The 57,671-nt window shown below is 51.9% G+C and carries 47 protein-coding genes and 2 pseudogenes (1 of these 49 running past the window's edge); 22 read left to right on the plus strand and 27 right to left on the minus strand.

What is annotated here, in order from left to right; genetic code table 11:
- Positions 1-57 precede the first annotated feature (57 nt).
- The gene (locus DCX48_15375) at positions 58-795 is read left to right on the plus strand and encodes a GntR family transcriptional regulator (GenBank protein QXE15782.1); all 738 of its coding nucleotides are present in this window, start codon (positions 58-60) and stop codon (positions 793-795) included.
- Between the two features lie 42 nt (positions 796-837).
- Here DCX48_15375 and dkgA read toward each other — a convergent pair whose 3' ends face one another.
- The 3 genes from dkgA to DCX48_15390 form a co-directional block, all read right to left on the minus strand.
- On the minus strand, positions 838-1,665 hold the full coding sequence (gene dkgA, locus DCX48_15380) for a 2,5-didehydrogluconate reductase DkgA (protein QXE15783.1): 828 nt from the start codon (positions 1,663-1,665) through the stop codon (positions 838-840).
- Between the two features lie 271 nt (positions 1,666-1,936).
- Complete coding sequence (locus DCX48_15385) at positions 1,937-3,100, minus strand: alcohol dehydrogenase (GenBank protein QXE15784.1); 1,164 nt, start codon at positions 3,098-3,100, stop codon at positions 1,937-1,939.
- Between the two features lie 3 nt (positions 3,101-3,103).
- Positions 3,104-3,844, minus strand: coding sequence for an NADPH-dependent oxidoreductase (locus DCX48_15390; GenBank protein ID QXE15785.1), 741 nt, complete (start codon positions 3,842-3,844; stop codon positions 3,104-3,106).
- A gap of 251 nt (positions 3,845-4,095) precedes the next feature.
- Between DCX48_15390 and DCX48_15395 the strand changes: the two genes are divergently transcribed.
- Complete coding sequence (locus DCX48_15395) at positions 4,096-5,061, plus strand: AraC family transcriptional regulator (GenBank protein ID QXE15786.1); 966 nt, start codon at positions 4,096-4,098, stop codon at positions 5,059-5,061.
- 29 nt (positions 5,062-5,090) lie between these two features.
- On the opposite strand, the gene DCX48_15400 is transcribed toward DCX48_15395, so the two are convergent.
- From DCX48_15400 to DCX48_15420, 5 genes are all read right to left on the minus strand, one after another.
- Complete coding sequence (locus DCX48_15400; protein QXE15787.1) at positions 5,091-5,750, minus strand: DedA family protein; 660 nt, start codon at positions 5,748-5,750, stop codon at positions 5,091-5,093.
- Between the two features lie 434 nt (positions 5,751-6,184).
- Positions 6,185-7,375, minus strand: coding sequence for a cystathionine beta-lyase (gene metC, locus DCX48_15405; GenBank protein QXE15788.1), 1,191 nt, complete (start codon positions 7,373-7,375; stop codon positions 6,185-6,187).
- A gap of 335 nt (positions 7,376-7,710) precedes the next feature.
- Positions 7,711-9,003, minus strand: a complete 1,293-nt coding sequence (locus tag DCX48_15410; protein ID QXE15789.1) for a TRAP transporter large permease — start codon at positions 9,001-9,003, stop codon at positions 7,711-7,713.
- Positions 9,004-9,018: 15 nt separating this feature from the next.
- A complete protein-coding gene (locus DCX48_15415) occupies positions 9,019-9,525 on the minus strand; it encodes a TRAP transporter small permease (GenBank protein QXE15790.1) in 507 nt (168 codons plus the stop codon).
- Positions 9,526-9,730: 205 nt separating this feature from the next.
- On the minus strand, positions 9,731-10,708 hold the full coding sequence (locus tag DCX48_15420; GenBank protein ID QXE15791.1) for a TRAP transporter substrate-binding protein: 978 nt from the start codon (positions 10,706-10,708) through the stop codon (positions 9,731-9,733).
- Positions 10,709-11,382: 674 nt separating this feature from the next.
- On the opposite strand from DCX48_15420, the gene exbB reads away from it, so the two are divergent.
- Both exbB and exbD read left to right on the plus strand, forming a co-directional pair.
- Positions 11,383-12,384: a biopolymer transporter ExbB gene (exbB, locus tag DCX48_15425; GenBank protein ID QXE15792.1), complete on the plus strand. Its 1,002-nt coding sequence runs from the start codon at positions 11,383-11,385 to the stop codon at positions 12,382-12,384.
- A gap of 3 nt (positions 12,385-12,387) precedes the next feature.
- On the plus strand, positions 12,388-12,813 hold the full coding sequence (exbD, locus tag DCX48_15430; protein QXE15793.1) for a TonB system transport protein ExbD: 426 nt from the start codon (positions 12,388-12,390) through the stop codon (positions 12,811-12,813).
- A gap of 111 nt (positions 12,814-12,924) precedes the next feature.
- Here the strand turns inward: exbD and DCX48_15435 are convergent, their stop codons facing one another.
- The 5 genes from DCX48_15435 to DCX48_15455 all read right to left on the minus strand — a co-directional run bounded on the left by DCX48_15435 (position 12,925) and on the right by DCX48_15455 (position 19,495).
- Positions 12,925-13,944, minus strand: a complete 1,020-nt coding sequence (locus DCX48_15435) for a LacI family DNA-binding transcriptional regulator (GenBank protein ID QXE15794.1) — start codon at positions 13,942-13,944, stop codon at positions 12,925-12,927.
- A 30-nt stretch (positions 13,945-13,974) separates the two neighbouring features.
- Positions 13,975-15,384 (minus strand): sucrose-6-phosphate hydrolase, encoded by a 1,410-nt coding sequence (locus DCX48_15440; protein ID QXE15795.1) that lies wholly within the window; start codon positions 15,382-15,384, stop codon positions 13,975-13,977.
- Positions 15,384-16,754, minus strand: coding sequence for a PTS sucrose transporter subunit IIBC (locus DCX48_15445; protein QXE15796.1), 1,371 nt, complete (start codon positions 16,752-16,754; stop codon positions 15,384-15,386). Before DCX48_15445 ends, DCX48_15440 begins: the two co-directional genes overlap by 1 nt.
- Before the next feature lie 79 nt (positions 16,755-16,833).
- Positions 16,834-18,369, minus strand: a complete 1,536-nt coding sequence (locus tag DCX48_15450; GenBank protein ID QXE15797.1) for a carbohydrate porin — start codon at positions 18,367-18,369, stop codon at positions 16,834-16,836.
- A 190-nt stretch (positions 18,370-18,559) separates the two neighbouring features.
- Complete coding sequence (locus tag DCX48_15455) at positions 18,560-19,495, minus strand: aminoimidazole riboside kinase (protein QXE15798.1); 936 nt, start codon at positions 19,493-19,495, stop codon at positions 18,560-18,562.
- A gap of 471 nt (positions 19,496-19,966) precedes the next feature.
- Here DCX48_15455 and DCX48_15460 point away from each other — a divergent pair, with 471 nt between their 5' ends.
- From DCX48_15460 to DCX48_15475, 4 genes are all read left to right on the plus strand, one after another.
- A complete protein-coding gene (locus DCX48_15460) occupies positions 19,967-20,518 on the plus strand; it encodes a polymer-forming cytoskeletal protein (protein ID QXE15799.1) in 552 nt (183 codons plus the stop codon).
- A 159-nt stretch (positions 20,519-20,677) separates the two neighbouring features.
- The gene (locus DCX48_15465; GenBank protein QXE15800.1) at positions 20,678-20,989 is read left to right on the plus strand and encodes a cytoplasmic protein; all 312 of its coding nucleotides are present in this window, start codon (positions 20,678-20,680) and stop codon (positions 20,987-20,989) included.
- Complete coding sequence (locus DCX48_15470) at positions 20,986-21,402, plus strand: helix-turn-helix domain-containing protein (protein ID QXE15801.1); 417 nt, start codon at positions 20,986-20,988, stop codon at positions 21,400-21,402. The genes DCX48_15465 and DCX48_15470 overlap by 4 nt, the downstream gene beginning before the upstream one ends.
- A gap of 202 nt (positions 21,403-21,604) precedes the next feature.
- The gene (locus DCX48_15475) at positions 21,605-22,063 is read left to right on the plus strand and encodes a hypothetical protein (GenBank protein ID QXE15802.1); all 459 of its coding nucleotides are present in this window, start codon (positions 21,605-21,607) and stop codon (positions 22,061-22,063) included.
- A 90-nt stretch (positions 22,064-22,153) separates the two neighbouring features.
- On the opposite strand, the gene DCX48_15480 is transcribed toward DCX48_15475, so the two are convergent.
- Together DCX48_15480 and DCX48_15485 are read right to left on the minus strand one after the other, a co-directional pair.
- Positions 22,154-23,506: an aspartate aminotransferase family protein gene (locus tag DCX48_15480; protein ID QXE15803.1), complete on the minus strand. Its 1,353-nt coding sequence runs from the start codon at positions 23,504-23,506 to the stop codon at positions 22,154-22,156.
- A gap of 33 nt (positions 23,507-23,539) precedes the next feature.
- Complete coding sequence (locus tag DCX48_15485; protein ID QXE15804.1) at positions 23,540-24,820, minus strand: MFS transporter; 1,281 nt, start codon at positions 24,818-24,820, stop codon at positions 23,540-23,542.
- 153 nt (positions 24,821-24,973) lie between these two features.
- On the opposite strand from DCX48_15485, the gene DCX48_15490 reads away from it, so the two are divergent.
- Genes DCX48_15490 through DCX48_15500 form a run of 3 tightly spaced genes read left to right on the plus strand, consistent with a single transcriptional unit; the run spans position 24,974 to position 26,607 of the window.
- Entirely contained in the window at positions 24,974-25,420 is a 447-nt protein-coding gene (locus DCX48_15490; protein QXE15805.1) for a transcriptional regulator, read from the plus strand.
- A gap of 9 nt (positions 25,421-25,429) precedes the next feature.
- Positions 25,430-25,924: a hypothetical protein gene (locus tag DCX48_15495; protein ID QXE15806.1), complete on the plus strand. Its 495-nt coding sequence runs from the start codon at positions 25,430-25,432 to the stop codon at positions 25,922-25,924.
- A 29-nt stretch (positions 25,925-25,953) separates the two neighbouring features.
- Complete coding sequence (locus DCX48_15500; GenBank protein QXE15807.1) at positions 25,954-26,607, plus strand: hypothetical protein; 654 nt, start codon at positions 25,954-25,956, stop codon at positions 26,605-26,607.
- A gap of 11 nt (positions 26,608-26,618) precedes the next feature.
- On the opposite strand, the gene DCX48_15505 is transcribed toward DCX48_15500, so the two are convergent.
- The 9 genes from DCX48_15505 to pyrB form a co-directional block, all read right to left on the minus strand.
- Positions 26,619-27,083, minus strand: coding sequence for an anaerobic ribonucleoside-triphosphate reductase-activating protein (locus DCX48_15505; GenBank protein ID QXE15808.1), 465 nt, complete (start codon positions 27,081-27,083; stop codon positions 26,619-26,621).
- 81 nt (positions 27,084-27,164) lie between these two features.
- On the minus strand, positions 27,165-29,303 hold the full coding sequence (gene nrdD / locus DCX48_15510) for an anaerobic ribonucleoside-triphosphate reductase (GenBank protein QXE15809.1): 2,139 nt from the start codon (positions 29,301-29,303) through the stop codon (positions 27,165-27,167).
- 403 nt (positions 29,304-29,706) lie between these two features.
- Positions 29,707-30,444 carry a peptidase gene (locus DCX48_15515; GenBank protein QXE15810.1) on the minus strand — a complete coding sequence of 246 codons (738 nt, stop codon included), beginning with the start codon at positions 30,442-30,444 and terminating at the stop codon, positions 29,707-29,709.
- A gap of 23 nt (positions 30,445-30,467) precedes the next feature.
- Complete coding sequence (locus tag DCX48_15520; protein ID QXE15811.1) at positions 30,468-31,289, minus strand: transglutaminase family protein; 822 nt, start codon at positions 31,287-31,289, stop codon at positions 30,468-30,470.
- Entirely contained in the window at positions 31,286-32,215 is a 930-nt protein-coding gene (locus DCX48_15525; GenBank protein ID QXE15812.1) for an alpha-E domain-containing protein, read from the minus strand. Before DCX48_15525 ends, DCX48_15520 begins: the two co-directional genes overlap by 4 nt.
- The gene (locus DCX48_15530; protein ID QXE15813.1) at positions 32,209-33,648 is read right to left on the minus strand and encodes a circularly permuted type 2 ATP-grasp protein; all 1,440 of its coding nucleotides are present in this window, start codon (positions 33,646-33,648) and stop codon (positions 32,209-32,211) included. The genes DCX48_15525 and DCX48_15530 overlap by 7 nt, the downstream gene beginning before the upstream one ends.
- A gap of 221 nt (positions 33,649-33,869) precedes the next feature.
- Positions 33,870-34,256 (minus strand): 2-iminobutanoate/2-iminopropanoate deaminase, encoded by a 387-nt coding sequence (locus tag DCX48_15535; GenBank protein ID QXE15814.1) that lies wholly within the window; start codon positions 34,254-34,256, stop codon positions 33,870-33,872.
- Positions 34,257-34,354: 98 nt separating this feature from the next.
- Positions 34,355-34,819 (minus strand): aspartate carbamoyltransferase regulatory subunit, encoded by a 465-nt coding sequence (locus tag DCX48_15540; GenBank protein QXE15815.1) that lies wholly within the window; start codon positions 34,817-34,819, stop codon positions 34,355-34,357.
- A 15-nt stretch (positions 34,820-34,834) separates the two neighbouring features.
- Positions 34,835-35,770, minus strand: coding sequence for an aspartate carbamoyltransferase (pyrB, locus tag DCX48_15545; GenBank protein QXE15816.1), 936 nt, complete (start codon positions 35,768-35,770; stop codon positions 34,835-34,837).
- Between the two features lie 448 nt (positions 35,771-36,218).
- Here pyrB and DCX48_15550 point away from each other — a divergent pair, with 448 nt between their 5' ends.
- Positions 36,219-36,686: a YhcH/YjgK/YiaL family protein gene (locus DCX48_15550; GenBank protein QXE15817.1), complete on the plus strand. Its 468-nt coding sequence runs from the start codon at positions 36,219-36,221 to the stop codon at positions 36,684-36,686.
- Between the two features lie 46 nt (positions 36,687-36,732).
- On the opposite strand, the gene argF is transcribed toward DCX48_15550, so the two are convergent.
- Positions 36,733-37,740, minus strand: coding sequence for an ornithine carbamoyltransferase (argF, locus tag DCX48_15555; GenBank protein ID QXE15818.1), 1,008 nt, complete (start codon positions 37,738-37,740; stop codon positions 36,733-36,735).
- Between the two features lie 161 nt (positions 37,741-37,901).
- Between argF and rraB the strand changes: the two genes are divergently transcribed.
- The gene (gene rraB, locus DCX48_15560; GenBank protein QXE15819.1) at positions 37,902-38,327 is read left to right on the plus strand and encodes a ribonuclease E inhibitor RraB; all 426 of its coding nucleotides are present in this window, start codon (positions 37,902-37,904) and stop codon (positions 38,325-38,327) included.
- A 192-nt stretch (positions 38,328-38,519) separates the two neighbouring features.
- Here the strand turns inward: rraB and DCX48_15565 are convergent, their stop codons facing one another.
- Entirely contained in the window at positions 38,520-39,023 is a 504-nt protein-coding gene (locus DCX48_15565; protein ID QXE15820.1) for a GNAT family N-acetyltransferase, read from the minus strand.
- Positions 39,024-39,432: 409 nt separating this feature from the next.
- On the opposite strand from DCX48_15565, the gene DCX48_15570 reads away from it, so the two are divergent.
- The 7 genes and pseudogenes from DCX48_15570 to DCX48_15600 all read left to right on the plus strand — a co-directional run bounded on the left by DCX48_15570 (position 39,433) and on the right by DCX48_15600 (position 54,764).
- On the plus strand, positions 39,433-40,614 hold the full coding sequence (locus tag DCX48_15570) for a DUF898 domain-containing protein (GenBank protein QXE15821.1): 1,182 nt from the start codon (positions 39,433-39,435) through the stop codon (positions 40,612-40,614).
- A gap of 16 nt (positions 40,615-40,630) precedes the next feature.
- Positions 40,631-41,668 carry a M48 family metallopeptidase gene (locus tag DCX48_15575; GenBank protein QXE15822.1) on the plus strand — a complete coding sequence of 346 codons (1,038 nt, stop codon included), beginning with the start codon at positions 40,631-40,633 and terminating at the stop codon, positions 41,666-41,668.
- Between the two features lie 355 nt (positions 41,669-42,023).
- Complete coding sequence (locus DCX48_15580; protein ID QXE15823.1) at positions 42,024-43,103, plus strand: alpha/beta fold hydrolase; 1,080 nt, start codon at positions 42,024-42,026, stop codon at positions 43,101-43,103.
- A gap of 207 nt (positions 43,104-43,310) precedes the next feature.
- Entirely contained in the window at positions 43,311-44,930 is a 1,620-nt protein-coding gene (locus DCX48_15585; protein QXE15824.1) for a HAMP domain-containing protein, read from the plus strand.
- Positions 44,931-45,303: 373 nt separating this feature from the next.
- Positions 45,304-47,082, plus strand: a complete 1,779-nt coding sequence (locus DCX48_15590) for a ShlB/FhaC/HecB family hemolysin secretion/activation protein (protein ID QXE15825.1) — start codon at positions 45,304-45,306, stop codon at positions 47,080-47,082.
- 71 nt (positions 47,083-47,153) lie between these two features.
- Positions 47,154-53,483, plus strand: a pseudogene (locus DCX48_15595) (filamentous hemagglutinin N-terminal domain-containing protein).
- An 897-nt stretch (positions 53,484-54,380) separates the two neighbouring features.
- Positions 54,381-54,764 carry an SMI1/KNR4 family protein gene (locus tag DCX48_15600; protein ID QXE17266.1) on the plus strand — a complete coding sequence of 128 codons (384 nt, stop codon included), beginning with the start codon at positions 54,381-54,383 and terminating at the stop codon, positions 54,762-54,764.
- Here the strand turns inward: DCX48_15600 and DCX48_15605 are convergent, their stop codons facing one another.
- Complete coding sequence (locus tag DCX48_15605) at positions 54,765-55,307, minus strand: RNA 2'-phosphotransferase (protein QXE15826.1); 543 nt, start codon at positions 55,305-55,307, stop codon at positions 54,765-54,767.
- Between the two features lie 257 nt (positions 55,308-55,564).
- Here DCX48_15605 and DCX48_15610 point away from each other — a divergent pair.
- Positions 55,565-57,331 (plus strand): annotated as a pseudogene (locus DCX48_15610) (filamentous hemagglutinin).
- Position 57,332: 1 nt separating this feature from the next.
- A protein-coding gene (locus tag DCX48_15615) for a hypothetical protein (GenBank protein ID QXE15827.1) crosses the window boundary here: on the plus strand, positions 57,333-57,671 show its 5' portion. Its footprint extends 36 nt past the window's final position; 339 of the gene's 375 nt are visible here — the first part of the coding sequence; it begins with the start codon at positions 57,333-57,335; its stop codon lies beyond the right edge, outside the window.

Below are 57,671 nucleotides of genomic sequence, written 5' to 3' on the forward strand. Positions count from 1 at the left end.
CACTTCTGTTTTAACCTGTACGCAGCGACTGGCTGCGTCACTAAAAAAGGCTGCACTATGCGGGAATTACTGCTTTGGGTCAGGGATCAGCTGGCTGGGGCGTCGTCGGCGCCTCGCTATATGCAGCTCGCGTCGTTGCTTGAATCAGAAATCGGCCGCCGTAAGACGCTATCAGGGCAGTTCTTACCTGCTGAAAGATTGATTGCGCAACAGTTGGGATTGTCGCGCGTGACGGTTTCCCGCTCCCTGTCGCTGCTGGAAGAAAAAGGACTGGTTGTTCGCCAGCAAGGTGTGGGAACCCGCGTTACCCAGCGACTTAATTATGCCTTGAGTGCTGAGGATGAAGGGTTCACCGCGCTCGTGCTGAAACAAGGCGGCATCGCTGGCAGCCTCTGGTTAGAGAGATCAATACAGGTTCCGCCTGCTAGCATCGCGGAAAAAATGTCTTTGCCAGAAGGCGAAGCTGTCACCTATCTGCGGCGTGTTCGGCTAAGCAATGGCGAACCTGTCTCACTGGAAACGACTTGGATTCCGCAAAAATTCTTACCCGACCCAGAAACACTCGAACAGTCGCTCTATCAATATTGGATAACGGGTGGGGTCATACCGGACAAAAAACGCTATCGTTTCAAAGCGATTGCCTGTGCGGCAGAAATCGCTACGCTTCTTGGTATTGCGGCGGAAGCCCCTGCGCTGTATTGCCAACTGCATGTTTATAACGAACAGGGTGAACTGCTGGAATACAGCGAAGCGCACTGCCGTAGCGATGTGTATGAGATTCAGTTTGCCGATTAGAGGAAAAATGCCAGCATGGGGAATGCTGGCATCGATGGTGGATTAGTCGTTTCTCGGTTCGTCAGGGTCCGATCCCAGGCGTTTCCCGCAATCCAGCTTGGCAATGTCACCCAGCTCGTCTTTATCAAGACGGAAATCAAACACCTCGAAGTTTTCCTTGATACGCGCAGGCGTCACCGATTTAGGAATCACCACCAGCCCACAGTCCAGATGCCAGCGGATGACAATCTGTGCCGGTGTTTTCCCGTATTTCATCGCCAGTTTACGGATAATAGGGTGATCAAAGACTCCTTCGCCACCCTGCGCCAGCGGGCTCCAGGATTCAGTCTGGATATGGTGTGTGGCATTCCAGGCATGGAGCTGCTTTTGCTGGAGAAGCGGGTGCAGTTCGACCTGATCGATGACTGGCAATACGCCCGTTTCTTCTTTTAACTGCTGTAAATGGTGAATATGGAAATTACTGACGCCGATGCTTTTCGCCAGACCTTGTTCCTGAAGTTTGATGAGCCCGCGCCAGGCATCGACGAAGGTATTCTGTTGCGGCAATGGCCAGTGAATCAAGTAGAGATCGACGTGATCTAACTGAAGTTTTCGCAGGCTCTCTTCCAGTGCTTTCTGGGGATCGGTGTGATCGCCATTCCAGAGCTTGGTGGTGATGAACACTTCTTCACGCGGCAGGTTCGCGGAACTCAGCGCCTGACCGACCGCTTCCTCGTTCTTATAAATCGCGGCGGTATCGATCGCCCGATAACCAATGGACAATGCTTCAGTCACGGCGATCACCGTATCCTCACTGCTTGCTCGCCAGACCCCAAGGCCCAACTGGGGCATGATATTACCGTCCGCCAGCTTAACTTTCGGTTGCGTCATCTCATTCTCCTTTTTATATCCGTTAATCCATAAACGTATCATAGGCTTAACTGGATGGGCGACCTGTTCATATCACGGACATAGAGGAACGTGATCCCTCGCAGGAACAGGCATATGATTTCAGTTTAGTAGAAAAATTCGTCTGCTATACGTTACCTGATGATAAAGGGAGCCGATCGGCTCCCCTTAACAGACACAGCATTGAGGGTATAGGTGTGGTTTAAACGATAGTGTTTTCTCCTGTAACTCGAATGATTAAGGGTAAAGCGATTTAACGCGCTGCTTCATAAATCTTCTGGCTTTCTTCCAACGTAATGTCGCGGTGCTCGCCTAATGCGGTCAGGCCGTGCTCGCTGAGTTTGGCGACCAGTGTCGGAATGGAACTGCCATCCAACTGATAGTCAGACAGGCGGGTCGGCACGCCCATTTTTTCGAAGAAGTCACGCGTGGCGGCAATCGCGCCGTCGATACGTTGGTCTTCGCTACCGTCGCGCAGGTTCCAGACGCGCTCGGCGTATTGCAGCAGCTTGTCACGTTTCTGGCTTTTTCTTGCCGCCAGCATGGCCGGCAGAACGATAGCCAGCGTTTGGGCATGGTCGAGGCCGTGCAGCGCCGTTAATTCGTGCCCCAGCATGTGGGTTGACCAATCCTGCGGCACACCTGCACCAATCAGGCCGTTCAACGCCATGGTGGCGCTCCACATTACATTGGCTCTGACCTTGTAGTTTTCCGGTTCAGCCAGTGCACGCGGGCCTTCTTCAACCAGCGTCAGCAGCAAACCTTCCGCAAAACGATCCTGTACTTTGGCATCGACGGAATACGTTAGGTACTGCTCAACCGTGTGAACGAAGGCATCGACCACGCCGTTCGCGATCTGGCGAGCGGGCAGAGTGTAAGTCACGACTGGATCGAGCACGGCGAAAAGCGGCTGTGTGTGTGGTGAACGGAAGGCGAGCTTATCGTTGGTTGATTTACGGGTGATGACCGCGCCATTGTTGGATTCTGAACCGGTTGCTGGCAGGGTGAGTACCGCTGCCAGTGCGACGCCGCGATCGATTTCCGCTCCGCCGGTTTGCAGAATGTGCCACGGGTCCTGTGCGGCCTGATAATCCGCCGCAGCGGCGATAAATTTCGTGCCGTCGACGACAGAGCCCCCGCCAACCGCCAGCAGGAAGTCAATCTTCTCTGCACGGACGACCTCAACGGCTTTCATCAGCGTTTCATACGTCGGGTTCGGTTCAATGCCGGAAAATTCGCGTACGTTGCGGCCTTCCAGCGCGCGATAGACCTGATCCAGCACGCCATTGTGCTTCACGCTGCCGCCGCCGTAAGTGATGAGGATACGGGCATCGGCAGGAATTTCTTTGCCTAATTCAGCAATCTGGCCTTCGCCAAACAGGATCTTGGTCGGGGTATGGAGTGTAAAATTTAGCATAGGTTATTTGTCCAGTTTAAAGCCCTGTTGAAGGATCGCGGGCAAGACTTTCGGGAAGTAGATGTGTTGGTAATAGCTGGCGGTGTTATCACCCCAGTTGTCGCCGTCTGCGCGGCCGGTTTGCTGCCAGTGTGTCACCAGCGTGTGGTTATATTGCTCAATCGCTGCAGGCAGAACGTCCTGATGATAGGTTTCATCATGGCGGAATGAATTCAGCGGCAGGCGCGGTTTCTGATGCGCTGGGGTATCGACGTAGCCGATAGCGACGCCCGCGACGGGGAACGTCAGTTCAGGGAGTTGCAGAAAGTCGATCAGCGCCTGCGGTTCGCGACGGATGCCGCCGATAGGGACGATACCCAGCCCAAATGAGCGTGCGGCAGCCATCAGCGTGCCGAGCGCGATGCCGACATCCGTTGTGCCAGCGATCAGGCTTTCGACACTTTCATGCGCGTGCTGCTGTTTGCCGCTCATGGTAATCCCGAGCTGCGTTTTATGCATGTCCAGCACCACAGTGATGAACACCGGTGCTTTGGCAATCCACGGTTGTCCACCAGCCAGTTCGGCAATGCGTGCCTTGCGTTCTGGGTCGCGGGTGACGATGAGCGAGACCTGTTGAGAGTTCACGGACGTCGGTGCTAAATGTGCGGATTGAATAATGGCGTCCAGTACGTCATCGGGAATGGGTTTATCAAGATAGCTACGTTCGCTGCGATGTGACGTAAACAGTTCAATCGTTTTATTCATGTCTTTGCCCAGGTGATGAGGGGACGAATGTATGCTCAGTATTGTCATCAACCAACGGAATACGTTCAATGCACATTTCTGTTTGGTTATTGCCTATTTCTACAAAACATAGGAGAAAAGGGTGATAAAAGTTCATGGGTATGTCATTTTGTTTCTCCTATCAGGAGAGAAGCTTCAGGCAGCAAAAGAGAACCCGTAGCGAGATAACACTATATTTATGGAGACCAAGGCATGTTGATGGAGACCAAGACATGTTGACGGAAGATCAAGGCATGTTGACGGAAAACCAATGCGAGCGGCTTGTTCAGCAACAGGCCGTGCGGCAGCGCATCGTGCAGCAGGCAATACGCTGCTCAACCAAAAGCTGGGTCACGCCTTCGCTCGTGCCTCAGGTCAGAATTCTGTATACGGAACAGCATCATCCGCGTGTGCCAGTGATGTATGAGCCAACGATCGTCATCATTCTTCAGGGCAAAAAAATTGGCTATCTGGGCGGAAAAACGTTCCAGTACGACCCGGAAAATTATCTGTTGATGACCGTTCCACTGCCGTTCGAATGTGAAACGATAGCCAGCGTTGAGAACCCTTTGGTAGGGATGTCGATCAGCATCGACGTCCAAATGCTTCAGGATTTACTGATCGACATCGGTGATGATGACAGCGCGATCCGTCCTTGTTCCGGGACTTGCGGGGTCAACAGTGCGCCGCTGACCGATGAGATTCTGTGCGCCGTTGAGCGGTTGCTGGATGCGATGAATAACCCGCGCGATGCCCGCGTACTGGGCCCGACGATTGTACGCGAGATTATCTATCACATACTCTGTGGCGAACGCGGTGTAGCATTACAGGCGCTGGTGAACCGGCACACGCACTTCAGCCAAATCGCCAAAGCGCTGCGTCGCATCGAAAATCACTACGCCGATAGCCTGAATGTGGAACAGCTGGCAGCCGAGGTGAACATGAGCGTCTCCGCGTTTCATCATAACTTCAAGGCGGTCACCAACACCTCGCCGTTGCAGTATCTGAAATCCTACCGCCTGCATAAAGCGCGAGTGATGATGATCAACGATGGCCTGAGAGCCGGCGTTGCAGCGGCTCGAGTCGGATATGAGAGTGCGTCGCAGTTTAGTCGGGAATTTAAACGTTATTTCGGTGCGACGCCGGGTGACGAAGTGACAAGATTAAAGGCCACTAATATGGCGGTTGAAGAAGGCTGAATACGGCAATAAATCGCACGGTTGCCGGATTAGGCGACCGTCCGTTTTTTACGCCATACAATGACGGCCATACCAATAAGGCCGCTGACCAGTAAAATAACTGGTAATAGGATCAGCGCGGTCATCACCTGATCTTCATAGCGTTTGACCAGCGGGATGTGGCTGAGCGCATAGCCGAGCGTGACAATCCCCCCGACCCACAGCAGCCCGCTGAGCCAGTTGAAAATCTGAAAGCGTGTATTGTTTAGCCCTGAAATCCCCGCCATCGTTGGTAGTAGTGTGCGGATGAAAGCTAAAAAGCGGCCAACCAAAAGCGCCGTCATGCCGTGACGGTGGAACAGGTGATAGGCGCGCTGGTGGTAATGTGCAGGAAGCTGCAACAGCCAGCCTTTTACCAGACGGGTATCACTTAGCCAGCGTCCTTGAAGGTAGCTGAGCCAACAGCCGAGGCTGGCGGCAATGGTGAGCAGAATCATCGTGGGGAAAAAGCTCATCACGCCTTTGGCAATCATGGCACCGGTGAGCAGCAGCAGGCTATCGCCGGGCAGAAAAGAGGCTGGTAGCAGGCCGTTCTCCAGAAACAGCGTCGTGAACAGAATGCCGTAAATCACCCAAATGACGTGGGGATCGGCCAGTGCACTAAAATCCTGCTGCCAGAGCGCCTGAATAATGTCGTGAACCATACTCATATTACTTCCCGCCAGTGACGATATTCACTATCTCTCAGGCAGCGGCGGTGGAATGCTGGGTTACCTGAAATCTACTGCCTATCAAGCCCTAAAATCAGTCTACCCGTCATACTTCAAGCTGCATGTGCGTTGGCTTCCTTTGTTCACCCCAGTCACTTACTTGAGTAAGCTCCTGGGAATTCACTACGTCGCCGCCTTCCTGCAACTCGAATTATTTAGGGTATATGGGGCAAAACGCCTTACCGCATTGTGAGAATACGATAGAGCTTAATGCTTAATTTTTGGTTAAGGTAACGCGGTTTTTTAGTAAGCGTTGACTCATTATTATCATAACGCATTACCCACCGCGTCGCAGGGGAAATCAAGACGCGGCGATTTTATGGCCGTCACACTTTCTGTATTTTGTTGCCTGGTTGTTTGGCAGAGCTTGCTTACTACGCGCCGAGTCTGCCGAAACCCGCGACCAGATCGTCGATCAGATCGTCACTGTCTTCAAGTCCAATATGTAACCGAATAAGTGTACCGGTAAAATCCACGCCGCTCACAGGACGAAGGGCCGCCAGTTCTTCTGGCTGATTCGCCAGAATCAGAGACTCAAAACCACCCCATGAATACGCCATGCTGAAATGCTCAAAATGGTCCAGATAGTGCGCCAACGTTTCTTTGCTTAATTTCTCTTTCAGGACGAATGAGAACAACCCGTTGCAGCCGTTAAAATCACGCTCGTAGAATTCATGCCCTTTACATCCCGGCAATGCGGGGTGATTAACGACCGCGACTTCTGGCCGCTCTGCCAGCCATTTTGCAATGCGGATACTACTTTCCTGGTGCTGTTTGAGTCTGACGCCCAGTGTGCGCAGACCGCGGCTGGCGACATAGGCGGTATCGGCATCCACCATTTGCCCCATCAGGTAAGAGTGTTCACGTAGCTGTACCCAGCAGCGTTCGTTAGCGACCGCTGTGCCGATCATGGCATCGGAATGGCCGACGATATATTTCGTACCGGCCTGAATCGAGATATCAATATCGAAGTCGAACGCCTTGAATAAAATGCCCGCCGCCCAGGTATTATCAATCATGATAACGATCTCAGGATTGATAAGGCGCACAGCTTGGACGATAGCTGGCACATCGTGTACTTCCATGGTGATAGAGCCCGGCGATTCAAGAAAGACGACTTTGGTATTGGGCTGGATCAGTTCGGCAATGTCAGCACCGATGAGCGGATCGAAATAGGTGGTGCTGACGTTCAGTTTGTTGAGTACTTTCGTGCAGAAATCCTGCGTGGGCTCGTAGGCTGATTCCGTTACCAGAATATGATCGCCTGCCGCGACGAAAGAGAGGATCGCGTTAGAAATGGCAGCCGCACCACAAGGGTACAGCGCGCAACCCACGCCGCCTTCCAGTTCCACCATCGCTTCCTGAAACGAGAAATGGGTCAATGTGCCACGGCGCCCGTAGAACAGCGCACCCTTGGCCCGGTTAATAGTGGCGTGCTTCTTGTCCTGAACCGTATCAAATACCAGAGAGGACGCACGCTGAATTACGGGGTTGACGGAGCCGTGGGTGAATTTCTTGCTGCGTCCTGCGGCGACTAACGCTGTTGCCGTTTTTTTGCTTGTCATAACCACTATCACCTTTTCTGTTCAGTCCTGCCGAATGACTCAATACGCCGACTATTCCCGACAGTGAACGGAGAGGAGTCGCGGGGGCATAATTGGATTTATTAGGATTCGATTTATGAGGTCTACGTTATCACGGCTGGAGCGGCGTGTGGGCGGGTTTTGTCATGACGTAAAAAATGCTCGACATCACTGGTATTCCCGCAGCGAAAGGGGCTTTTCGCCGATTTTGATGGGATAAGATTGGAAGTAGGTGAAAATATTTCAGGTAGGAAAACGTAAGAAAAGCGCCATGTTTTTCTGCATTGCTGCGAATAACATGGCGCAATTGGAGTGTGTTAACCCGTATGGACGCCAAAGAATTTAGGCAGCCAGAGCGAGATGGCCGGAATATAGGTGACTAGCATCAGCACGAAGAACAGCCCGCAGTAGAAGGGCAGCATTGCTTTAACCACTTGTTCTATCTTCTGCTTACTCACCGCACTGGCGACGAAAAGTACCGACCCTACTGGTGGCGTAATCAAACCTATCCCGAGGTTCACCAGCATTATCATGCCGAAATGGACCGGATCGATGCCAAGTGAGAGGGCGACAGGCAGCAGAACGGGGGTCAGAATCAGGATCAGCGGTGCCATGTCCATCAGCGTACCGACCAGCAGCAGCATGATGTTAATCCACATCAGGATGACGTACTTGTTATCCGAAATGGAGGTGAAGAATTCGGTAATGCGGCTCGGCAACTGCATGTAGGTCATGATGGCACCGAACGCGGCGGCGAAGCCGATCAGGATCATTACGATCGTGACGGTTTTTACCGTGCGGTACATCAGCTTGGGCAGTTCTGACCATTTATAATCTTTATAGATAAACATGGTCACGAAGAAGGACCACAGGCAGGCGATGGCCGCAGACTCGGTCGCGGTAAAAATACCGGACAGAATCCCCCCCATGATGATGACGACGGTCATCAGCCCCCACAGTGTATCGACAAAGATTTTTAGCGCCTGACGGAACGGTACACGTTCGCCTTTCGGGTAACCGCGCCGATGTGCAAAACCGACACACATCACCATCAGGGTCAGGCTGAGCAGTAAACCGGGCAGGATCCCTGCGATAAACAGTGAGGCAATGGAAACCGTGCCGCCGGTTGCCAGCGAGTAGATCACGGAGTTGTGGCTCGGCGGTGTCAGAATGGCCTGCACGGAACCGCTGGCGGTGACGGCGGCGGAGAAGTCGCGTGGGTAACCTTTCTTCTCCATTTCCGGGATCATCACCGAACCGATTGAGGCCGTGTCTGCGACGGAAGAGCCGGATATCGCGCCGAAAAATGTCGATGCAACGATGTTAACCAGCGATAAGCCGCCGCGAATAAAGCCGACAAAGATGTACGCGAAGCTGACCAGACGACGAGCGATGCCGCCTTCGGCCATAATGGCCCCAGCCAGAATAAAGAAGGGAATCGCCAGCAGCGAAAATTTGTTCACGCCATTAGTAATCTGAATCATAACCGCTTCAAGCGGTAAATCGATCCAGAAGGCGCCAACAATCGCGCTCAACCCTACCGCATAGGCGACGGGAACGCCGACCGCCAACAGCACTGCCAGCGTGGCAACAAGAATAAATGCATCCATGGTATTGGCTCCGAATTAAGAACTGCCAAGCATGACCACAGGGCGTTGATCCTGCGGGCCGAAAAACATTTTTTCGATGATAAAGAGCACGGTGATTAACGAGCCGATAGGCAGCGGTAAATAACTTTCACCCGCGGTTAATAATGGGAATTCTGCGACAGGTTGTTCCCATAATTCCATGCAGAGCACTGTGCTGTAATAGAGAATAAACAGGCTGATTAAGAGCATCAGGAGATTCGACAAATGAACGCAAATCTTCTTACCGGATTCTGGCAATCTGTCGGTCAACATGCTGACGGCAATATGTGAGTTGGCACGGTAACTGACCGCTGCGCCTACAAAAGTGAACGTCACCATACAAATAATCGAAATGGGTTCCGGCCAGGATAATGCGGAATTTAAAGCATAGCGTGCGAATATGCCGATAGGGATTATTAGCGTCATAATTAATAACGCCAGACCAGAAACCCACATGGCAATACGATAGAGTACATCCATACTTAAGTGATAAGACTGTGCCATTGTGTCACCTATATTCACTCAGTTGAGTGATAAGCGAAGGATAATTGTTTATATCAGGCCATTAGGGTGGCGGATAATAGATAACTGAGATCGCTGACAAAGTCGTAGTGCGGTGATAATGGATTAGTTTTCCATTATCACCGTTTTCATTACGTAACTATGCTCGTCAACGTTCTGCTATTTATCCGCTGGAATGCGGTCTGAATTATTGGACGTCGGCGACGGCTTTAATCAGCTCCTGATATTTGGCACCAAACTGGTCGCGCACGGGCTGCGTAGCTTTGAAATAATACTCGGTATCAATTTCATGGAATTGAACGCCACCAGCCTTCATTTTATCCAGTGATTGCTGATTATATTCATTCCACAGTACGCGCTGTTCTTGCTGCGCTTCTTTCGCCAGCTTCAGGATAAGATCCTGATCTTCTTTGGAAAGCTTATCCCACTTGGCTTTGGAGTATAGGAACAGCTCAGGAATAATGAAGTGGCGGCTCCAGGTGAAATTCTTGGCAACAGGCATGTAGTTATGCGCAACATAGGTTGGCGGATTATTCTCGGTGCCGTCAATGACGCCGGTTTGCATGCCGCTGAAGACTTCGCTTGTGCCCATGGCGATGGCGTTAGCACCCATGGCTTTCAACGTTGCGAGAGCAACTTGGCTGGTTTGAACGCGAATTTTCATGCCTTTGAGGTCTTCAGGTTTCGCCACGGGCTGCTTGGTGATTAAATTACGCGTTCCCGCGTCCATCCAGCCTAGGAAAACCAATTTTGATTTACTGCTATGGGTAATTTTGTCACCAATTTCCTGACCGATTTTCCCATCCAGTACTTTGTGAAGATGATCTTCATCACGGAAAATATAGGGCAGGGTGAAGACTTCTATTTCCGGTAAAATAGCGGCAACGGGCGTCATTGATACACGGATAATATCAATAGCACCGAGCTGTGCCTGTTCAATCATTTGTTTTTCATCACCTAATACGCCACCGGGGAAGGTATTAATTTCCAGCCTGCCATTGGTAGCAGCTTGTAATTTCTCTCCCATTTTTTGTACGGCAACGACATTAGGGTAACCTTCAGGGTGAACATCAGAGGCTTTAATTTGTTGTGCCTGAATCGCTTGACTCATTAGTAATGCAGTAGAGCCCAGACAAACGCCGATCAATGTTTTCGACAGCTTCATTGAGTTATCTCCAGAGGTAGGGTGACATTATCGATAATCAAATGGTGATTTAAAAATGTAAACCCATGAAAAATAGAGTAATGAATAGAGGGTTTACTGATGAGAGCACGGCGCCTTTGTGTGAGCTATTATCGTGGCGCGCGTCGGTATTCTCTGTGGGTTAAGCTAACCTATTATACAACTTCGTAGAATGACTCGTGTCACAAAAGAAAAAGCTAATATGAAATGCTGTTTTATATGGATTTTATTCCTACGCTCTTAATCTAAATATGCGTAACTTGGTGTTTTTGTTTATCTTGTTGTGTACTTGTGTTTCTATTTATTTCACTAAACTTATCGCCAGCTATCATGAAATGGTGTGATAACTTAATGTCGATCACAAAAACCTCACGATATAAGGCTGCGTTTTAGATGAGCACCTGCGGCTGTCACCTGCCAGATATATTCCTGAATGCTATTTTTTATAGTTTTCTTATGCCTTTCCTGTCGATGTGCAGGTAATACCCCCAAAAACCCTGTCAGAACGCAATAAAAAGTGTGTTATCTGGTGTAAATAATAATGAGAACGACTATCAATTCGTTCAGGGTTTGGTATCATTTCAGGCTGCGTTATTGCTGCATCATACCTGCGGGTATGTGCGGGTATTGTACAGAACGAATGGTGGAGGCACAGCGTGAAGACGGCTGTCAGTAATACAACTCAACAGGTGTTATCAACCTGGCAAAAAAAGCGTGGCGCGTTCAGCGCATTTTCCCGTAGCGTGCTGGTTATCCTGCTGTGTACGGCGGGACTAAGTGGAAATGCGTTTGCGGCTCCGGCGACGACGCCGTTATCGACACAGAATGCCGCGCAGCCTGCTGCTGCGTCCCCTTCCGCACCTGTCACGACCGATGCACAAGCACCGACGTCAGCGCTCACGCTTCCTGCCAGTGCGGCACCGGGCACCAATAACCTGATGAAAACCGACTTGTCCGTCTGGGGCATGTACCAGCACGCTGATGCCGTAGTGAAAACGGTAATGATCGGTTTGCTGCTGGCTTCCGTGATTACCTGGGCGATCTTCTTCAGTAAAAGCGTCGAAATGTCTGGCGCGAAACGTCGCCTGCGCCGTGAGTATCTGGCGTTGGAACAGGCGAAAACACTCGACGATGCGCTGGAAACGGCGGATGCGTTCAAAACGGGCAGCGTAGCGCAGCAATTGTTGGCGGATGCACAGAACGAACTGGATCTTTCCGCCCGTTCGGATGACAACAACGGGATTAAAGAACGCACCGCGTTTCGTCTGGAGCGTCGTGTGGCGGCTACCGGGCGTCATATGGGGCGTGGTAACGGCTATCTGGCAACGGTCGGCGCGGTTGCACCGTTCGTGGGGCTGTTCGGTACGGTATGGGGCATCATGAACAGCTTCATCGGTATCGCACAGACGCAAACGACTAACCTGGCGGTGGTCGCACCGGGGATTGCAGAAGCTCTGCTGGCGACGGCGATTGGTCTGGTTGCCGCGATTCCTGCGGTTGTCATCTATAACGTCTTCGCACGCTCGATTGCTGGTTACAAAGCTACGGTCGGTGATGTGGCTGCACAAGTGCTGCTGCTGCAAAGTCGCGATCTCGATGTGGCTGCCAGCAACGATAACCGGGCGTCTTCAGCAGCGCATAAACTGCGGGTGGGTTAAGTCATGGCGATGCATTTGAAGGAGGACGTGGGTGATGACGGTGAAATGCATGACATTAACGTCACGCCGTTCATTGACGTCATGCTGGTTCTGCTGATTATCTTTATGGTGGCGGCGCCGCTGGCAACGGTGGACATTCGTGTCGATCTGCCTGCTTCATCGGCAGTACCGCAGCCGCGGCCGGAAAAGCCGCTCTATCTGACGGTAAAAGCGGACAAGCAAATGTTCCTGGGGGAAGAGGCGATTAACGATCAGTCTCTGGCTCAGGTACTGGATGCGAAAACCAGTGCCAATAAAGAAACGACTATCTTCTTTCAGGCAGATAAAAGCGTCGATTATGAAACCATCATGAGCGTGATGGATTCACTGCGTAAAGCGGGCTACCTCAAGGTGGGTCTGGTTGGCGCGGAATCTGCCGCCGCTAAGTAACGGCTGATCGATTCAAAAGGGAATGTGGTGCGATGCTCTAAGAAGCGACGCTAACCGCGTTCCCTTTTTACGTTCTACCTGCTGGTGAAGTGTGTTGGGCTATGTCGCGAGTCATGCCCGCGAGTCAGGATGACGCCAGTGAATCCGCGTCGGGATATAGCGCCGATCTTCTTCAAGCGGCTGTTGTGCAATCAAACTCGTAATCATTTCAAAGCTGTTGCGTGCCAGATTTTCACAATCCTGCGCCACGGTATCGATCTTCAGCGGTAAACAATCAAACAGATAGTGATCGTCAAAGCAGCACAGACGGATGCCGCTTTCCATCAGGTTATGCTGGTTCATATAACGCAGCACGCCTTCCATCAGGCCACAGGCGGCAACAAACAGTGCTTTTGGCGGGCGACCCAGCGTCGCACACAGTTGAGCAAACATTTCATAACCTGCGCTGGGGTGGTAGTTGCCATGAAGAATCCACTCCGGCTGGCACTCGATACCGGCACGCGTCAACCCAAGCTGAAAGCCTTCCAGACGGTGGCGAGTCGGGGAAATTCGCGGCTGGCCGCCAAGGAAATAAAATTCATCACGATGCTGGCGGGCGATACGCTCGACCATTTCTGCTGTGGATTCTACCGCTTCGGAAATGACCATCGGCAGTGTGGAATCACCAATAATCCGGTCAAATTGCACGACGGGCAGCTGCTGATTAATTTTCTGATACTCGATATCACTCAGCAGGCTGGAAGCGACAATCAGGCCATCGACCTGGCGCTGTACCAGACTGTTGACCGCCATCATCTCCTGACTGGCATTTTCATCGGTACAGGCAATTAGCAACTGTAGCCCAGCTTCGCGGCACCGCATCTCCAGTTCGCGGGAAATCACGGCAAAGCCGTAGTTGGTCATTTCTGGCACCACCAGCCCCAGCGTGTTACTGCGTGAGGAACGCAGTGAACGTGCGTGAATACTGGGCTGATAACGCTGCTCGTGTGCGACGGCTAAAATGCGATCGCGCGTTTCATCAGAAACGCGGAACTCTTTGCTGCGGCCGTTCAGCACCAGGCTGGCGGTAGATTTTGATACACCGGCCAGCGCGGCGATGTCACTGATTGTTATGCGTTTAGTCGGTTTCACCGCGAGGTCTGCTATCAGAAAAAAGGAAAGTTATTCTATCACGCATGGCGCTAACAGCCAGTGTTGTAGCGTTAATTGCCCAGAGCCGCTGAACGTCATGGTCGCCTCGCTTTCCGGGAAAGTTCGTGCAGACATCACGGCCTCGCCATCGTTGATAAAAATTTCAACGCTGGAGCGATCGCACAATATCTGTAATTGACGCAGGTCGCCGCGCCAGTAGCGATGTTCAGGTTCGCCTGTGCGTCGGTTGCGTCGGCTTATCGTTACGCGTTCACCGTCCCAACAGAGAACAAGCTGGGAGGCAAGATTGAGCTGGAATTCCCCCTGAACGGTGATGAGCACTTCTGCGCTACTAATGGGTAGCGGCGACGCGTAGTCTGCTGCACCACGCCAGGTGTAATGCTGTCTGCGCAACTGTTGTAATTCGCGCGCAGGACGTTGATAAACGCGATCGTCATGCAGCGTGAGTTCACGCGCGCAGGTCATAGTATGAATCCAGCCGTGCTCGATCGTCGGTTCAAAAAATTCATTGTCGTCAGGAATCGACATCCAGCCAAACAGCAGGCGTCGCCCGTCTTCACTCAGCGTGGTTTGTGGGGCGTAAAACTCAAAGCCGAGATCCAGTTCATGGAAACCCTGATGCGAGTAATCGCCGTTTTCGTAGTCGAGTGAGCCAATGAAATAGCCCGCCTGAAAGGTATTCAGGTAGCGTTCATCTTCAGCGGGAACGCCTTGTGGGCAGCAAATCAGTATGTCTTCGCCATCCAGCGGGAACAAGTCTGGACACTCCCACATATAACCAAAATCACCGAGCCCGCCCAAACGAGAGCCGGCGATCTCGGCGATCTTTTCCCACGCCAGCAGATCGGCAGAACGATAGAGCACGACCTTCCCCTGAAGATCGAGATCCTGTGCGCCGAGCACCATGTACCAGTGGTCACCATGACGCCACACTTTCGGATCGCGAACGTGGCCAGTGTAGCCGTCTGGGAGCGTCAGAACCGCTCCCAGCTTGTCGTATTCACCGTTAGGATTTTCGCGGGCGAGACACTGAAACGCGGTGCGTGAGCCATCGTCGTATTTGACGTTACCCGTGTAAATCAGCGTGATCGCACCGTGATCTACGACGGCAGAACCGGAGTAGCAGCCGTGGCTTTCATAGCTTTCGCTCGGCACCAGCGCGACGGGTTCATGCTTCCAGTTCACCAGATCGGCGGAACTCCAGTGCCCCCAGAATTTTGCTCCGTGGGCACAGGCCAAAGGATTCCACTGATAAAACAGATGGTAACGCCCGTTGTGATGAATAAATCCGTTCGGATCGTTAAGCAGACCCACACACGGTGACAGATGCCATTCCGGGCGATATGGGTCTTCCTGTTTCCGTGAGTGACCTGACATCAGGGCGTGCGCCATGCGTTTTACTAAGTGGACTTCCTTCATTATTCGCTATCCGTTTTGTATTTCAGCAATAAGGAAATGACAAAGGCGGCACCGAATGCAATCAACATCCCAATCAGGTAGTTAAGCATCGAGCCACCTTGCACAATGGCTAGCCCCGGAAAACCGGTCAGCCCGACCGCCGTCATATTGACGTGATTGAAGACGACCCATGCGCCACCGAGCGCACCACCCGCCAGTGCTGCGAGGAACGGCTTAATGAAACGCAGGTTGATACCAAAGATCGCTGCTTCGGTGATACCCAGCAGACAGGAAAGCCCCGCCGGAACGGCAATCGCTCTGGTTTTGGCGTCACGCGTTTTAAAGTAGACCGCCAGACACGCGCCGCCCTGCGCCACGTTCGCCATTGCCCAAATTGGCAGCAGGAAGTTGACGCCGATATTCGGGTTGCCGAGTAGTCCGGCTTCAATCGCATGGAAGCTGTGGTGAACGCCGGTGATCACGATGACGGAGTAGAGGCCACCGAACAGTAAACCCGCGAACCAGCCAGCATGAGCAATCAACGTGCTGAGGACGAGAGAAATACCATCGCCAAGCGCGCGTCCTGCTGGGCCGATGAGCAGCATCGCGACGAAGCCGGAGATGATGACCGTCAGGAAAGGCGTAACGATGATGTCCAGTGCGTCCGGTACGACTTTACGCAGGCGTTTTTCCACAAGACTCATGAACCAGACGGCCAGCAGTACTGGGAATACGGTACCCTGATAGCCAATCATGGCAATGTCCATGCCGAAGAAATGCATGGTCTGGAAGCCCCCCGCCACGCCCCAAGCGTTGGTCAGCGCAGGATGGGTCAGAATGCCGCCCAGCGTTGCACCCAGATAGGGGTTGCCGCCGAATTCCCGTGCAGCGGTAAAACCGATCAGAACAGGCAGGATAATAAAGGCAGCGGAGCTGAACATATCCAGCATCACAAAGATCGCGCTGTTGGCATCTACCCAGCCGTAGGTCTTGATCATGCCGAGCAGCCCCATCAACAGGCCGGAAGCGATAATCGCTGGCATTATAGGGACGAAGATGTTCGATAGCAGACGCGCCAGACGTTGCAGCGGATTCAGCTTTCTCGCCGCGATAGAGGCGGCTTCAGATTTGCTTGATTCGCTGATACCTGCGGCTTTAATGAACTCGGCATACACTTTGTTAACCAGTCCGGTGCCGAAAATAATCTGCATTTGTCCGGCGTTCTGGAAGCATCCTTTCACGCCGTCAACGTTCTCGATCGCTTTCTTGTCGGCCAGGCTGTCGTCATTCAATACCAGACGTAGACGGGTCGCACAGTGGGCCGCGCTGGCGATGTTTTCTTTCCCACCGAGAAGGGGGATTAGCGCGGCGGCAGTAGCATTGATATCCATGTTATTCCTCTTTTTCAATAGGATATGCAGTTTCTTTGGCGTCGATTAGCGTGTCATCGACGCCAAGGCTAGCCAATGATCAGAACCAGGTTTCCATCTGGATGCCAAAGTTCCATTCGCCGCCTGCTTTAAAGCCGGTGGAGCCGAACGTATCATCGTTGGAGTAGTTATCCAGTCGTTTATCCCAGTCCATGTAGCTGGCAAACACGCGTAGTTCAGGACGGCTGAAGAAGTTGCCGATATCGCCAACCTTGAATGTAGGCGCGAAGGTCAGTTTATAGAAGCCGCCGCTCACCTGATTCAGGCTCCGATAACCGCGCGGATCGAGGCCCATGTATTGATAGCTGCCTTCATAGGCCAGTGCAAAGTTTTCGGTGATTTCCTGAATCAGGCGCGCATTAAAGGTCACCCATTCGTAGCTATCGCCGCTGACGTAACGGTCTTTGCTGGTTTGCGCCAGAATGGACGGTGCGAAGCTCCAGGTCTTGTTCAGCGCTGTTGTGCCGTAGGTCGCAAAGCGCCATGTGTTGGCGTCGTTGGTGAGGTTACCGTCGGAACCGATACTCTTCACTTCGCCGCCTAGCCCGTGGCCGTAGAGGATCGCAGTTTTCGATGTCCCGTCGCGTAAGCCGTAGAAGCTGTCGCCGTGGTAAGCCACCATCGCGTGATAGCCTTTGCCGCCCGCATTGGTATTGGTGACGGTGATGTTATCGCGGCTTGTGCCAGTGTTCTCTTTTACATCATTGTTCTTCGCGGTTAATCCGCTCAGCATGAACTGGAATGGCCCAACGTAGTTGTTGGCGGTAAAGACGTAGTTTTTGATGTCGTTATCCAGCGAGGTGATTTCACCGAGGCTGCGGCCATACAGCGAGAAGTTACTCTTGGCGCTATCTGCCCATTTCACGTCATAGATCCCGCCGCCAGTACCGGCGAGGAACACGACATCGCTATCCAGCCAGTGGATATCGAAGTTATCGCGATCGAAGCGTTTACCCGCCCACAGCGTAGTGTCCTTAAAGACATCGGTGAAAGTCGGCAGTGAGCCCAGCTCGACGAAGGCTTCGCGGATGTTCAGATCGCTGGTGGTCGCCGTCCAGTCGTTATAGCTGCGCTGACCGTCCGCCATCATCACCTTGAATCGGGTGGTTGCGCCGTTATCCAGCTTCTGTTTGTGCTCTAGTTTGAGCTCGACGTAGGTGTCGTCTTCATTACCCAAACGACCAATATGCCCGCCTGTCTGACCGGCAGGGGACATGCCCGGCCCGATATCGGTTTTGGCACTGGTGGCGGAATCATTGATCGACAGGCCGGAACGCGCGTAGCCGTGGAATTCGAATCCATCGGAGAATGACTTCTGTTTGGCCAGCGCCGTTGTGCGCTGCTCCACCTGCTGGGTTTTTTGTTCGGTTTGGGTGGTGCGGGTTGCTAGCTGCTGGGTTTGCTTTTCAGCAGCATTGGCTCTGGCTTCGGCGGCCTGAGCGCGGGCTTCAGCCTGTTGCAAGCGTTGTTCCATTGCGTTCAGGCGGTCTTCGATACTGTCGGTGTTGGCAGCAGAAACATAAAACGGGGCGGAGAGTAATAATCCTATCGTCACAGCAAGGTGGCTTGGTTTCATTTTTTCGTTCTCGTCGTGAAGGAGATTTATTGTTTTTGGAATTCTCATGTTTAGCTAAATTGCTAAACCGGTTTTTCTTGAGGAAAATAAAAGCCAGCAGAAGGGTTAGCAAGAAATTTCACTCACCCGATTCTGTAACTGTGATCCTGACTACAAAACCGGGCGGTAATCGTATTAAACGAGGGGGGGATTAGACCTTGGCTAAGGGGAGTGTGTACAACTGCTGGGCATAGGGAAGCGCCGTCATCGCGCCTTTTGCCGTAGTAGCTAGTGCGCCGCACCGTTGCGCCTGCTCGATAATCGGATCCCAGCTCAGCGGCTGTGACAAATCATCATATTCCGCCAGACCGTGCAGCAAACCGGCAACGAAGGCATCCCCTGCACCCGTGGTATCGACAGGTGTCACCGAGGGGGCAGCAAAGTGTTGTAGCTGGTGGCGATCGTGCAGCCAGACACCTTCGCTGCCCAGTGTCACCAGCAATAGCCGAGTGGGGTAGCGCAGCATGAATTGCTGGATCCCTTCTTCAACATCAGATGTTGGACAGAGAAAGGTCAGCTCTTCACACGACAGTTTCACCACATCGGCCAGCATCAGCGCTTGTGTCAGGCAGTCGCGCAGTTCCTGCTCGCTTTGCCAGAGGTCGTCACGGATATTGGGGTCGAAGCAAACGCGCCCCAGCGCGGCTTTAATCTGTCGCATTGCCTCAAACGCGGTACTGCGCGACGGTTCCTGCGACAGTGCGATAGAACAGAGATGCAGCCATTCTCTCCGGTTGAATACCGGCAGATCTTCCGGTTGTAGGAACAGGTCGGCACTCGGGCGTACCATAAACGTGAAGGTGCGTTCACCCGCGTCATCGAGGCTCACGACCACGGTTGATGTGCGGTGGTGTCTGTCGTACGCCATGTAGTGGGTATCGACGTTTTCTTCTTCCAGCACCGTTTTTAGAAAATGGCCAAAAACATCGTCACCGACGCGACCGACAAAGGCGCTGTTTCCCCCCAGTCTGGCAATGCCAACCGCGACATTGGCTGGCGCACCGCCAGGACATTTCAGATAGCGTTCCGTATCTTCCGGGATGAGATCGACAACGGCGTCGCCCATGACCCAAATTTTGTTTGCCATAAAGTTACTCTTATCAACGATAGTCAGACTATTTGCTAAAATAGAAGAATCGGTTTAGCTAAGCAATACCCTTCACCGCAGAGACGCACCCACATCAATAAAACTTACATTTCCACACCGTGTTGGTGAAAATTTATGCGATAGTCATCACGTTGCCACGGTCATAGGACTAAACAAAAGGGCTTACCATCCGATAGTTATGGGGCGTGGCCAGAATTAATCTGGAAATTAAGCTGCAAAAAGGACGAATGGAGAAGGATATGCGTTACCCCACCTCTTTCTGGGTTTATCCCGGTGCGTAATTACAACCTGCTTTGGGGAATATGGGCGATATGGGCTTTATTGGTTGTCGTCTGGCTTGTTGATATTTATAGCGAATTTTCCCTTCACTATTACGGTCAGGGAGTGGCTGCCATGCTGGCCACAAGTGCCGTGATTGCATTTTTCTATACTGTTAAAAGGAATAACACGATGTTTTCATTTGATAAAAATAAGAAAGACCTAAAAGAGCCGCAAGGGCGCAGTGAAATAAACAGCTCTCCCGCTATCAGCCCATCGAACGAGTTGATTAATTCAGTGAACCCTGTGCGCGTGAAAAAGGATACCTTCATTTCTCAGGGTGCGCGTATGACGGGCTCTCTGTCCGTTGATGGCAACATCACCGTGGAAGGTCAGGTAGAAGGTGACGTGCAGTGTGATAACACGATTAAAGTGGAGCATACCGGTCAGGTAAACGGCGAAATGAAATCGCAGCAGATCGTCATCAACGGCCGTGTGGAAGGGCGCGTAGTCGCCAGCGTCGTAGCGATTCTGGCGCAAGGAAAAGTGTTCGGCGATATCTTCACCGATGAACTCTCAATTGAAAAAGGTGGCATTTTCACTGGCCAATCCCACCCGTTGACCTCACCGACGCAGAGTCAGGAAAAACTGACCTACGTGGAAAAGAAAAAAGAGAAAACTGGCAAGATGCCCGCAGGGCAAGAGAATGTCGTGGTGTTAGCGGAAAGTGCGCCGACGGCGTGAAGCTCGTTCATTCATCTCTGAATGACAACTCCGTGTTCCCCGCATCAGCGGGGATAAACCGAATAGCAGGGATGTAAATCATACGAGTTTCCTTATTGTCAACTCGTTCCGTTTACGGCATATTATTTCCAATTTGGAAACAAAAGGGAATGAATCAGGATGCATGTGATTTCGCGCGCACCTTTTGATGCTGCAACCAACCAGTTTCCGAATCAGGCGGTAGCACTCGCTGACCTATATCGGGTTATAAAACGCGAAATGTATGCAACGCCGGAGGATATGAAAAAACGCTTTCCCAGCTTAGATAGGATGAAATATCGAGAAAAGTGGTGGGTTATTGATATCGGTGGTGGGCATCTTCGAGTGATGTTTTTTGCTGATTTTGAGCGAGGGAAAATCTTCATCAAGCACATAACATCCCATGCAGAGTACGACAGGCTGACAGAGTATTACCGGAGGAATAAAGAATGATGTATGCAGATGCCATCAAGGCAGCTAACGATCTGACGAGTATCGTACCGTTCCTCGGGGGCAGCACCTCTCGTAAGGATTATGAGGATGCACTGAAACTCACTGAATATCTGATCGAGAGTGAGCCTGATAGTTCGCTAATCGATATGCTGACTGCCAAAATTGATAAATACGAAAATGAGGCGCCGGAGTTTGCAGCCTTCAACGAACGTATTAAAGCACTCCCTGCCGGTATCGCTTTGCTACGTGTCCTCATGGATCAGCACCAGCTAATGCAGAGTGATTTTGAAGCTGAGATCGGTAAAAAGTCTCTGGTATCCCGTATTCTAAACGGTGAGCGTACGTTAACACTTGCTCATATGAGAGCTCTCGCTAAGCGATTCAATATTCCCGTGAGTGCTTTTGTTGATTAACACGATGGTTAAGCGACTTTTGCTAAGAGCAGCATGATTCACCGCACTGTAAAGCTTTCCCGCGTGGGGTATCTCGCTTCTGGTTGGCGCGATGGTGGATTACGTGTCAGTATTAAAGAACGCTATTTTTGTGCTCACCGTACTGGTGAGGCGCTATGCCAATAATTTTTTGTCTTCCATACGTTACCCGTAAGGAGGTGATATGAAAGTTGAAGCCGCAGAGTCATCCGTCTTTGCCAGCCAGCAGGTGATGGCGAAGCGTTCCACAGAGCATGCGGAGAAAGTTGCGCTGTCCGAACAGCTTCAGTCTTATCAGGCGAGCAGCGGTGCCGTTCCTGCTGGTCAGACGACGCGGTATGATTTCACCCGCATTAGCCCTGCCGAACTGTATGAAACGGTCGGTAGTCTGGTTAGCAGCGGGCAACTGGGGCGCGAAGAAGGCTCCGCACTGCTGGGTTTTATCTCGTCGCCGCGCGCGAATGTCGGCAGTGTGCCGCCTTCTAATGTGTTCCAGCCGATTAATGTTTTCGACACCATCCAGCAAGGTGCTGCAGGTGCATCATCCCGTAGTGAAGTGCAAAATACCGAAAGCCTGCAACGTGCGGCAGAGGCGCTGAATCGTTTTCAGGGGCAAGTCTCCAGCATTAGCGTTTACGTCTAGCACATCGGTACGCGATGGCCTGATGACGTCATCCTTTCCCCCCGCCCCCCGCCCCCCGCAAACGTGGGGGATAGTCGTTTTATAGCTCGTTCAGCGTGGGGTTTTAGCTTTGATCTCCGTCAGCAGCGCGATCAGCGCCTGCACGTTGTCGTCCTGTGTACGCCAGGATGAGACGCTAATTCGTAATGCCGGACGCCCTTGCCAGACTGTGCCGCCAAACCACGCCTTGCCCGAAGCCTGTAACGCTTCCCGTATTGCCGTCGTTTGGCTGTCGGTTTCCCCACGCAGCAGAACCTGATTGAGCACCACCCGATTTAATACCTCAAAACCCGCATGACGTAGGCCGTCGGCGATCAACGTTGCCTGTCGGCAGTGCCGTTCGATCATCTCAGCCACGCCGTCACGCCCCAACGTACGCAGCACCGCCCACACGGGAATCCCTCGCGGGCGACGGGAAAATTCGAGCGTTAGATTCTTTTGGGCATCGCGTGCCGCGCTTGAGTAAACCGCATCTGCGTTCATCGCTTCGGCTAACGCGTCCGCATTGCGGCAAATTGCCATCGCACAGTCGTAGGGAGTGTTCAGCCATTTATGCGCGTCCGTTGTCCAACTGTCAGCCAGCTCGATACTTTCGGTGAGTGCCGCGTGAGACGAGGCTCTGGCCCAGAGCCCGAACGCTCCATCAACGTGAACCCAAGCGCCTGCCGCTTTAGCTATTGGGATGATCTGTGCAAAGTCATCGAATTCGCCCGTGTTTACCTCACCAGCCTGCAAACAAAGAATCGTGCGATCGTCTAACGGAGGTAGCTGTGTCACATCGATCTGCCCAAACGCATTAACAGGCGCGACGATGATATGGCGTAGCCCAAAGCCGAGCACGCGCAGTGCTTTCTTCACGGTGATGTGAGTCAGCGCTGAAATCACGACCTTAATTTCAGGGGCGCCGATCAGCCCATCGTTATCAAAATCCCAGCCCTGTTTTGCCAACATCGCGCGGCGTGCGGCGACCAGACAAGAAAGGGTACAAGCCGTGGCGCTGGTGCCGAAACCGACGGCACTTTCTTTCGGTAACTTCAGGATATCAAGCACCCAGCGGCTGGCGAGGCGTTCCAGCGTGGCGGATACCGGCGAATTATCAAAGGTGGACGCACACTGATCCCATGCGATCATTAATCGCTCGGAGGCGGCAGCAATCGGTAATGCGGCGCCAATAACAAAACCGAAATAGTTCGGGCCATTGGAGGCGGTGGTGGCCGGTGAGCCGACCTCATCTAATAGCGTCAGGGTGTCTTCAGGCGAGAAGCCTTGTTGCGGCAGCGCTTCATTAAAACGCGCCAGCGCCGAGAGGGCATCGGCATCGGGGAAAACCCGACGCTGTGCATTCCCTGCCAAATAACGCCGACCACGCTCATCGGCATCGGCCAGTAATGTCAGTTCGCTCATGGTTTCTCCTTCATCAATAATCATTTCCTGTTATCACGATGGCGTGAATGCTGTCGGTGACGGTGCTGAAACGTGCAGCGTCATTTTCCAGAAGAGTAATGCTAGCAGGCTGACGACTGCGCCAAGGAGGCACACGCCTGACCAGCCCGAAGCGTCATACGCCACTGTCGTTGCCATCGCGCCAAGCCCGCTGCCGATGCTATAAAACAGCATATAACAGCCGACCAGACGGCTGTGCGCATCAGGATGCGTCTTGAAAATCATACTTTGGTTGGTAACGTGAATAGCCTGTCCGCCCAGATCGAGAACGATGATGCCGACCACTAATGCGAAGAGAGAATAGGGTGCTAGCCACAGCGGCAACCACGATGCCAGCAGCAATAACAGGGCGATACCGCTGACCCACTGTTCGCGGCCTTTATCAGCTAACGAGCCCGCTTTCACTGCTGCCAGTGCGCCGAGAATACCCACCAGACCAAATGCACCGATAACCGTATGAGAAAAGAAATAGGGCTCGCGACTCAGCGGCAGAACCAGCGCGCTCCAGAAAATGCTCAGGGCAGCAAACATCAGTAAAGCGATGACGCCGCGTATTTGCAATACCCGCTCTTTACGCAGCAGGGTCAGCATAGAAAGCAACAGCGCGGAATAATGCGGGCGCTGTCGAGAAGGCGGCTGATGCGGCAGTAAGCGCCATAAAAGTACGGCAAGCAGGAGCATCAGCAGTGCGGAAAAAAAGTATACGCTGCGCCAGCCTGCCATATCGGCGATGAAACCGGACAGTACGCGAGCCAGCAAAAGTCCAATCACCACGCCGCCCTGCGCGGCTCCCACGACGCGTCCACGCTCCTGCGGTGCGGCAGCCGTCGCGGCATAAGCAATCAAACCCTGAGTCATTGCCGTGCCGAACATGCCTACGGCCAGCATACTGATCAATAAATACAGGGATGTGGTGGCTAGCCCAACGGCAATTAGTGCCACGATTAGCGCGCTCAACTGGGCCAGCATCAAATAGCGTCGATTGAGGATGTCACCCAGCGGCACTAGTAGAATTAACGCCAGCGCACAGCCAAGCTGTGTTGCTGTCATCACGCCGCCAACGGCGGCGATACTGATGTGAAAATCTATCGATAATGCATCCAGCAGCGGCTGTGCGTAATAAACATTGGCGACGCTGAGGGCGCTGGCACAGGCAAACAGCAACACTAACGCGCGCGGTAATGTCGTTTGCGCAGGCGGTGTAGTGCTGTAAAGAGTGCTGTAAAGATCATATTCAGTGACGGATGACGTGGTATGAATAGGACTATTTTTCATAATATCGGCTTTCACTATTTTATTCGGTTTCAAAACAAAACCAGTTGAAGCATGAATGATCTGGTTTTACTCTGCAACCAAAAAAGTGCGGTCAGTTTTTCAGCTTGTGGATAAGGCAGGTAGGATGAACAGGGAAAAGGGGAGAAAATATTCATGGTGAAGCGCAAAAGTCTGAAAGAGGATGTATGCCCTGTCGCTCGCGCGCTGGATGTGGTTGGCGATCGCTGGACATTGCTGATTATTCGCGATGCATTCGACAATCGCCGCCGTTTCAGCGATTTTCAGCGCAGTTTGGGTGTTGCCAAAAATATTCTTACCGACCGTCTGCGCACCCTAGTTGACGAGGGCATTTTTTCCGTTCAGCCCGTTTCCGAAAGCTCGGCTTATCAGGAATATGTTCTGACACCAAAAGGTGAGCAGCTATTTCCGCTCGTTGTAGCGCTACGCCAGTGGGGCGAACAGCAGCTATTCGCTAAGGGGGAACCTCACTCCCTGCTATTGGATAAACACACTGGCCAGCCTCTGCAAGCCATGTTGCCGCATTCTGCGGAAAGGCAACGGTTGACTGGGAAGGATACGTTCGTTCAGAAAGTAGATTGAGGTGTCGTGATGCAGAAAGAATCGAGAGAAACAGGCCGAGATCTTGAGGCAATCTCCCGCTATCTGAAGAAGTTGCACGTACTGACGTTATGCGTGGGTGAAAATTCGGAATTATGGTGTGCGAGTTGCTTCTATACTTACGACGATAAACAGATAGCCTTCTATCTAATGACGGAGTTGCAGACGCGCCACGGTGAAATCATGGCAAGGTTGCCGCAGGTGGCTGGTACGGTCAGCGGCCAGCCGAAGAGCGTAATGTTGATTAAAGGCGTGCAGTTTCGGGCGCAGGCGGTGCAGTTAGAAGGGGAGGACGCACAGCAGGCCAGAGCGCAATACAACACGCGTTTTCCGATTGCTCGTGCATCGCAAGCACCGATCTGGCGGCTCGATCTGACCGAAGTCAAAATGACGGACAATACGTTGGGCTTTGGTAAGAAACGCTACTGGCAGCGTGACGAACAAACAGATCAGAAAGAACAATACCAGCATGAAAATATGGGATAACAAAAGACGCAGAGCAAGGGGGAAAGCCGATGAGCCGGGTACTGTTATTAGGTGCAACGGGGTTAGTGGGACACGAGTTGTTAGAACTTCTGAAAGCCAATAACCGGGTAGAGACGATTTATGCGCCGACCCGTAAGCCGTTGGTGCATTCGGAGAAAGTGGTCAATCCGCACGATCCCGATCTGTCTGCTGAGCTGGCGCAATTGACCGATCCTGTTGATATTGCATTTTGTTGCCTGGGGTCGACGCTCAAGACAGCAGGCAGTAAGCAGGCTTTCCGCTATGTGGATTACACGTTGGTAGTGGAAGGGGCAAAAATGGCGCTAGCGTTGGGCGCGACGCACCTTTTGGTGGTCAGTTCACTGAGCGCGAATGCAACATCGCCTTTCTTCTACTCGCGAGTGAAGGGGGAAACGGAAAAATCGCTGCGTCAGCAAGGTTGGCAGCATCTGACATTGGCACAGCCGTCGATGCTGCTGGGAGAAAGAGAAGACAGTCGCACACTGGAGAGCCTTGCCGCGCCGCTGTTCCGCATGTTCCCAGCGAAGTGGCGGGCGATTGAGGGGAAAACGGTGGCGCAGGCGTTGTTGAATCAGGCGTTCTCGCCGGAGCCAAAAGCGCGGGTTACGGTACTGGAATCCGATCAATTACGTTCGCTGGGTCAGTGGCAACCGCTTCAGTAGCTTCTTATCGATCAACGCAGGCGGTGGACAACCTGGTTGCTGCTGCCGCGCCAAATCAGTGCGGGATCTTTCAGATCTTGCACAAATTTTCCATCGACTAATACGTTGATGAGATCGACCACCCGCTGTTGTTCCCGCGTGATGTCCGCCAGCACGTAGCCTGTCCAAACCCAGATATCTTTGCCGGGGCATTCCGCACGTATACGTTCTACTAGCCGCAGGATGTCAGGCACATTCTGTGGGTGAAGCGGATCGCCGCCAGACAGCGAAATTCCCTGTCGGGGAATGAGCTTATCCTGAAGATCGGCGATGATCCGATCTTCCTGTTCCTGCGTAAACGGCTGACCGGAGTTCAGTCTCCAGGTACTTTTGTTGTAGCACCCAACGCACTCATGCACGCAGCCAGCGACAAACAGCGAGCAACGTGTGCCGGGGCCGTTGACCACATCGACGGGATAATATTGGTGGTAATTCATACGGTAGAGCCCATGTTATGAAGCGGGCGTGTGTTAACGATGCCGCGAAAGGTGGGCCGCATTGCTGCGACCCAGAAGGGATCAGCCCAGTTGACCGTTGCCCAAATGCTTAATCCGGCGTTTAACCTCTTCCTGCTTACCGGCGTTGAACGGGCGGGCGTCCGGGCTGCCGAGGTAGCCGCACACGCGACGCGTTACGGAAACGCGTGCCGAATCATGATTACCACATTTCGGACAGGTGAAGCCTTTGCTGGTGCACTCGAATTCACCCGTGAAGCCGCACTCATAGCATTCGTCGATCGGCGTGTTGGTGCCGTAGTAAGGCACGCGGGTGTAGCTATAATCCCACACGTCTTCCAGCGCTTTGAGGTTGTGTTGCAGGTTCGGGTATTCGCCGTAGCAAATAAACCCACCGTTAGCTAGAGGCGGATAGGGCAGCTCGAAGTCGATTTTCTGGTAAGGATTGACCTTCTTCTCTACATCAAGGTGGAAACTGTTGGTGTAATAGCCTTTGTCCGTCACGCCCTGCACGACGCCAAATTCGGCGGTATCCAGACGACAGAAACGGTCACACAGGTTTTCACTCGGTGTGCTGTAAAGGCTGAAGCCGTAACCTGTTTCGTCTTTCCACTGTTCGGTCGCGGCTTTCAGACGGGCGATGATAGCCACGGCTTTGGCTCGTAGCGTCTCGTCGTCAAACACATGCGTTTGGCTGCCGAAGAGTGCATTGATGGTTTCATGCAGGCCGATATAGCCCAGAGAAATCGAGGCGCGTCCGTTCTTGAAGATGTCCGCGATGTTGTCGTCTGCATTTAAGCGTACGCCGCAGGCACCTTCCATATACAGGATCGGCGCGACGCGGGCTTTCACGTTTTCCAGCCGCGCAATACGCGTCATCAGCGCTTTCTTCGATAACGTCAGGCGTTGATCGAGCAGCGTCCAGAAGCGATCTTCATTGCCTTCGGCTTCCAGCGCAATGCGCGGCAGGTTCAGGCTGATGACGCCCAGATTATTGCGACCATCGTGAATCTGCTGGCCGTCTTCTTCATAAACACCGAGGAAACTGCGGCAGCCCATTGGCGTTTTGAACGAACCGGTGACCTTGACGACCTGATCGTAGTTCAGGATATCGGGGTACATACGCTTGCTGGCGCACTCTAATGCGAGCTGCTTGATATCATAATTCGCATCGCCCGCTTTGTGGTTCAGACCGTCGCGGATGGCGAAGACCAGTTTAGGGAATACCGCCGTTTTATGGTTTTTACCCAGCCCGGCAATGCGATTGCGCAGGATGGATTCCTGAATCAGACGCGATTCCCAGCAGGTGCCAAGCCCGAAGCCAAAGGTGACGAACGGCGTCTGGCCGTTAGCGGTGTGCAGCGTGTTGACTTCGTATTCCAGTGACTGAAAGGCGTCGTAGCACTCTTTTTCGGTGCGAGTCAGGGCATAGTTTTCTGCATCTGGAATCTGCCACTCTTCCGCTACGGCTTTATGTTTCGCGTGGCTGGCGGTGACAAACGGGGCCAGAATTTCATCAATGCGGTTAATCGTGGTGCCGCCGTAAATATGGCTGGCGACCTGCGCAATAATCTGCGCGGTGACGGCGGTAGCGGTTGAGATTGATTTTGGTTGCTCAATTTCCGCATTGCCCATTTTGAAGCCGTTGGTCAGCATACCGTTCAGGTCGATCAGCATGCAGTTGAACATCGGGAAAAACGGCGAGTAGTCGAGGTCGTGATAGTGAATTTCACCGCGTTCGTGTGCCAGTACCACATCACGCGGCAGAATGTACTGCTTGGCGTAATGCTTGGCGACAATACCAGCCAGCAGATCACGCTGGGTGGGAATCACTTTACTGTCTTTGTTGGCGTTCTCGTTCAGCAGCGCCATATTGCTCTGCTCGACCAGACCGCGAATTTCCTGATTCAGGCGACCGTGACGCTCACGCGCAATGTCTCGATCATGACGATATTCGATGTAGGTACGCGCCAGCTTCTTATAATTGCCGGACATCAGCAGGTTTTCGACCGCGTCTTGAATATCGCGGATATCTACGCGCGATTTATCCTGCATTTGTTGAGCGACCGCACAGGCCACCGTTGCACAGTAGTCTGCATCATTGACACCGGCTGCATGTGCCGCGCGTTCGACCGCCTCTTTGATACGAACTTCATCAAAAGGCACCTGGCAACCGTCCCGTTTAATCACTACTGGTTTCACGTTTTCTTCCTCTGGAAAGGTTATCCACAGGCGAGAACCGTAACTGGCAAGGGTTACAGAGGGCTGTGGATGACTTTGTGGATAAACACTATATGTAGGTAATGTTTACAGGATAGGCACTATATATTGAAATTGCGTAGGGGTGTTTGCACTTTTATCGCTGCAAAATTGATGTAGAGCAAAGAAATTCCTCCCTAGTAGATAAATCGAACTTGAACAAAATTTAATCAGATTGGGCGTAAGGTCTGTGAAGGCTTGCGGTGCGTGGTCTGGCGGCTTATCGGAAATTTTTTATGGGCAGTGAGAGTAAAAGTACAGAAGTATCTGAAATGCTAGGTGGCGTTTTTCGGCATTCGTAGTAAAGCGTGACGGTGACTACAGAATGCCGATAAAGGTGTACGCGTTACTGTTGGCTATCAGGGAAGGGGGGAAGCTGACGGAAGGTGTTCAGTAGCCCCTCCGACCAGGCTTTACGGATCGTGGTGAAATAGGCGTTGTTTTCAGTAACGCGTTGCTGTTCACCGCTGTCAAAACTGCCGGTGCGGTAAATCATCACATCCAGCGGCAGACCAACCGACAGGTTGCTGCGCAGGGTCGAGTCGATAGAAATCAGCGCACAGCATATGGCTTGCTCCAGTGGTGTATCCATCGTCAACACGCGATCGATGATCGGTTTGCCGTACTTACTCTCGCCGATCTGGAAATAGGGCGTATCCGGCGTGGCCTCAATGAAGTTGCCCTCAGGGTAAATATGAAACAGCCGATGTGTTTCACCGCTAATCTGTCCACCTATCAGTAGGTTACAACCGAAATTGGTATTACTGCCGCTCTGCTGCGCGCTGCTATCGCGGTGAATCACTTCCCGCACGGTTTCCCCGAGGAGCATCGCGGCGTCATACATGGAGCTGACCTGCATGAGATTGGGCGTATGCTGCGCATCAATGCGGGCGCTGAGCAGGCTGATGATGCTTTGCGTTGTCGCCAGGTTTCCTGCGCATTGGATCACTAACACGCGTTCATCACCATGCTGAAAAACATAGAGTTTTTTGAACGTTGCAATGTGATCGACGCCCGCATTAGTGCGGGAATCGGAAGCAAAAACCAGGCCGTCAGACAGACACATGGCGACACAGTACGTCATAAAGTACCTTTTCGTTAAAAATTTTACTGTTGCTGCTGTACCTGCTGTTGTCGTTCAAACAAGCGGACTTCAGCTTCTGAAAACATCTCTTCGCATCCGCCTCCCAGCCGCGTACCGCGTACCGGGCAGGCATCCATATAATCCATCCCCACGGCCAGCCACAGATGCTGATGGAGCTGGCGGGTGCTGTTGGTTATATCGAACCCCCGCCAGTACCCGTTTAGCCACACTTCCGCCCAGGCGTGCATGGCGACATGTTGGGTGTCCTGACTGTACACATAGCCGCTGACATAGCGTGCTGGAATACTCAGACTACGGCAGCAAGCTAGAAACACATGCGTGTGATCCTGACAAACGCCTTTCTGCATGGCAAACGCGGCGGCGGCAGTATCCTGCACCTGCGTTGCACCGGGAGTATACGGCATTTTCAGTTGTAACTCCGCCATCAGCGTATTCAGGCTCTCTTCCACGGCATCCGGGCGATAATAACGTTGCGCAAACGCCCGAATATCGTTGTCGGCTTCGGTCAGCGGCGTCATGCGTAAAAAAACCAGCGGCGATAGGCCGTCCTGTACGCCCGGATTATCTCCTTCGTCGCTGTCGATGATATCGACGACGCCTTCTGCATGAATCGTAATGTCATGATGTGGATGGTCGAGCGTCAGTACATGCAAGACATTACCATATGCATCGGTGGTTTGAACCGCTGAGGCGGGCAGCGTCAGTTTCCATTCATGTATTTTCTGATGCGCGGAGTTTTGCGGCGTCAGGCGCAGGTACTGGGTGCTGAACTTCACTTCTTCATCATAGCGGTAGTGAGTGAGGTGGTTGATGGTGAGTTTCATAGCGCCTCCAGATAGGTATGACGGATGCTGTCTGCCAGTTCATTGATTTTTATTATGAAATTATTGAGGTAGGTGGGTAAATCCTGAGCCAGAACATCGTCCAGCGTACTGAAGCGTAGCTCGACGTGTAGCAGGTGGGCGAGCCGATGCGGCACTTTGGCACGTTGGCTACCGATGGCTTCCAATTGAAGTACCAGATCGCCGACGCAGGCGTGCAGCGAGCGTGGTACGTCCTCGCGTAAGACCAGCAGCTCAGTGACGGTTTCCGGGCTGATTGGCTGGCGATAGATGCTGTGGTAGGCCTCGCGCGCGCTCACGGCACGCAGCAGGGTATCCAGACGATAATATTCGCGTACGGGATCGGGGTCGTTATGGAGTTGTTGGTGTTTAACATTCAACAACTGTGCAGTCGCACAAGCGCGCTCAATCAGCGTGCCTATGCGGATAAAGCACTGGGCATCATTGCGCAGCAGGGTGCCGAACATCGCGCCACGAAACAGATGAGAGCGCTCTTTTACCCAGTCAAAAAATTCATTAATACCGATGTTATCTACACCCTGATGTCGCAGATTACGAATGTCGATGCGGGTGGTGTTAATACATTCCCAGACCTCGGAGGAAAGGCTGCCGCGCACGGCGTGTGCATTGTTCCATGCCATTTCGATACAGTTGTAGATGCTGCTTGGGTTCTCGCTGTCTAGCGCGAAGAAATTCAGCAGGTTGTTCATGGAAAAGTGGGCGTAGCGTTGCTGAAATAATTCATGAGTCATCGTCAGATTCAGCGGCAACGCCAGATCGTGCTGCTGCTGGCTGTGGCGCGGCATCATCGAGAGTTTGTAGGTGACATCCAGTACGCGGGCGAGGCTCTCTGCCCGCTCCAGATAGCGAGCCATCCAATACAGTTCACTGGCAGTACGGCTTAGCATGATTCGTCCTCCTCCATGACCCAGGTGTCTTTGGTGCCGCCGCCCTGTGAGGAGTTGACGACCAGAGAACCTTCCGTGAGTGCGACGCGCGTAAGGCCGCCGGGAACCAGTCGGATTTCCTCACCGGACAGGGCAAACGGGCGCAGATCGATATGTCGGGGAGCCAAACCATCGTCGATAAACGTTGGGCAGGTGGAGAGCGCTAATGTTTCCTGACCGATATAGTTGTGCGGGTGCGCGAGTAAACGCTGGCGGAACATCTCGATTTCCTGACGTGTCGCCCGCGGGCCGACCAGCATACCGTAACCACCTGCACCGTGAACTTCCTTCACCACCATGCTATCCAGATGGTCGAGCACATAGCGCAGATCTTTGGGGTTGCGACACTGCCAGGTGGGAATGTTGTGAAGAATCGGTTCTTCAGATAGGTAGAAACGGATCATCTCCGGTACATAGGGATAGATCGATTTATCGTCGGCGACACCGGTGCCGACAGCATTCGCCAGTACGACGCCGCCCGCACGATACACGGACAACAGGCCGGGCACGCCGAGCATCGAATCCGCACGAAACGCTAGCGGATCGAGGAAGGCATCGTCCACGCGGCGATAAATTACATCTACCTGACACGGGCCTTCCGTGGTGCGCATATATACCGCCCCTTCTTTCACGAACAAGTCCGCACTTTCTACCAGTTCGACGCCCATTTGCTGTGCCAGAAAGCTGTGTTCAAAGTAGGCGCTGTTGAAACGGCCCGGTGTCATCACGACCACGGTAGGGTCATCAACCTGCGTGCTTTCGCGCAGGGTCTGTAGCAGATAGCTGGGATAGCGTTCAACAGGGGCGATGTGCTGGCTGGCAAATAAATCCGGGTAGAGCCGCATCATCATTTTGCGGTTTTCCAGCATGTAGGAGACGCCCGATGGAGTGCGCAGGTTGTCTTCCAGCACGTAATAATGACCGTCGCTGTTACGCACCATATCGATCCCGGTGATGTGGGCGTAAATGTTGTTGTGCAGGTTCACACCCTGCATACAGGGTTGATATTGCTCATTCGCCAGCACCTGTTCGCTGGGGATAATACCGGCCTTGAGTATGTGTTGCTGATGGTAAATATCGTAGAGAAACGCGTTTAGAGCCTGTACCCGCTGACGGATGCCGCGATCGAGCAACTGCCATTCGTGGGCAGGAATAATGCGCGGCACGCTATCGAAAGGTATTAAGCGCTCGGTGCCCCCTTCCTCGCCATAAACGTTAAACGTAATACCCACGCGGTGAAACAGCAGTTCCGCCTGCTCCTTCTTCTGCTTAATGGCCTGCTGGTCGGTTTGCTGGAGCCATTGCCAATAGGAATTGTAGTGTTGACGTTGTTTGCCTTGCGACGAGAGCATCTCGTCGTAATAAGGCGCAGATGGAAGTTTCATTTTTATCATTGTCATCCCCAGGCATCACGCTTAATAGCGATAATAGGACAATGCATAAAATGCGCCATTTTGGAAAAAGCGTGATGTAGTCAGGATGGTGCCCGGTTTTTTCCTCTAATTGGTGCGTAGCAAGGCGAGTTTGCACTGAGGGGGGAGAATAAAGGCGCTGGAAATCAGCAAGACGCAACCATAATGGTGCGTCTTGATAAGGGGACGATCAATGATGGTGCTTAGCGGCGAACGGCAATCGCTTCGATTTCGATCTTCACGTCTTTCGGCAAGCGTGCGACTTCAACGCAAGAGCGAGCCGGGAATGGTGCGCCGTGTTCGTTGAAGAACGCTTCATACGCGGTATTCACAAGGGTGAAGTCATGCAGGTCTTTCACGAATACGGTGGTTTTCACGATATCGGAAACTTTCAGGCCAGCGGCTTCGACAATGGCCTGAACGTTTTCCAGTGACTGGCGTGTCTGGGCGGTGATGTTGTCAGCGACCAGGCCGCTTTTCGGGTTTACCGGAATCTGGCCGGAAGTGATGATCATGCTGCCAAGATCGACGCCCTGAACATAAGGGCCGATAGCGGCAGGGGCGTGCTCAGTGCTGATAGTGCGTGACATGGTATCTCCTTGATGGGGGCGTAAAAGGAACGCAGACGCAGCCATTATTCAAAAAAGCCCCGTGACAGGCAATGTCCATTACGGGGCAAAGCAGAAAACTAGCTATCTTGCAGCACAGCCTGACGCTCAAATTCTTTCTCACAGTACTTACATTTCAGGTGAACGTCACCATCGCGCTGCTTAACGCTGAATGACGACGAAACCGGTTCGCTGCGACTGATGCAGTTACTGTTCGGGCAGATGAGCACACCGGTAATGTGATCAGGCAGCGTCGGCACCAGCTTGCGCACCACGTCATACCCATCGATCTGATTGACGGTAGCCTGCGGCGCATAGATTGCCAACTGATTCGCCTGCTGCTCGGTCAGAAATATGTTCTCGATCTTGATCAGATCTTTGCGCCCAAGGTGGTTGGATGGCAAATTCAGGCCGATGGTGATGCGCTGGTCAGTTGCGGTCAGTTTAAACAGCGTCAGCAGCTTAAAACCCACCTGTGCGGGAATGTGGTCGATCACCGTGCCACGTTTGATCGCTTCAACCTGTAATTTATTATCGTGTGTCATGATGGTTTCTTCCTCTTACAGAACCAGTTCGCGATTCAGGACCAGCGCCAGCAGTGCCTGACGGGCGTAAATACCGTTGCCCGCCTGTTGGAAATAATAGGCATAGGGCGTGGTATCCACATCAATGGTGATCTCATCGACGCGCGGCAGCGGGTGCAGCACTTTCAAATTCGGGCGGGCGTTGTCCAAGTCGGCAGCACGCAGGACAAACTGGGATTTGATGTTGATGTATTCGGACGGATCCAGACGCTCTTTCTGGACGCGCGTCATGTACAGAATATCCAGCTCACCCACGACTTCGTCGATGCTGTTGTGCAGGCTGTAAGCAATGTTCTTCTCTTTCAGCATGCTCAGAATGTAGTCCGGCATGGCCAACGCGTCTGGAGCGATGAAGTAGAAGCGGTTGCCTTCGAACTTCGCCAGCGCCTGCGTGAGTGAATGCACGGTACGGCCATATTTCAAATCACCGACCATCGCGATGTTGATGTTGTTCAGTCGGCCTTGCGTTTCCTGAATGGTGAACAGATCGAGCAGCGTTTGCGTCGGGTGCTGGTTCGCACCATCACCCGCGTTCAGCACGGGAATACCGCCGGAAAACTCGGTAGCAAGGCGGGACGCGCCTTCCTGTGGATGACGCATCACGATGGCATCAACATATTGGCTGATGACGGAGATTGTGTCGGCCAGCGTTTCGCCCTTTTTCCCCAGCGAGGTGTTGTTGCTGTCGGCGAAACCGACGACGGATGCTCCTAAGCGATGCATCGCGGTTTCAAAGGATAAACGCGTCCGTGTGGAGGCTTCGAAGAAGCAGCTGGCAATCACTTTATGTTTTAACAGCTCAGGCTGGGGCTTGGCTTTCAGACTGGCAGCGACATTCAGCGCCAGTTCCAAATCTTCCCGGCTGAGATCGTTAATCGAAATGATATGTTTTTGATAGAGCGGATTGACCATGTTGTCTTTCTCCTAACGAGTAAACAGGAAATGTCGTATCTGGCTGCCCGAACGGTGGGCAAAAAAAAGCCCCTCATTGAGGGGCTTTCTTAATTGATCGATTGAGCGACGGAAAGGAAAACGCTGTCTGGCTGCCAGATGGCAGTTGTGGTTGAGAACCAACATAAGCAGCGGATTTTTTGGTGTAACGGTGCATGACCCCTCCCGGCAAACTGTCGGGAATTATACGCGCCGATTAGGCTATTTCAAGCAGAAAACGTGGTTTTTTACGCATCGCAATCGGTTGCTTAGCGAATGCACTATGCATGACAGTCGTAGACGGGAGAAGTGCGGTTAAGAAGAGTGATGAGCAGTTCACTGTTTCGGATTAACGCGCTGGCGGGTGCCACATTTGGAGAGTATAAGGATTGTAAAACAGGGTTTCATTTTTTATATCAACGAGGTTTTTATGATTACTGGCAATGTCCACCACCTTGACTTGGTTCCTTATCTTCCAGCCAAACTGCGTGAAGCGATTGAATACGTGAAGCAAAACATCACGGCAGACACGCCGTTGGGTAAGCATGATATCGAGGGCAATAGCGTGTTTGTGCTGATCTCCAACGACAGCACGGACCTGCTGGAAAAACGTCGTGCCGAATATCACGCCAAGTATCTGGACATTCAGATTGTGTTGTCCGGTGTGGAAGGGATGACGTTCAGCAACCTGCCTGCGGGCAAGCCAGATACTGATTGGTTGGCGGATAAAGATATTGCTTTTCTGCCTGCAGGCGAACAGGAAAAACTGTTTGTGATGCAGGAAGGGGATTTTGTCGTCTTCTTCCCAGGAGAAGTCCACAAACCGCTGTGTGCCGTGGGTGAACCCGCGCACGTGCGCAAAGCCGTGGTGAAAATCGACGCGTCGCTGGTGGTGTAAACCAGCGGAAAAGTATCCCTCCCCACGCAGGGGAGGGAAGCAACCCTTAATCCTGCGCCAGCGTGGCGACCATCACCGCTTTGATGGTGTGCATGCGGTTTTCCGCCTGATCGAACACAATACTGTGCGCGGATTCAAAGACTTCGTCAGTGACTTCCATTCCACCGTGCAGGCCATACTGTTCCGCCATTTGCTGACCCATTGTTGTCTGGTCATCATGGAAGGCAGGCAGGCAGTGCAGAAACTTCACCTGCGGATTGCCCGTTGCAGCGATCATCGCCGTGTTCACCTGATACGGTTTCAGCAGTGCGATACGCTCTTTCCAGGTCTCTTTAGGTTCTCCCATAGAAACCCAGACGTCGGTATAGATGAAATCCGCACCCGCAACGCCTGCGGCGATATCTTCCGTCAGCGTGATGCTGCCGCCAGTTTGTTTTGCCGCCGCCTGACACTCAGCCACCAGACCGGCATCCGGCCAGCAGGCTTTTGGCGCAACAAGACGTAAATCCAGCTCGGTCAGCGCCGCCGCTTCCAGCATGGTGTTACCCATATTGTTGCGCGCATCGCCGACGTAGACGAGCGTCATATCTGACAGCGCTTTACCCGGTAAATGCTCCTGCATTGTCAGCAAATCTGCCAGCAACTGCGTGGGATGGAATTCATTTGTCAGCCCATTCCAAACTGGAACGCCCGCATATTGCGCCAGCGTCTCGACAATTTGCTGGCCGTAGCCGCGATACTGAATGCCGTCGTACATTCTTCCCAGTACGCGTGCGGTATCCTTGATGGATTCTTTATGACCGATTTGGCTGCCGCTCGGGCCGAGATAGGTCACTTGCGCGCCCTGATCGTATGCAGCAACTTCGAAAGAGCAGCGAGTACGAGTCGAATCTTTTTCGAAGATGAGTGCGATGTTCTTACCTTGCAGGCGGCGGGTTTCAATCCCGTTTTTTTTATCAGCCTTCAGTTTCGTTGACAGGGCTAAAAGATGGGCAATTTCTGCGGGCGTAAAATCCATTAACCTTAAAAAGTGACGCTTATAGAACGGTTGCATGATGTACTTCTCCATGTGACCCAATAGCATTGATTGAATTAAAATTCACTTTATATGTGTAATTATTCAAATTCAAGTGGTGATATCAAACTTTGTGGTGGAGCAAGCCGCAGGGCTGTGGGACAATAAGTAATATTACGTCGATTAATGAGGACTGAGGCATGGCAAACCGCGAATTACTGGAAGAGCAACGGGAAGAGACACGCCTGATCATCGAAGAACTGCTGGATGATGGCAGCGATCCTGACGCGCTCTATACCATTGAACACCATTTCTCCGCTGAGAAGTTTGAAGTGTTGGAAAAAGTCGCTGTAGAAGCCTTCAAGCTGGGCTATGAAATGACGGATGCAGAAGAACTGGAAGTGGAAGAGGGCGTGTTGCTGATGTGCTGCGATGCTATCAGTGAAGTGGCGCTGAAGGCGGAACTGATCGACGCACAGGTAGAACAGCTGCTGGCGCTGGCAGAACGCCACGGTGTGCATTACGACGGTTGGGGCACCTACTTCGAAGACCCAGATGGTGAAGGCGAAGAAGAGGGCGATGATGAAGATTTTTATGATGAAGATGATGACGGCAAACGCCACTAATCATTGAGCCTGAACCCAGCCTCACTGAATGCCGCAGAAATACTCTGCGGCGTTTTTTTGGTTTTTTTACTTGATTGTCATGCCGATAGCTTAAGCGTGGGTTTAGGGGAAACACGGTGATGAGGTTCCCGTAGGGACACCTCGCACCGTGGTCGCCCCGGTATCTCGAACCTGAAACAATCGATACTACTTTTACAGCACCTTCAGCATCGTCACTTCACAATCGGTATGGCCCGTGTTGCCCATCGAATGGGGAATAGGATCGAAGCCCAGAGACTCATACAGCCGAATCGCGCTGGTTAGGTGGCCGGTTGTTTCTAGATAGCAACGGCGAAAGCCATGCTGACGAGCAAAATCAAGTGCCTGTATCGCCAGCTGACGTGCTAGCCCTTTGCCTCGTACGACGGGTAGGAAATACATTTTCTGTAATTCACACACATCCTCTTCGCCCGCGACAAGTGGCGCAATACCGCCGCCGCCAACTATGCGGCCCTCATATTCAACCACCCAATAGGCGCTTTTCGGCTGGCTATACAGAGCAAACAACGCATCCAGATTGGGATCGGAGACGGTATAGCCTTTGTCGGCCGTCAAACCAAATTCGGCAGAAACCTGACGGATGACTTGTGCGATGGCAGTATCATCCTGCGCGGTGATTGGGCGTACCTGAAGATTGGCGGAGGTCGCGGTTGTCATAATACGTACTCTTGTTCTTACGGTTGACGAGGGTAATGATCTTGGCCGATTGTAATACCATTACAGACCACATTGATGCAACGTCTATACCCGTCATACTTCATGTTGCCTCCGTGTTGGTTTCTCTATTCCTTGTAATTCATAAGTATATGAATTTGTTTAATTGCTGTTAACTTTTATTGTTGTCATTAACAGGACATGCTTAAATGAGCCGCTTTTTGTATGCCAATAACGTATCGAATAATACGTTTTATACTCCAAATAATTCGAGTTGCAGGAAGGCGGCAAGAGAGGGAATCCCGATGAGCTTACTCAGGTAAGTGATTCGGGTGAGTGAACGCAGCCAACGCACATGCAGCTTGAAGTATTACGAGTATATGAGGCTTATTTCTTTTAGGATGAAAGGGTTATGACAATCAATACTTCAGAAAATAGCACGCAGCATCGCGTGCAGTTTCACGGTAAGGCTGGGGAATATTTTGCAATTTGGCTGGTGAATGCGTTATTAACGGTCATCACTCTGGGTATTTATTCTGCCTGGGCCACCGTGCGCCGCCGCCGTTATTTTTATGGTAATACGGAAATTAACGGTGATCGTTTTGATTACCACGCGCAGCCTATTCAGATCCTTAAAGGACGCTTGCTGGTTATCGGCAGCCTTATTCTGTTTTATATCGTAATGATGGTGTCACCTACGCTGGGGACGATTCTCGCGTTGGCATTTGCGGCACTTATTCCGGTTCTGGTGATCCGCAACTGGCGCTATGACGCCATTATGTCCAGCTACCGTGGCATCCGTTTTAATTATCATTGCCAGACGGGCCGTGCATATTGGGTATTATTGCTTTGCCCTATCCTGCTGTTGCTGGCTTTTTATATCGCTCTGGTTGTTGTTGTCATGATCGGTATGCAGAGCAATAGCCCCATTCTGATTGGGTTCATTGCGCTGGCAATTGCTATTCCAGGGTTTGCTGCGGTAAATGGCATCATGAAAATGATGCAGCTCGATTTCTATGTGAATAACCTATTCTTCGGCAAAACAGCATTTAAAGCAGAATTGACGAAAGCGGTGTTTATTAAGTTCTCCCTGATTAGCCTGCTGATTTTTGTTCCTTTCCTGATCGCGGCGCTGTCATTCATGAGCTCGTTCTTTTTCACGTTGTTCCAAACGATGATGATGGGCGGTGGAAATGAAGAACTTGTACTAATGATGCTGCTGAGCAATGTCTTTAATTTTATTATGATGATCATTGTGACGTTGCTGGGCGTGCTGGTTTCCAGCAGCTATCTGGTCGTCGCACAGCGCAATTATCTGTTTAACCAGACGTCGCTGAACGGTGGGGTGAAACTGCACTCTTCCATGCAAACGATGTCTTACATGGGGCTGCTGATAACCAATAGCCTGATCACTATTTTCTCTTTGGGTTGGGCAGCTCCGGTGGCAGAGATTCGTCATGCACGCTATCTCGCGAATGCAACTGCGGTTGAAGGCGATCTGGCACTGCTGCACGTTCAGGCACACCAAGACACAGCAAACAGCGCACTGGCCGAAGAAGCGGTACAAGCCCTCGATTTGGGTGTTGGCCTTTAAGTTATAAGGCAGGAATATGAATATTGAGGGGCATTATCAATACCCCGGATTGGCGGCCCGCGTGGCCGCTTCTCTTCATTTAACGGACAACGGTTCGACGATGGTGCTGAACACCGGATCATCGAACACGACATTTGCGTTGGAGCAGGTCACGGTTTCCGATGCGCTGGGCTCCATTCCTCTGACGCTAACATTTCCTGACGGCGGCCGTTTTGTGCCTACCGACGATCCCACCTTTCGCGTGTGGTATTCTGCGCGGCGTCGACCGGGGCTTGTCCATCGCTTGGAACGCCATAAGCGCGGCGTCATTCTCACGCTATTCGCCACGATTTTGATAGTCATAAACTACGTTTACGTGGTGCTGCCTTGGGCGAGTTCCGCGCTGGCGCTACGCATTCCCACCGCTATCGAACAGCAACTGGGACAAAATACGCTGAAGCTACTGCGCCACAGTGATTTTAAGCCTTCCAAGCTGCCTATTGAACGCCAGCAAGAGATGCAAACTCTGTTTCAACAGGTTATGCCTGCTGACATGCGGGAAGATAAAACACCGCTGCGTCTGGAGATCATGTCGGCGCCTATCGGGCCGAATGCCTTTATGCTGGCAGATGGCACCTTGATTATCAGCGACGATCTGGTGACCCTGGCAAAAAGTGATAATGAGTTGGCTGCGGTGATGCTGCATGAAATGGGGCACCACGCCTATCGCCACCCAATGCGCATGGTGGTGCGTTCATCGCTGGTGTCGCTGACGTTCATGTGGATGACGGGAGATGTCAGTGGAATCGGAGATACCGTGTTGCAGTCTGCCGCCTTCATCAACGAGATGCAGTTTTCCCGTGATATGGAGAGGGAAGCGGACACATGGGCAATAGCAGAAATGCAGCAGCAGGGACGTTCACTTCAGTCAATGCAGGCAATGTATCAGGCCTTGATCGCTAAAGACCGCAGTCAGGATGAAATTGATTCGCTGGATTTACCTGACTGGCTGAGTACGCACCCAGATATGGATGAGCGTCTGGAAACGATTGAAAGAGAGATGAATAAGCACTAATCCCCAACTCTTGATTCTCAACCCCGAATTAACCCCCTGTCTGATGTCGATAGTGCGCGAATATAGCGGCGCACTATCGGCTTTCTTGTTAGGTATATGAACGAAAAAACCTCGTTTTTTGCTTATTTTACGAACGTTAATTTGAGGCGGAAAGGATGAGTAGCGTAGTCAGACGATTAACGGGAATGCGTTAAATATCATCCTATTAAAAACTTCTTGTAGAATCTCTCGCGATAAATAAAAAAATCAGAGAATAATCTCTTTTTATTATTAGTCCGCTTATGTTTATTGGGATTTTTCCTAATAGACATTAAAATCGCGGCTTCACGGCTTCATGATTACCGAAGAGTTATTTATGATTAATCGAATTCTATCAGGTGTGGTGGGCGCCTTTCTGTTAATGCTGTCACTATTAACGCATGCACAGAGCAATTTTCCAGAGCCCAAAGAAGGCGACTGGATCGCGCCAGAATTTATCTTCAACAGCGGCGAAAAATTAAAAGATCTGCGAATTCACTATTACACCATCGGTGATAAAACCAAGCCCGCCGTGTTATTACTGCATGGAACGAACCAGCCGATTAAAGCGCTGTTGGCAAATGGCTTTGGCGGAGAGCTGTTCGGGCCGGGTCAGGCACTGGATAGCAGTAGATATTTTATTATCATGCCGGAAAGCATTGGTTCTGGAAAATCTTCCAAACCATCAGACGGCTTACGGATGAAATTCCCACAGTACGATTATAACGATATGGTGCAGGCACAATATCGCTTAATCAAAGAAGGGCTGGGGATTAATCACCTGAGCCTGGTGATGGGATATTCCATGGGCGGTATGCAAACCTGGCTCTGGGGTGAAAAATACCCAGATATGATGGATGCGCTGGTGCCAATGGCGTCGCTGCCGAATGAACTGTCTGGTCGTAATTGGATGATGCGTCGCATCTTGATTGAATCCATCAAGAACGATCCTGTGTGGAATCACGGTGATTATACTCAGCAGCCACCAACGTTAAAAACAGCCAACATTATGTTTAGCATTGCCACCACTGGCGGCACGCTGGCGTATCAGAGCAAAGCGCCGACGCGTGCTCAGGCGGACAAGTTGGTAGAAGATCGCCTCGCGCTGCCTTCAACCAGCGATGCCAATGACTTTATTTATCTCTGGGGCTCATCTGCAAATTATAACGCTGCGCTGGAATTGAATAAAATTAAGGCTCCTGTTCTGGTAATTAACTCTGCGGATGATGAGCGTAATCCTGTTGAAACAGGCATCCTGGAGAATGAGCTTAAGAAAATTAAGCAGGCAACATTATTCCTTATTCCCGCCAGTAAAGATACCAGCGGGCATGGCACTATGATGTCGGCGAAATTTTATAAAGATGAGCTGCAACGTTTCTTAGACAAGAATCAGGCTCAGAAAAAGAATAAAAAATAAATCTTAATGACCGCCAGAAAGCTAATTTTCTGTCGGTCATTATCCTCTTTATAGGTCTCTTTATTTTATTACGATGGATTTATTTCAGGTCGTGGGGATGAACACGTCTGGAAATTGAAATATAACGACTATTACGTAAATAACTGAACGGCTCCGCAGTAGAACTGGCGCTCACCCTTTCTTATTTTCAGACCACAGGGATAATTTATGTTTCGTAAGATAAAGATCCGTACTGCACTCAGCATGATGGTGTTCTCGTTAGCGGCGTTACTGCTTTTTGTCGGCGTTTTAGGACTGATTGCGGTTCAGTCAGGGAACAAATCATTTGCTCGTGTCGATATGGAAGTGCTGCCAGGGCTAGTTGCGCTGAATGACAGCTCCGAACTGCTGTTGCGTGGTCGGTTGGATTTGCGTCTGTACGAATCATTAATGGGAAAAGGGGACCTCGAGGCGGCTAAAGTCGCGCTGGGACGCGCCAGAGGCAAGGTCGACGGCGCTAGCGAAAAATGGCAGGAATACCTGAAATACCCGCAGTACGAAGAGGAAAAAGCCATTTCTTCGGACATGGCTGAGAAGCGCAATGCGCTGATGCAGGACTTTATCGATCCGGCATTTGCGGCACTTAACGCAGGGAACTTGGACGAATATCGCCAGCGTGCTGGGAAATCGACGGTGCTGTACGCCGCGTTTGATAAATCCTCTAAAGCGCTGGTTGCCTTCAAGCTGAAGAGCATTGATGAAGCCTATGCGGATTCAAATGGGCGTGTGGAACTGATGGAAACCATTCTATACGTTGCGATTGCCTGTGCGTTGCTGCTGGCGGCACTGGCCTGGTCTGTGATGACCAACATGATCGTGAAACCGCTTAATCAGGCTATTTCTGTCTTTGACCGCATTGCTGAAGGCGACCTGCGTGCGCAGATTGATAGCAGCGGGAAAAATGAAATCGCTCACCTGTTTGCCGCCGTTCAGCGCATGCGTGACGGGCTGGAAAATATGGTGCGCGTGGTGCGTAACGGAACCGATGCAATCAGCGTTGGGGTAGAAGAAATCGCATCCGGTAACATCGATCTTTCCAGCCGTACCGAGCAGCAGGCAGCCTCATTGGATGAAACCGCCTCAAGCATGGAACAGATCATGTCGACGGTGAAAAATAACGAAGACAACACACGCAAGGCGAATCAACTGGCGCAGAAGGCCTCTGATTCCGCGTCTCGCGGCGGGAATGTTGTCTCCGAAGTGGTTGATACCATGCGTTCTATTAAGATGAGTTCTGCCAAGATCTCCGACATTGTTGGTGTGATCGACGGCATTGCTTTCCAAACCAACCTGCTGGCGCTGAACGCTGCGGTGGAATCTGCGCGTGCAGGTCAGTACGGTAAAGGTTTTGCGGTGGTTGCCTCTGAAGTACGGATGCTGGCTGCGCGTAGCGCGACCGCAGCGAAAGAGATCGGCACGATGATTGATGCTTCTCTCAGCCGTATTGAAAAGGGTGCCGGCCTGGTTGAAGTGGCCGGTAACACCATGGACGAAGTGCTGATGGATGTGAAGAAGGTCGTCGATATCATGGATGAAATCACGTTGGCTTCCAGCGAGCAGAGTCGAGGCATTTCGCAGATTAATATCGCTATTAATCAGATGGATGGCGTGACTCAGCAGAATGCGTCATTAGTAGCAGAAGTGGCGACCTCAGCAAATGCGCTTCAGGAACAGGTTATTAACCTGCAACAGTCTGTTTCCCGTTTCCAGATCGCAAGAGAAAATAGGGAAATGGACAACGTGTTGCCCGGCTTACGTCAGAACATTACGCTGGCTGATGCCCGCTAATCGTTAAACGACCACCGTCTGTTTTTATTTGCCTGTATCAGAAAAGAAAACAGACGGTAATCCTCAAAACCACAACATGATGCGATATACCCGTCATACTTCAAGTTACATGTGTGTTGGCTGCGTTCACTCACCCGAATCACTTACCTGAGTAAGCTCATCGGGATTCCTTCCCTTGCCGCCTGCCTGAAACTCGAATTATTTAGGGTATAGATATTCCAACGCGAGATCCTATCTGAACGCCACACTCCCCGTTAGTTTCCCCTCTGCCTTGTCAATTTGAGATAAGAACGAATAAGACAGTTCTCATTCCTAATATTTTTATCTGATATGAAAATGTAACTAATTATTTGCATCTTTAGGTTTATCTATCATGACAAGGATTGTTCTATTTTATTTTTTATCATTAAAAATCAATAAAATAAAACCAATTACATTGGTGATTACCCTATTAATTCGTTCGCTATTCTTCGCGCTGCCTTTACCTTTCTTTGCAGTCATAGCGAATGCCGCGACATCAGCCGAGCTGCAACAGCTCGATCAGCGTCAGATCAACCAGCAGCAAATTAATCAGCAGGAACGGCAGCGTGCGCAAGAGCGACAGCTTTCACCTCAGGCACCGGATGTGCGTCTACAGGAGCCGGGGGCGTTTCTGACGCGGCTGCATTTTCCCGTGGAGATGACACCCTGCTTTCCCATCAAAAAGGTGGAATTACAGGGAACTGAGGATTTCCCCGGCTGGCTACCGTTGCAGCGGCTGGCCGATCAGGCGGTGAGCCAATGTTTGGGCGGTAAAGGCATTAACTTGTTAATGAGCGCGTTGCAAAACCGTCTGGTGAATCACGGCTATGTGACCGCACGCGTACTCGCACCCGCTCAGGATCTGAAAAGCGGTACGCTGAAGCTGGTGGTAATGGCTGGCAAGGTCGGCAAAATAACGCTGTCGCCGGACAGTGACCGTTATGTTCAGCTCTACAGCGCTATGCCTGCACGTGAAAGTGAACTGCTCGATTTGCGCGATATTGAGCAAGGGCTGGAGAATTTGCAGCGTGTGCCGACTGCGCAGGCTGATATGCAACTGGTTCCGGGAGAGAAACCGGGCGAAAGCGATATCGTCGTTGGCTATAAACAAGCAAAGCACTGGCGACTCGGTGCGACGCTGGACGATTCCGGCAACAAAAGCACAGGGCGCTATCAGGGTGGTTTGACGCTTTTCCTTGATAACCCCTTTTCACTCAGCGACACGTTCTATCTTTATGGCGGCCACGATCTGCAAGGTCGTGGCAGTAAAGGCAGCAAGAGCTATGTTGCCCATTATTCGGTGCCTTTTGGTTACTGGCAGGCCGGGATGACCGCCAGCGGTTATGACTATCACCAGACGATCGCCGGATTAAATGAAAACTATACCTATAGCGGCGAAAACGAGAGCCTCAATTTCCAGCTCAGTCGAGTATTGCATCGTAGCGGTAGCCAGAAGACGTCGGTGAGCTATGAGGTCATGACGCGCGAATCACGCAACTTTGTCAATGATACCGAGGTTGAGGTGCAGCGGCGTAAAACAGCGGGATGGCGTCTGGGTTTACAGCATCGTCACTATATTTCCCAAGCCACGCTGGATGCTGCTGTTAGCTATCAACGTGGTACTCGCTGGTTCGGTGCGCAGCCCGTTCCGGAAGAAACCAATGATGAAGGAACCGGGCTATCAAAAATCATTCAGTTCTCTTCCGAGCTGGATGTTCCGTTCGCCGTGTTTGACGAAGCTTTCCGCTACAACGTGCAATACCGCCGTCAGCTTGCGAACACCCGCCTGACTGCACAGGATCAGTTCTCCATTGGTAACCGCTGGACGGTCCGCGGCTTTGACGGCGAGCTCACGCTCAGCGCCGACGACGGCTGGCTGGTTCGTAATGAACTTGCCTGGCGCACGCCGCTTCAGAATCAGGAACTGTATCTGGGTGTGGATTACGGCGAGATCAGTAACAACAGCAAAGAAATGCTGGTTGGTAACCATTTGGCAGGTGGCGTAATCGGGGTGCGTGGCAACGTATTGAACACCGGCTATGACCTGTTTGCGGGCATTCCGCTTTCCAAGCCTGATGGCTTTGAAACTAGCCCGGCCGTCTTCGGCTTTAGCCTGAACTGGCAGTACTAAAGCATTCGTTGGAATGTGCCAGTCGTGAACCTGTTTGTTGAAAAATTTCTTTCTTTGAATGGATAACAAGAATGAATAAGCACCTGTATCGCATCGTTTTTAATCGCGCTCGCGGCGTTTTGATGGTGGTCTCTGAACTTTGCCGCGGCTGCGCCAAAGATTCCGTTCCGTCCAGCCTTGGGCCAACGCTGAGCCAGATAACAGGGCGACTTTCCCCGCTGACGTTCCTGCTACTGGGCGTGATGGGGTTTGTTACGCTTGCGCCTGTGGCACAGGCGAACATTGTGGCGGATGGCAACGCGCCCGGTAACCAGAAACCTACCGTATTACAAACTGCAAACGGGACGCCGCAGGTCAATATTCAAACGCCAAGTGCAGGCGGCGTATCGCGCAATGTCTACAGCCAGTTCGATGTGAATCAGCAGGGTGCCATCCTCAATAACTCGCGTAATCAGGTGCAAACGCAGCAAGGCGGCTGGGTTGCGGGTAACCCGTGGCTGGCTAAAGGCGAAGCGAAGATCATTCTGAACGAAGTGAATTCACGCGATCCCAGCAAATTAAACGGGTATATCGAAGTCGCAGGGAAAAAAGCGCAGGTCGTCATTGCCAACCCGTCGGGTATCACCTGTGATGGCTGTGGTTTCATCAATGCTAACCGCGCGACGCTGACGACCGGCAAGGCGATGATGGAAAACGGCCAGCTTAAGGGCTATCAGGTTGAGAAAGGCACTATTCGCGTTCAGGGGGCGGGGATGGACTCCAGCCGTCAGGATTATACCGACCTGATTGCACAGACTGTAGAGATCAACGCCGGGCTGTGGGCGAACGACCTGAAGGTGACGGCAGGACGTAATACTGTCGATGCCGAACAGCAGAACATCGAGAAAGCAGCGACGACTTCAGCGTCAACGGAACGCGCTGAGCCGAAGCTGGCAGTGGACGTGGCGCAACTCGGCGGTATGTATGCGGGCAAGATCCAGCTCATTGGTACGGAGCAAGGCGTTGGGGTACGCAATGCGGGTGCGATTGGCGCACAGGCGGGAAGCGTGACGATCTCTGCCGATGGCCGCATTGAAAACAGCGGCAGCATTAATGCCTCGCAGGATGTACAACTGGCGGGGCGTGAGCTGGATAATAGCGGTAAGGTTTACGCCCAGCGTGATGTGGGCGTCAGCACTCAGCAACAGACGGCTAACCGCGGCGTACTGGCGGCACAGCGCGATGCGACGGTGAAAGCAGCAAATATCACCAACCAGAAAGGCGCAGTACTGGGGGCGGGAATCAACAGCGACGGCTCGGTGGCGCAAACTGGCAATCTCTCTCTAACGGCCAGCCAGCGTGCAGATGCCAACGGCCAGCAACTCGCGGGTGGGGCGCTGACGATGGCTGCGGCAGAGGTGAATACCGATGGCGGCCAGACGCAGGCGACCGATGTTACGCTCAACGCCACCACCGGATCGGTTTCCAGCCGTAAAGCGAAAGTCAGTGCGGATAACCACCTTAAGGTGACGGCGGCGAAAGCCGTCAATAACGCCGAAGGCACGCTCATCGCCGGGAAAAAACTGGATGTGCAAGCCGATAGCCTGAGCGGCGACGGTCAACTGTTGTCGCTGGGTGACATGTCGCTCACCGCCGTACAGCACTTCGACAACCAGAGCGATGTGATTGCAAACGGTAAACTCGATCTCACCGTGGTGGGTGATGTTACCAACCGCCAAAAAATCCAGTCTGGTAGTGAACTGACGCTGACGGCAGCACGTCTCGATAATCAGGCCAGTGGTGAAATCAGTAGCCAAAAGACGCAATTGGTACTGTCGGATGCGTTAACCAACCGCGGCCTAATCGATGGGGGGATAACCCGTATTGATGCGGGCACGCTAAACAATATCGGCAGCGGTCGCGTCTATGGGGACTGGATCAGCCTGCAAGCACAGACGCTGAACAATGTGAACGAAGCAGGTATCGGGGCAACGATCGCCGCACGTCAGCGTCTGGATCTAGGCGTCGGCACGCTCAATAATCGTCAACACGGCCTGATTTACAGCGATGGCGTGATGGCGTTGGGACGTAATCTGGATGCAGAAGGCAGGGCGACAGGTCAGGCTGAGGCGATCAATAACCACGGCGCTACCATTGAGTCTATCGGCGATATGGCGCTATCTGCCCGCCAGATTCATAACGTTAACGATAATTTGGTGACGGAAATCGTTACCAGCGCGACCCGAGTCGATGAAGCCGTACTGCGTGGACATACTACCCGCTACAACTGGAGCGATATTTGGCTGACAGACAATAAATATGGCGTGAACACTGCGCATATGCCGGATGGGTACGCTGACGATAATTTCTATCGCTATACCTACACCCGCACGGTAAACGAAACGCGAGTGAAAGAGAGCGATCCGGGGCAGATCCTGTCTGGCGGTAATTTGTATCTGACGGCGGCGCGGATGACCAACAACGACAGCCGGGTAATTGCGGCAGGTCTATTGATTGACGGTGTGAAGGAACTGAGCAATCTTGCGACGCCGGGCGAACGTACCACCACCGATCGGGGACGTCAGGAGCGCTGGTATGCCAAGAAGAAAAAGAACTGGCGCGGGGTAACAAAAACCTCACAGGGTATTGACGGCAATAACTATGCGCCAACTGCTCAAGTCGAAACGATCGATCTAAAAGTGCACGACTGGCGTAGCCAGGCTGCATTCGACGGATCGGGTTATGCGGTGACGGCGCTGCGTGCAGGTAACGTTGGTCAGAATGTGGGTACGCCGACGGTGACGCTCCCGGGCAGTAGTTTATTTACGCTGCAACCTGCTGCAGAGAGCCACTATCTGGTGGAAACGGATGCACGTTTTACCAATCAGAAGCAGTGGCTTAGCTCTGATTATATGCTGCAAGCCTTCAGTATCGAAGGGCAAGATAAACGACTGGGCGATGGCTTCTACGAACAGCGTGAAGTACGTGAGCAGATCGCACAATTAACCGGACAACGCTATCTGGCGGGTTATAACAGCGATGAGGCTCAGTACAAGGCATTGATGGATGCGGGTATCGCATTTGGTCATCAGTTCTCGCTGACACCGGGGGTGGTACTGACACCAGAGCAGATGGCATTGCTCACCACTGACATGGTCTGGATGGTGAGAAAATCGGTGACCTTGCCAGATGGTTCCTCGCAGACGGTGCTCGTCCCACAGGTCTACTCCAAAGTCCGCTCGAATGAACAAATCGGTGCGGGTAGCCTATTGGCAGGGAATACGATCTCTGTTGGGCTGGCTGGCGGCATGCTGAACAGCGGACGTATTGCCGCGCGCGATACTCTGTTTATCTCGTCTGATGCGTTGGACAATCAGGGCGGCTCTCTGCTGGGTAAACAGGTTCAGCTACAGGTTCGTAACGATCTGAATAACGTCGGTGGCGTCATTCAGGCAGAAGACAAATTGACCGCACTGGCGGGCGGCAATATCAACAGTACCAGCACATTGAGTGGCGGTGAGGATAACCGCATTCTGGATCGCGTCGCGGGCATGTACGTTCAGAATGATAAAGGTGAACTGACGCTGGCGGCGGGCAAGGACATCAACTTGATCGGTAGCCAGGTGATTAACTCGGGCGCGGACAGCTCCACGCTGATCAGCGCGGGGAACAACTTGAACCTAGCGACGCTGACGACCACGGAAACGCTGAATAGCGACTGGGACGGCAATAATTATCGCCATTATCAGGCACGCGAAGATATCGGTAGCGACATTGTCGCCAATGGCCAGATAGCATTACGTGCGGGACAAAATCTGAATGCGACTGCGGCGTCTGTTACCGCGCAGCAGGGGCTACAAGTTCAAGCGGGCAATGACATTAACCTGGCCAGCGGTGAGTCATCCTACACGTTGACGGAACACAGCAAGCAAAGCAGTCGCGGTTTGCTCTCCGCACAGTCCAGCGAACGCCATGACAGTATTCAGCATCAATCGGCAGTGGGCAGTTCGTTCAGCGGCGAGACGGTGGCGATCGGTGCTGGCAATAATGTGCAGATCGCGGGTAGCTCCGTTGCGGGTACGCAGGATGTCGGTATTACCGCCGGACGCGATATTACCGTGACCACGGCGCAAGAGAATCATCAGGAAACACATTTAAAGGAAGAGAAAAAATCTGGCCTGATGGGTAGCGGCGGCATCGGATTTACCATCGGTCAGGCTAGCCAAAAGAGCACGACCGATACCGATGGCATGAGTGAGAAAGCCAGCATCATAGGCAGTGAAAAAGGCAACACGACGCTGCTGGCGGGTAATCAACTGACCGTGAAAGGTAGCGACGTAGTGGCCGGACAGGATGTGGCACTGCAAGGTAAGACGATAGACGTGACGGCAGCGGAGAACAGTCAGACGCAACGGCAGACCTATGAACAGAAGCAGAGTGGGTTAACGCTGGCGCTGAGTGGCACGGTTGGCGGTATGGTGAATACGGCGGTACAAACGGCGCAGACGGCTAAAGAGACGGAGGATGGCCGCCTTCAAGCTTTACAGGGTGTGAAAGCGACGCTCAGCGGCGTACAAGCGGGGCAAGCTGCGTATCTGGCGGCGCTGAAAGGTAAAGACGATCCCACAAATAACAATGTCGTGGGCGTCAGCGTCTCGCTGGGAAGCCAGTCATCGAAATCCGAGCAAACGGTGGAGCAGCGCACCGCACAAGGTAGTAGCCTGAACGCGGGTAGAAACCTGTCTCTGACCGCAACGGGTGATGATATTCGCGTGCAGGGAAGCGAGCTGCGCGCGGGTCAGGATGTGGCGCTGGATGCGGCACGTGATATCCAGCTATTGTCCGCACAGAACAGTCAGCACACGGAAGGGAGCAACAAGAGCAAAGGTGGCAGCATTGGCCTGAGCCTTGGTGTTGGCAGCGGTGGCTTTAGCCTGAGCGTGAATGCCAGCATGAATAAAGCGAAAGGCAGTGAACTGGGTGAAGGACTTAGCCACACTGAAACGCTGCTGGACGCGGGGCGTCAGGTACGGCTAAACAGCGGCCGCGATACCACATTGCAGGGTGCACAGGTCAGCGGGCAACAGATCACGGCACGCGTTGGGCGGGACTTGCTGTTGCGCAGTGAGCAGGACAGCGACGTCTACGACAGCAAACAGCAGAGCATGAGTGCAGGCGTCAGCATTCCGATTTATGGTGCGGGAACCGCGTCAGCCAATTTCAGCATGAGCAAGGACAAAATGCACAGCGACTATCGCAGTGTGCAGGAGCAGACTGGGCTGTTTGCCGGGCAGGGTGGCTACGATGTGCAGGTGGGCAACCAGACGCAGCTTGATGGCGCGGTGATTGGCTCCACGGCAGAGGCCGCGAAAAACCGATTAGACACCGGGACGCTGGGCTTTAGTGACATTGAGAACCGAGCGGAATTTGAGACCTCGCACAGCGGTGTCGGTATCAGCACCGGTGGGCCAGTTGGCATGCAGATGCTGAGTAATCTGGCATCCAACTCGCTGATAAGCGGAAATAATGACGGTAATGCGGCGAGCACCACGCGTGCGGCGGTCAGCAATGGGCAACTGGTTATCCGTGACGAAGCCAACCAGCGTCAGGATGTCGCACAGCTGAGTAACGATGTTGAACATGCAAACCAAACGCTGAGCCCGATTTTTGACAAAGAGAAAGAGCAGAAGCGTCTGCAACAAATGCAGGTGATTGCAGAAATCAGCAGTCAGGTGATAGATATTGCCGGTACGCACGGGGCAATCATTGCGACGAAAGCTGCGAAAGCGGAGGCCGACGCGAAGACTGCTGGTCTCTCTGATGCTGACAGGAAGATGGCGAGAGACGCCTTTGCGAAAGGGGACAAGCCAAACCTGAACCCGACAGAAGCCGAGATTCAGAAATACGTTTATCAGACGACGTATGACAAAGCCTATACTCAGGCATTGAACAGTTCTGGTTTTGGCATCGGTGGCCCGATCCGTCAGGGTATCATGGCGGTCTCGGCAGCGGTGCAGGGACTGGCGGGTGGTAACGTTGCGCAGGCGATAGCGGGTGCAGCGGCCCCGTATTTGGCGGCAGAAATCAAGAAAGCGACGACGGATGCAAATGATAACGTCAATATTGTCGCCAATGCGGTAGCGCACGCTGTGCTGGGCGGGATTGTGGCAGAAGCCAGCGGTAACAGTGCGCTGGCGGGTGCCGCCGGTGCCGCGACGGGTGAACTGGCTGCGCGTGTTATTGCCGACAGGTTATATCCGGGTAAAGCCATCTCGGAAATGACCGAAAGCGAAAAACAGACGGTCACGACGCTTTCGCTTCTGGCTGGCGGTCTCGCAGCCGGCACGGTGGGTGACTCAACCACCAACGCGGTAGCAGGTGCGCAGGCAAGTCAGAATGCGGTGGAGAATAATGCGCTGAGTGTGCAGGAAAACAAATCCCGTAGTCAGGAAATGGCTCAGTGTCAGGGCAGTACTACCTGCGAAAATCCCATTATTGATAAGTACAAGAAAATCAATGCCGAACAACATGAAAGTGTTGTTGGATGTACAGGTGCTAAGGACTGTGTTGATAAGGCGAATGAAGTTGGCAAGTTACAAGTTGATTATGCTAATCGCGCCAATGAGTTGTTGGAGAAAGCGCGTGTTAATGGTGGCTTAAGCACGGAAGAGCAGGACGAATTATCTATTCTCCAGGTGACTACTATCCAGCTTGAGGCGGACAGAACTGCGGCGATACATAATGCGCTGTCGTCTGGTGATTCTCCTGAGGCAAAGCAACTTGCGATAAACTCGTTGGCACAGGTTGCAGGAACTAGTGCGGCGGGTATTGCTGCGGGGATTGGTAAAAAAGGCATCAAAGAGCCGATCACGGTTAAGCCGGCAGGAAATATTTCCTCCTTTGATGCTAACGAAATTCGCTTTTCGCAGAATACCGTTTCTCACAATAAGACAGATCGAGGTACAGGTGTGAAATATACATACGATGATCTTGTTTCTAGCATGAAAAAAGATGGCTGGAAAGGCGAACCGGTTGATGTTGTAAAAATGCCTGATGGGAATATGACCAGTATGGATAATACGAGAATCAGTGCTGCGAGAGAGGCTAGTATTAAGGTAGAAGCGAATGTCAGAAACTTCAGCGATCCGTTATCAAAAGATATGATTGACTCAGGGCGTTTTGGTTCTGCCACAACGTGGGGAGAGGCCATAACAGGAAGGATTAACAACCAAAGTGGTGGGTTTAGTAAAAATAATCCTTATGGTTCATCCGATTCTCCAAGAATAACAGGTAAAGGTAAATAAATGACTGATAGAGCTATGATGTATCAAAAATATTTATACTCAGGATTTTCTTTTCCTGATAGCTTTATCAATTATGTATCCCAATCGGAATTAGAGGATATCGAACCGTGGTGGCTGTTTTGCAGTTCCTCAAATTATGTTGACTTTTGGTGTGAAAAAGTCAGAGAACTTTATCCTGAGAGAAAGTTAATTCCTTTTGCTAATTGGCGTTACTCTGATGATATTGTGTGCTTTGATGGTGAAGATACATCGGGAAACCCAAAAGTTTACTATGTTCATGCCTTTGCATCTTCTGGTTGGGAGGATAGAGGGTACACTGATGACTTTACCGAATGGCTGAAGATAGCCAGTCTTGAATCAGCCCGTAACAAAGAGGAACGGGCTGAAGATGACGTGTAATTATTCCTGAATAAACTGGTAAGGAATAGAGTTCGATAACCAAACCCCGTTAGCAGCTTGGTAGAAATAAAAGCCCTGTTCATACATAGTCAGGGCTTTTATTCTTAGTACAATCGGTTTTCCATGCCGACTTCCAACTTGAATTGCTGTCTCTTCATCGGCAGATAGATGAACATATTGTCTATCTTTTGCATTTAATCCCTGAGCACGAATTGATATTATAAATCGTGTTGCAGTTCCATGATATAAAAACTCGGGAGGGATTTTTGCTTCATACCTTATATCGACCTGTTGTGTTGAATGTCCTTGGGCTGCGCGGATACGTAATCCATCATCTGAAATCGTAAAGCGTTTTTTATCACTATTATTAACGATACTATGAATAAGATTATTGTCGAATATATAGCCTTCTTCAGCGGCACAAAGAATAAGATCGCTTATAACGACCCATCCTTCCTTGTCCAAAGATAAACCTATGGCTTCAGGTTGATGGCGTAATATGTAACTTAAAAATTTACTGATATCTGTGTTTTTTTTGCTCATGATAATAATCTCAAATGAGTCCCGGCTACTAAAGAGGCCGGTTTTTTTGTCTGCCTGTCAGAACCGCAGTTCAGTCTAAATAGCCAGTTTACCGCGCTCAACGGTCACAATCACTGGCTGTTTGGTATTAAAACCTAGGTCTTCGAAACCATTTGCCGCTGAGTTACGGGCTAGGCGGCTTTTTCCTGCTGTTGTGGTTCTTTTACTTCAGTTGTGCGGGGTTCTGATTTGAAGTCTCGTTCAGCCCTCTCAACGGCGAGAACCGAGCGGAGTTTGAGACCTCGCACAGCGGTGTCGGTATCAGCACCGGCGGGCCAGTTGGCATGCAGATGTTGAGTAATCTGGCATCCAACTCGCTGATAAGCGGAAATAATGACGGTAATGCGGCGAGCACCACGCGTGCGGCGGTCAGCAATGGGCAACTGGTTATCCGTGACGAAGCCAGCCAGCGTCAGGATGTCGCACAGCTGAGTAACGATGTTGAACATGCAAACCAGACGCTGAGCCCGATTTTTGACAAAGAGAAAGAGCAGAAGCGTCTGCAACAAATGCAGGTGATTGCAGAAATCAGCAGTCAGGTGATAGATATTGCCGGTACGCACGGGGCAATCATTGCGACGAAAGCCGCGAAAGCGGAGGCTGACGCGAAGGCTACGGGTCTCTCTGATGCTGACAGGAAGATGGCGAGAGACGCCTTTGCGAAAGGGGACAAGCCAAACCTGAACCCGACCGATGCCGAGATTCAGAAATACGTTTATCAAACGACGTATGACAAAGCCTATACTCAGGCATTGAACAGTTCTGGTTTTGGCACCGGTGGAGCCATTCGTCAGGGCATCATGGCGGTCTCGGCAGCGGTGCAGGGACTGGCGGGTGGTAACGTTGCGCAGGCGATAGCGGGTGCGGCGGCGCCGTATCTGGCGACAGAAATCAAGAAAGCGACGACGGATGCAAATGATAACGTCAATATTGTCGCCAATGCGGTAGCGCACGCTGTGCTGGGCGGGATTGTGGCGGAAGCCAGCGGCAACAGTGCGCTAGCGGGTGCTGCCGGTGCCGCGACGGGTGAGCTGGCGGCGCGTGTTATTGCTGACAGGTTATATCCGGGTAAAGCCATCTCGGAAATGACCGAAAGCGAAAAACAGACGGTCACGACGCTTTCGCTTCTGGCTGGCGGTCTTGCAGCCGGCACAGTGGGTGACTCAACCACCAACGCGGTAGCAGGTGCGCAGGCAAGTCAGAATGCGGTGGAGAATAACTTCCTGAGTACGGATGAGAACCGTCAACGCTTAAGTGAAATGTCATCCTGTGGCAGTGATAGTGCCTGTAAAGACGGGGTGACGGAGAAGTTCAAGAAAATCTCCGATGAACAAATCAAGAGTGTTGAAAATTGCTCCAGCGTTGATGTTTGTGTTGTAAAAGCCAAAGAAATGGCGGAGTTGCAGGCAGATTATGGTCAGCGAATTGAGGAACTGGGGGAAAAACTTCGGGCCAATGGCCACTTGAGTGGTGCAGATCTTGAGGAGTGGACTTATCTGCACATTGTGACGCCTGCTCTGGAAGCTGGACGTATAAAGGCGATACATAACGCACAAGCAGTGGGCGGTTCGGATGAGGCGTCACAGCTTGCTATTAATACGATTGCTCAAGCAGGGGCGACAAGTGCGGCAGGGATTATTGGAGGAACAAGTAAGGCTGGACATAACACTGGAAATGGAACTTCTCAAGTAACTACTAAGAACGTAGATCCAAGCATTCTAATTAGTAGGCAAAATAAAAATGAAATGTCGGGCTCACAAGTAAAACGTCTTGTAAAAGATATGAAAGCGAATGGCTTTGATATCAATGAACCTGTCGACGTTGCTATCGTAAATGGTAAAGCAATTATTATTGATGGCCATCATAGAGCTGAAGCAGCAGCAAAAGCCGGAATTAAAGATATACCAGTTAGAATACATGAAGTTACGAAAGAGCAAGGTGATCAACTTTTGCGTGAAGCCGCTGAAGCAAGGGTAAGGTATTGATATGATGAACGAAAGGGAAATTATCAGTTTTATCAGTCTTCAAGAGATGCTAATGAAGGCTTTCTTTATCGCTTATCCAAGCTTAAAGGACTTTGACTTCTTGCTGGACTTCCCTAAGAAAGGGACTGTTTTTGTTAATAATGATGAATGGGGTTTTGTTAAACACGGTAAAGGTATTAGGTTTTTAATAAACAGCGATCAGAAAGAGGCGGTGGTCGATGTTAACAATGTCAAAAATCCCAAATTGATAGATATATGGCGCTTATCTCAATATTTTTCATCATATGATGATCATGAGATAAAGGGGGTTTTAGATGGAATGGTTGAGTCTGGGATTTTG

Source organism: Pectobacterium atrosepticum (assembly GCA_019056595.1).
GTDB classification, from domain to species: Bacteria; Pseudomonadota; Gammaproteobacteria; order Enterobacterales; family Enterobacteriaceae; genus Pectobacterium; species Pectobacterium atrosepticum.

Excerpts from the sequence above, each read along its gene's own strand:
- DCX48_15375 (QXE15782.1), top strand. The coding sequence starts at position 58 with ATGCGGGAATTACTGCTTTGGGTCAGGGATCAGCTGGCTGGGGCGTCG.
- dkgA (QXE15783.1), bottom strand. The coding sequence starts at position 1,665 with ATGACGCAACCGAAAGTTAAGCTGGCGGACGGTAATATCATGCCCCAG.
- DCX48_15385 (QXE15784.1), bottom strand. The coding sequence starts at position 3,100 with ATGCTAAATTTTACACTCCATACCCCGACCAAGATCCTGTTTGGCGAA.
- DCX48_15390 (QXE15785.1), bottom strand. The coding sequence starts at position 3,844 with ATGAATAAAACGATTGAACTGTTTACGTCACATCGCAGCGAACGTAGC.
- DCX48_15395 (QXE15786.1), top strand. The coding sequence starts at position 4,096 with ATGTTGACGGAAGATCAAGGCATGTTGACGGAAAACCAATGCGAGCGG.
- DCX48_15400 (QXE15787.1), bottom strand. The coding sequence starts at position 5,750 with ATGAGTATGGTTCACGACATTATTCAGGCGCTCTGGCAGCAGGATTTT.
- metC (QXE15788.1), bottom strand. The coding sequence starts at position 7,375 with ATGACAAGCAAAAAAACGGCAACAGCGTTAGTCGCCGCAGGACGCAGC.
- DCX48_15410 (QXE15789.1), bottom strand. The coding sequence starts at position 9,003 with ATGGATGCATTTATTCTTGTTGCCACGCTGGCAGTGCTGTTGGCGGTC.
- DCX48_15415 (QXE15790.1), bottom strand. The coding sequence starts at position 9,525 with ATGGCACAGTCTTATCACTTAAGTATGGATGTACTCTATCGTATTGCC.
- DCX48_15420 (QXE15791.1), bottom strand. The coding sequence starts at position 10,708 with ATGAAGCTGTCGAAAACATTGATCGGCGTTTGTCTGGGCTCTACTGCA.
- exbD (QXE15793.1), top strand. The coding sequence starts at position 12,388 with ATGGCGATGCATTTGAAGGAGGACGTGGGTGATGACGGTGAAATGCAT.
- DCX48_15440 (QXE15795.1), bottom strand. The coding sequence starts at position 15,384 with ATGAAGGAAGTCCACTTAGTAAAACGCATGGCGCACGCCCTGATGTCA.
- DCX48_15445 (QXE15796.1), bottom strand. The coding sequence starts at position 16,754 with ATGGATATCAATGCTACTGCCGCCGCGCTAATCCCCCTTCTCGGTGGG.
- DCX48_15450 (QXE15797.1), bottom strand. The coding sequence starts at position 18,369 with ATGAAACCAAGCCACCTTGCTGTGACGATAGGATTATTACTCTCCGCC.
- DCX48_15455 (QXE15798.1), bottom strand. The coding sequence starts at position 19,495 with ATGGCAAACAAAATTTGGGTCATGGGCGACGCCGTTGTCGATCTCATC.
- DCX48_15460 (QXE15799.1), top strand. The coding sequence starts at position 19,967 with ATGTTTTCATTTGATAAAAATAAGAAAGACCTAAAAGAGCCGCAAGGG.
- DCX48_15465 (QXE15800.1), top strand. The coding sequence starts at position 20,678 with ATGCATGTGATTTCGCGCGCACCTTTTGATGCTGCAACCAACCAGTTT.
- DCX48_15470 (QXE15801.1), top strand. The coding sequence starts at position 20,986 with ATGATGTATGCAGATGCCATCAAGGCAGCTAACGATCTGACGAGTATC.
- DCX48_15475 (QXE15802.1), top strand. The coding sequence starts at position 21,605 with ATGAAAGTTGAAGCCGCAGAGTCATCCGTCTTTGCCAGCCAGCAGGTG.
- DCX48_15480 (QXE15803.1), bottom strand. The coding sequence starts at position 23,506 with ATGAGCGAACTGACATTACTGGCCGATGCCGATGAGCGTGGTCGGCGT.
- DCX48_15485 (QXE15804.1), bottom strand. The coding sequence starts at position 24,820 with ATGAAAAATAGTCCTATTCATACCACGTCATCCGTCACTGAATATGAT.
- DCX48_15490 (QXE15805.1), top strand. The coding sequence starts at position 24,974 with ATGGTGAAGCGCAAAAGTCTGAAAGAGGATGTATGCCCTGTCGCTCGC.
- DCX48_15495 (QXE15806.1), top strand. The coding sequence starts at position 25,430 with ATGCAGAAAGAATCGAGAGAAACAGGCCGAGATCTTGAGGCAATCTCC.
- DCX48_15500 (QXE15807.1), top strand. The coding sequence starts at position 25,954 with ATGAGCCGGGTACTGTTATTAGGTGCAACGGGGTTAGTGGGACACGAG.
- DCX48_15505 (QXE15808.1), bottom strand. The coding sequence starts at position 27,083 with ATGAATTACCACCAATATTATCCCGTCGATGTGGTCAACGGCCCCGGC.
- DCX48_15515 (QXE15810.1), bottom strand. The coding sequence starts at position 30,444 with ATGACGTACTGTGTCGCCATGTGTCTGTCTGACGGCCTGGTTTTTGCT.
- DCX48_15520 (QXE15811.1), bottom strand. The coding sequence starts at position 31,289 with ATGAAACTCACCATCAACCACCTCACTCACTACCGCTATGATGAAGAA.
- DCX48_15525 (QXE15812.1), bottom strand. The coding sequence starts at position 32,215 with ATGCTAAGCCGTACTGCCAGTGAACTGTATTGGATGGCTCGCTATCTG.
- DCX48_15530 (QXE15813.1), bottom strand. The coding sequence starts at position 33,648 with ATGATAAAAATGAAACTTCCATCTGCGCCTTATTACGACGAGATGCTC.
- DCX48_15535 (QXE15814.1), bottom strand. The coding sequence starts at position 34,256 with ATGTCACGCACTATCAGCACTGAGCACGCCCCTGCCGCTATCGGCCCT.
- DCX48_15540 (QXE15815.1), bottom strand. The coding sequence starts at position 34,819 with ATGACACACGATAATAAATTACAGGTTGAAGCGATCAAACGTGGCACG.
- pyrB (QXE15816.1), bottom strand. The coding sequence starts at position 35,770 with ATGGTCAATCCGCTCTATCAAAAACATATCATTTCGATTAACGATCTC.
- DCX48_15550 (QXE15817.1), top strand. The coding sequence starts at position 36,219 with ATGATTACTGGCAATGTCCACCACCTTGACTTGGTTCCTTATCTTCCA.
- argF (QXE15818.1), bottom strand. The coding sequence starts at position 37,740 with ATGCAACCGTTCTATAAGCGTCACTTTTTAAGGTTAATGGATTTTACG.
- rraB (QXE15819.1), top strand. The coding sequence starts at position 37,902 with ATGGCAAACCGCGAATTACTGGAAGAGCAACGGGAAGAGACACGCCTG.
- DCX48_15565 (QXE15820.1), bottom strand. The coding sequence starts at position 39,023 with ATGACAACCGCGACCTCCGCCAATCTTCAGGTACGCCCAATCACCGCG.
- DCX48_15570 (QXE15821.1), top strand. The coding sequence starts at position 39,433 with ATGACAATCAATACTTCAGAAAATAGCACGCAGCATCGCGTGCAGTTT.
- DCX48_15575 (QXE15822.1), top strand. The coding sequence starts at position 40,631 with ATGAATATTGAGGGGCATTATCAATACCCCGGATTGGCGGCCCGCGTG.
- DCX48_15580 (QXE15823.1), top strand. The coding sequence starts at position 42,024 with ATGATTAATCGAATTCTATCAGGTGTGGTGGGCGCCTTTCTGTTAATG.
- DCX48_15585 (QXE15824.1), top strand. The coding sequence starts at position 43,311 with ATGTTTCGTAAGATAAAGATCCGTACTGCACTCAGCATGATGGTGTTC.
- DCX48_15590 (QXE15825.1), top strand. The coding sequence starts at position 45,304 with ATGACAAGGATTGTTCTATTTTATTTTTTATCATTAAAAATCAATAAA.
- DCX48_15600 (QXE17266.1), top strand. The coding sequence starts at position 54,381 with ATGATGTATCAAAAATATTTATACTCAGGATTTTCTTTTCCTGATAGC.
- DCX48_15605 (QXE15826.1), bottom strand. The coding sequence starts at position 55,307 with ATGAGCAAAAAAAACACAGATATCAGTAAATTTTTAAGTTACATATTA.